This is a genomic window from Pseudomonas aphyarum (assembly GCF_028657055.1).
Classification (GTDB): Bacteria; Pseudomonadota; Gammaproteobacteria; order Pseudomonadales; family Pseudomonadaceae; genus Aquipseudomonas; species Aquipseudomonas aphyarum.
The window spans coordinates 1-57,671 of sequence record NZ_JAMDGS010000001.1; the positions used below are offsets into that span (position 1 = coordinate 1).

42 protein-coding genes are annotated in these 57,671 nt (G+C 61.0%); 24 read left to right on the forward strand and 18 right to left on the reverse strand.

The genetic code is table 11. The features are described from left to right. Window positions 1–53: 53 nt before the first annotated feature. Genes glgB through M5G18_RS00015 form a run of 3 tightly spaced genes read right to left on the reverse strand, consistent with a single transcriptional unit; the run spans window position 54 to window position 7,692 of the window. Window positions 54–2,294, reverse strand: a complete 2,241-nt coding sequence (gene glgB, locus M5G18_RS00005; protein WP_179695152.1) for a 1,4-alpha-glucan branching protein GlgB — start codon at window positions 2,292–2,294, stop codon at window positions 54–56. A gap of 2 nt (window positions 2,295–2,296) precedes the next feature. Beyond that, a complete protein-coding gene (gene treS / locus M5G18_RS00010; RefSeq protein WP_273900178.1) occupies window positions 2,297–5,638 on the reverse strand; it encodes a maltose alpha-D-glucosyltransferase in 3,342 nt (1,113 codons plus the stop codon). Window positions 5,639–5,694: 56 nt separating this feature from the next. Further along, the gene (locus M5G18_RS00015) at window positions 5,695–7,692 is read right to left on the reverse strand and encodes an alpha-1,4-glucan--maltose-1-phosphate maltosyltransferase (protein ID WP_273900177.1); all 1,998 of its coding nucleotides are present in this window, start codon (window positions 7,690–7,692) and stop codon (window positions 5,695–5,697) included. A 218-nt stretch (window positions 7,693–7,910) separates the two neighbouring features. Between M5G18_RS00015 and M5G18_RS00020 the strand changes: the two genes are divergently transcribed. Further along, window positions 7,911–8,069, forward strand: a complete 159-nt coding sequence (locus M5G18_RS00020; RefSeq protein ID WP_273900176.1) for a hypothetical protein — start codon at window positions 7,911–7,913, stop codon at window positions 8,067–8,069. Here M5G18_RS00020 and M5G18_RS00025 read toward each other — a convergent pair whose 3' ends face one another. Continuing rightward, a complete protein-coding gene (locus tag M5G18_RS00025; RefSeq protein ID WP_262192505.1) occupies window positions 8,070–8,576 on the reverse strand; it encodes an MgtC/SapB family protein in 507 nt (168 codons plus the stop codon). It abuts the gene before it with no gap. Window positions 8,577–8,699: 123 nt separating this feature from the next. Here M5G18_RS00025 and M5G18_RS00030 point away from each other — a divergent pair, with 123 nt between their 5' ends. From M5G18_RS00030 to mapR, 3 genes are all read left to right on the forward strand, one after another. Beyond that, complete coding sequence (locus tag M5G18_RS00030; protein ID WP_007952135.1) at window positions 8,700–8,948, forward strand: DUF3203 family protein; 249 nt, start codon at window positions 8,700–8,702, stop codon at window positions 8,946–8,948. A gap of 195 nt (window positions 8,949–9,143) precedes the next feature. After that, on the forward strand, window positions 9,144–10,574 hold the full coding sequence (gene ccoG / locus M5G18_RS00035; protein WP_262161666.1) for a cytochrome c oxidase accessory protein CcoG: 1,431 nt from the start codon (window positions 9,144–9,146) through the stop codon (window positions 10,572–10,574). Window positions 10,575–10,986: 412 nt separating this feature from the next. Beyond that, a complete protein-coding gene (mapR, locus tag M5G18_RS00040) occupies window positions 10,987–12,396 on the forward strand; it encodes a GntR family transcriptional regulator MpaR (protein ID WP_039772397.1) in 1,410 nt (469 codons plus the stop codon). Between the two features lie 150 nt (window positions 12,397–12,546). Here mapR and M5G18_RS00045 read toward each other — a convergent pair whose 3' ends face one another. From M5G18_RS00045 to M5G18_RS00080, 8 genes are all read right to left on the reverse strand, one after another. Next, a complete protein-coding gene (locus tag M5G18_RS00045) occupies window positions 12,547–13,293 on the reverse strand; it encodes an SDR family oxidoreductase (protein ID WP_273898625.1) in 747 nt (248 codons plus the stop codon). A gap of 85 nt (window positions 13,294–13,378) precedes the next feature. Then, window positions 13,379–15,460: a putative bifunctional diguanylate cyclase/phosphodiesterase gene (locus M5G18_RS00050; RefSeq protein ID WP_273898624.1), complete on the reverse strand. Its 2,082-nt coding sequence runs from the start codon at window positions 15,458–15,460 to the stop codon at window positions 13,379–13,381. A gap of 189 nt (window positions 15,461–15,649) precedes the next feature. Then, window positions 15,650–17,119, reverse strand: a complete 1,470-nt coding sequence (locus M5G18_RS00055) for an efflux transporter outer membrane subunit (protein WP_273898623.1) — start codon at window positions 17,117–17,119, stop codon at window positions 15,650–15,652. Then, complete coding sequence (locus M5G18_RS00060; protein ID WP_273898622.1) at window positions 17,116–20,223, reverse strand: efflux RND transporter permease subunit; 3,108 nt, start codon at window positions 20,221–20,223, stop codon at window positions 17,116–17,118. Before M5G18_RS00060 ends, M5G18_RS00055 begins: the two co-directional genes overlap by 4 nt. Beyond that, window positions 20,220–23,324: an MdtB/MuxB family multidrug efflux RND transporter permease subunit gene (locus tag M5G18_RS00065; protein ID WP_085604098.1), complete on the reverse strand. Its 3,105-nt coding sequence runs from the start codon at window positions 23,322–23,324 to the stop codon at window positions 20,220–20,222. Before M5G18_RS00065 ends, M5G18_RS00060 begins: the two co-directional genes overlap by 4 nt. After that, window positions 23,321–24,628 (reverse strand): MdtA/MuxA family multidrug efflux RND transporter periplasmic adaptor subunit, encoded by a 1,308-nt coding sequence (locus tag M5G18_RS00070; protein ID WP_273898620.1) that lies wholly within the window; start codon window positions 24,626–24,628, stop codon window positions 23,321–23,323. Before M5G18_RS00070 ends, M5G18_RS00065 begins: the two co-directional genes overlap by 4 nt. 175 nt (window positions 24,629–24,803) lie before the next feature. Then, window positions 24,804–25,304, reverse strand: coding sequence for a thiol peroxidase (gene tpx, locus M5G18_RS00075; RefSeq protein ID WP_007955056.1), 501 nt, complete (start codon window positions 25,302–25,304; stop codon window positions 24,804–24,806). Window positions 25,305–25,436: 132 nt separating this feature from the next. Continuing rightward, window positions 25,437–25,880: an SRPBCC family protein gene (locus tag M5G18_RS00080; RefSeq protein ID WP_273898617.1), complete on the reverse strand. Its 444-nt coding sequence runs from the start codon at window positions 25,878–25,880 to the stop codon at window positions 25,437–25,439. 132 nt (window positions 25,881–26,012) lie between these two features. Between M5G18_RS00080 and M5G18_RS00085 the strand changes: the two genes are divergently transcribed. The 14 genes from M5G18_RS00085 to M5G18_RS00150 all read left to right on the forward strand — a co-directional run bounded on the left by M5G18_RS00085 (window position 26,013) and on the right by M5G18_RS00150 (window position 43,654). Further along, the gene (locus M5G18_RS00085) at window positions 26,013–26,438 is read left to right on the forward strand and encodes a YciI family protein (RefSeq protein WP_085604104.1); all 426 of its coding nucleotides are present in this window, start codon (window positions 26,013–26,015) and stop codon (window positions 26,436–26,438) included. A gap of 315 nt (window positions 26,439–26,753) precedes the next feature. Further along, window positions 26,754–28,130, forward strand: coding sequence for a DUF1254 domain-containing protein (locus M5G18_RS00090; RefSeq protein WP_273898629.1), 1,377 nt, complete (start codon window positions 26,754–26,756; stop codon window positions 28,128–28,130). A 12-nt stretch (window positions 28,131–28,142) separates the two neighbouring features. Further along, window positions 28,143–29,093 carry a SphA family protein gene (locus tag M5G18_RS00095; RefSeq protein ID WP_007955060.1) on the forward strand — a complete coding sequence of 317 codons (951 nt, stop codon included), beginning with the start codon at window positions 28,143–28,145 and terminating at the stop codon, window positions 29,091–29,093. A gap of 62 nt (window positions 29,094–29,155) precedes the next feature. Then, on the forward strand, window positions 29,156–30,136 hold the full coding sequence (locus M5G18_RS00100; protein WP_273898615.1) for an AAA family ATPase: 981 nt from the start codon (window positions 29,156–29,158) through the stop codon (window positions 30,134–30,136). An 8-nt stretch (window positions 30,137–30,144) separates the two neighbouring features. Beyond that, window positions 30,145–31,083, forward strand: a complete 939-nt coding sequence (locus M5G18_RS00105) for a DUF58 domain-containing protein (protein WP_273898612.1) — start codon at window positions 30,145–30,147, stop codon at window positions 31,081–31,083. Beyond that, complete coding sequence (locus M5G18_RS00110) at window positions 31,080–31,682, forward strand: DUF4381 domain-containing protein (protein ID WP_273898610.1); 603 nt, start codon at window positions 31,080–31,082, stop codon at window positions 31,680–31,682. Before M5G18_RS00105 ends, M5G18_RS00110 begins: the two co-directional genes overlap by 4 nt. Further along, complete coding sequence (locus M5G18_RS00115) at window positions 31,669–32,661, forward strand: vWA domain-containing protein (protein WP_273898609.1); 993 nt, start codon at window positions 31,669–31,671, stop codon at window positions 32,659–32,661. Before M5G18_RS00110 ends, M5G18_RS00115 begins: the two co-directional genes overlap by 14 nt. 1 nt (window position 32,662) lies before the next feature. Next, entirely contained in the window at window positions 32,663–34,255 is a 1,593-nt protein-coding gene (locus tag M5G18_RS00120) for a VWA domain-containing protein (RefSeq protein ID WP_273898608.1), read from the forward strand. Further along, a complete protein-coding gene (locus M5G18_RS00125; RefSeq protein ID WP_273898607.1) occupies window positions 34,252–35,556 on the forward strand; it encodes a hypothetical protein in 1,305 nt (434 codons plus the stop codon). Before M5G18_RS00120 ends, M5G18_RS00125 begins: the two co-directional genes overlap by 4 nt. Beyond that, a complete protein-coding gene (locus M5G18_RS00130) occupies window positions 35,553–36,575 on the forward strand; it encodes an HAD family hydrolase (protein WP_273898606.1) in 1,023 nt (340 codons plus the stop codon). The genes M5G18_RS00125 and M5G18_RS00130 overlap by 4 nt, the downstream gene beginning before the upstream one ends. Before the next feature lie 52 nt (window positions 36,576–36,627). Then, entirely contained in the window at window positions 36,628–38,202 is a 1,575-nt protein-coding gene (locus M5G18_RS00135) for an arylsulfatase (RefSeq protein ID WP_273898604.1), read from the forward strand. Between the two features lie 209 nt (window positions 38,203–38,411). Next, window positions 38,412–40,916, forward strand: coding sequence for a fused MFS/spermidine synthase (locus tag M5G18_RS00140; RefSeq protein WP_273898603.1), 2,505 nt, complete (start codon window positions 38,412–38,414; stop codon window positions 40,914–40,916). Between the two features lie 99 nt (window positions 40,917–41,015). Continuing rightward, window positions 41,016–42,662, forward strand: a complete 1,647-nt coding sequence (locus M5G18_RS00145; protein ID WP_273898602.1) for a J domain-containing protein — start codon at window positions 41,016–41,018, stop codon at window positions 42,660–42,662. Beyond that, window positions 42,659–43,654, forward strand: a complete 996-nt coding sequence (locus M5G18_RS00150; RefSeq protein WP_273898600.1) for a DUF3829 domain-containing protein — start codon at window positions 42,659–42,661, stop codon at window positions 43,652–43,654. The genes M5G18_RS00145 and M5G18_RS00150 overlap by 4 nt, the downstream gene beginning before the upstream one ends. A gap of 46 nt (window positions 43,655–43,700) precedes the next feature. Here the strand turns inward: M5G18_RS00150 and M5G18_RS00155 are convergent, their stop codons facing one another. Continuing rightward, window positions 43,701–44,372: a DUF3313 domain-containing protein gene (locus M5G18_RS00155; RefSeq protein WP_273898599.1), complete on the reverse strand. Its 672-nt coding sequence runs from the start codon at window positions 44,370–44,372 to the stop codon at window positions 43,701–43,703. A 201-nt stretch (window positions 44,373–44,573) separates the two neighbouring features. Between M5G18_RS00155 and M5G18_RS00160 the strand changes: the two genes are divergently transcribed. Further along, the gene (locus M5G18_RS00160) at window positions 44,574–46,931 is read left to right on the forward strand and encodes a tetratricopeptide repeat protein (RefSeq protein WP_273898598.1); all 2,358 of its coding nucleotides are present in this window, start codon (window positions 44,574–44,576) and stop codon (window positions 46,929–46,931) included. A gap of 393 nt (window positions 46,932–47,324) precedes the next feature. Here M5G18_RS00160 and M5G18_RS00165 read toward each other — a convergent pair whose 3' ends face one another. Then, the gene (locus M5G18_RS00165) at window positions 47,325–48,299 is read right to left on the reverse strand and encodes a hypothetical protein (RefSeq protein WP_273898597.1); all 975 of its coding nucleotides are present in this window, start codon (window positions 48,297–48,299) and stop codon (window positions 47,325–47,327) included. Window positions 48,300–48,651: 352 nt separating this feature from the next. Here M5G18_RS00165 and M5G18_RS00170 point away from each other — a divergent pair, with 352 nt between their 5' ends. The 3 genes from M5G18_RS00170 to M5G18_RS00180 are packed head-to-tail and all read left to right on the forward strand — an operon-like array spanning window position 48,652 to window position 51,800. Beyond that, window positions 48,652–49,557, forward strand: coding sequence for a dialkylrecorsinol condensing enzyme (locus M5G18_RS00170; RefSeq protein ID WP_273898596.1), 906 nt, complete (start codon window positions 48,652–48,654; stop codon window positions 49,555–49,557). Further along, entirely contained in the window at window positions 49,554–50,711 is a 1,158-nt protein-coding gene (locus M5G18_RS00175) for a beta-ketoacyl-ACP synthase III (protein ID WP_273898595.1), read from the forward strand. Before M5G18_RS00170 ends, M5G18_RS00175 begins: the two co-directional genes overlap by 4 nt. Window positions 50,712–50,759: 48 nt before the next feature. Beyond that, complete coding sequence (locus M5G18_RS00180) at window positions 50,760–51,800, forward strand: methyltransferase (RefSeq protein WP_273898594.1); 1,041 nt, start codon at window positions 50,760–50,762, stop codon at window positions 51,798–51,800. A gap of 36 nt (window positions 51,801–51,836) precedes the next feature. Here M5G18_RS00180 and M5G18_RS00185 read toward each other — a convergent pair whose 3' ends face one another. Together M5G18_RS00185 and M5G18_RS00190 are read right to left on the reverse strand one after the other, a co-directional pair. Beyond that, window positions 51,837–52,316, reverse strand: coding sequence for a DUF934 domain-containing protein (locus M5G18_RS00185; protein WP_273898592.1), 480 nt, complete (start codon window positions 52,314–52,316; stop codon window positions 51,837–51,839). After that, window positions 52,313–53,986, reverse strand: coding sequence for a nitrite/sulfite reductase (locus M5G18_RS00190; RefSeq protein WP_273898590.1), 1,674 nt, complete (start codon window positions 53,984–53,986; stop codon window positions 52,313–52,315). Before M5G18_RS00190 ends, M5G18_RS00185 begins: the two co-directional genes overlap by 4 nt. A gap of 301 nt (window positions 53,987–54,287) precedes the next feature. Between M5G18_RS00190 and ccoN the strand changes: the two genes are divergently transcribed. Together ccoN and M5G18_RS00200 are read left to right on the forward strand one after the other, a co-directional pair. Beyond that, a complete protein-coding gene (gene ccoN, locus M5G18_RS00195) occupies window positions 54,288–55,715 on the forward strand; it encodes a cytochrome-c oxidase, cbb3-type subunit I (protein WP_007955093.1) in 1,428 nt (475 codons plus the stop codon). Window positions 55,716–55,730: 15 nt separating this feature from the next. After that, on the forward strand, window positions 55,731–55,952 hold the full coding sequence (locus M5G18_RS00200; RefSeq protein ID WP_273896704.1) for a cbb3-type cytochrome c oxidase subunit 3: 222 nt from the start codon (window positions 55,731–55,733) through the stop codon (window positions 55,950–55,952). Window positions 55,953–56,227: 275 nt separating this feature from the next. On the opposite strand, the gene M5G18_RS00205 is transcribed toward M5G18_RS00200, so the two are convergent. Further along, window positions 56,228–56,719, reverse strand: coding sequence for a hypothetical protein (locus tag M5G18_RS00205; protein WP_273896705.1), 492 nt, complete (start codon window positions 56,717–56,719; stop codon window positions 56,228–56,230). A 115-nt stretch (window positions 56,720–56,834) separates the two neighbouring features. Beyond that, window positions 56,835–57,344 (reverse strand): GNAT family N-acetyltransferase, encoded by a 510-nt coding sequence (locus M5G18_RS00210; protein WP_273896706.1) that lies wholly within the window; start codon window positions 57,342–57,344, stop codon window positions 56,835–56,837. Between the last annotated feature and the right edge of the window lie 327 nt (window positions 57,345–57,671).

Sequence of the window (57,671 nt, forward strand, 5' to 3'; positions counted from 1 at the left end):
AACCTTTGGGGTGCAGTCCAGAGCGTGGGAACGATCTACGTCGTGGCGATCCGTTACGCGCTTGGGCCTTCAGGTTTAAGGATCAACACCGCCAGCGGCGGCAAATTCAGCTCCAGCGACAACGCCTGCCCATGGCTGGCGACCTCTTCGGTGAACGCCCCGCCCCCGTTGCCATAATTGGAACCGGCATACGTATCGGCGTCACTGTTAAGCAATTCCTTCCAGCGCCCGGCAAACGGCACGCCCACCCGATAAGACTGGCGCGGTACCGGAGTGAAGTTGGCTACCACCAGCACCGGCGTTCCGTCCTTGCTCCAGCGCAGCCACGCGTAAACGCTGTTGATCGCATCGTCACCGATCAACCACTGAAAGCCTTGCGGCGCATCGTCCTGCTCGTGCAGCGCCGGCTCTTCGCGGTAGAGCCGGTTGAGGTCGCCGACCAGTTTCTGCACGCCTTTGTGTTCCGAATACTGCAGCAGATACCAGTCGAGTTGCTGATCGTGATTCCACTCGCGCCACTGACCGAACTCGCAGCCCATGAACAGCAGCTTCTTGCCGGGATGGGTCCACATGAAACTCAGATAAGCCCGCAGGTTTGCGAACTTCTGCCAGCGGTCGCCGGGCATCTTGTCGATCAGCGAATGCTTGCCGTGCACCACCTCGTCGTGGGAAATCGGCAGGATGAAACGCTCGGACCAGGCGTAGACCAGGCCGAAACTCAACTCGTTGTGGTGATGGGCGCGGTACACCGGATCCTGCTGGATGTAATGCAGCGAATCGTGCATCCAGCCCATGTTCCATTTGTAAGCGAAACCGAGACCACCCTGTTGGGTGCTCTGACTGACGCCCGGCCACGCCGTGGATTCTTCGGCGATCACCAGCGCGCCCGGTGCTTCCAGCGCCACTACGTCGTTCAAGTGCCGCAGGAAATCGATGGCTTCCAGGTTCTCGCGACCGCCATGACGATTGGGCACCCACTCGCCGGCCTTGCGCGAATAGTCGCGATAGAGCATCGACGCCACCGCATCGACCCGCAGACCGTCGACATGGAAATGCTTCAACCAGTGCAGCGCCGAGGCCAGCATGTAGCCATGCACTTCGGTGCGGCCGAGGTTGTAGATCAGCGTGTCCCAGTCCTGGTGGAAGCCTTCCAGCGGATTGCCGTACTCGTACAGCGCGGTGCCATCGAACTGCGCCAGACCGTGGGTATCCGTCGGAAAATGTGCCGGCACCCAGTCGAGAATTACGCCGATATCGGCCTGATGGCAGGCGTTGATGAACGCCGCGAATTCATCCGGCGTGCCGTAACGCGCGCTCGGGGCGAATTGCGACAGCAACTGATAACCCCAGGAACCGCCGAACGGGTGCTCCATGATCGGCATCAGTTCGATGTGGGTGAAACCCAGTTCCTTCACATACGGAATCAAACGCTCGGCCAGCTCCGGCCACGTGTATTGACGAGCCACTTCGCCCAGATCATCGAGCTCGCACTGCCAGGAACCGGCGTGCAATTCATAGATCGACAGCGGCGCATTGTGCTGCTGGCGCTCGCGGCGGCTGCTCATCCAGTCCTGATCCTGCCAGTCGATCTGCAACGGCGAGGCGACTTTCGATGCGGTGTCCGGCGGCAGGCTGGTGGCCAGCGCCATCGGGTCGGCCTTGAGCGGCAGGATGCCGTGGGCGCCGAGGATTTCGTACTTGTACAGATCACCCGCCTGCAGGCGCGGAATGAACAATTCCCAAACCCCGGACGGATGCCGCAGACGCATCGGATGCCGCCGCCCGTCCCAGACGTTGAAATCGCCGACCACCGACACCCGCCGGGCATTCGGTGCCCACACGGCAAAGCGCACACCGTCGACACCATCGACGGTTTTCAGCTGCGCGCCGAGGCAGCTGCTGAGGTCGCGGTGATTGCCTTCGGCGAACAGATACAAGTCCATTTCACCGAGCAACTGGCCAAAGCTGTAGGGATCTTCCGCAACCTGCTCACCACCGGCCCAACGGGTGCGCAACAGATACGGCCGCGCGTCGTCGAAATGGCCGACAAACAGCCCCGGCGTTTCCGTCGCTTCCAGCGGACCGCGCTCTTCCCCGCTGTGCCGGTCCAGCACCGAGACGCTCAACGCGCCGGGCAAATACGCCCGGATGAACTGCCCGCCGGCACCATCGCCGTGGGGGCCGAGAATGGAAAACGGGTCGTGGTGTTCTGCTCGCACCAGGGCATCGATGTCCTTCGCCCTGGGCAGCAATCGTTCGTTAACGTGACCCTGTTCCTTGTTCGAGAAACTCATGACTACTCTCCACCAAGATCGGAAAAGGGTTTGAGCCCCGTCAATAACCCATACAGACCGTGCAGCGGCACGGGCAGCCAGGTGGGGCGATTTTCGGCTTCATAGGCCACTTCGTAGGCCGCTTTCTCCAGACCGAACAACGCCAGTGCGGCGTCGGCACCTTCAGGATCTTGCCAAGCATGATCAAGACTAGCTGCCGCTTGGCGATATGCCTGGAGAAATGCTTCCCGGGCCTCACGCAGGTAACGCTCCGTAACCCGCCGACGCGCGGCTTCGGCCTCGGGGCTGTTGTCGACGTTGTGCACATTCAGGGCCATGGCGGCGGCGTAATCGAAGGAGCGCAGCACCCCACTGACGTCCTTGTACGGACTGTGCTTGCCTCGGCGCTCGGCCAGTGGCCGCGCCGGTTCGCCTTCGAAGTCGATCAGGTAGGCGTCGCCCTTGATCACCAGCACTTGTCCCAAATGCAGATCGCCGTGGACGCGGATCCGCAAGCCGCCAGCGGATTGCCTGGCCAGTTCCTGCACGTGGGCAAGAATGGTTTTCTTGTTGTCGAGCAACCGAGCAACAAGCTTCTGATCCGCCGCATCGAGTTCGCCCTGATGCTGCTTGAGCAACTTCAACGCATGCTCGACCTGCGCCACGACATCCTTGCCCGTCGCCTGCGCATCCTTGGCCGAACTGACCTGCGGCGCGAAGTCCTTGTTGTCGCTCGGCGCTGCCAGCACCTGATGCATTTCCCCCAGACGCTGGCCGAGCATGCCGGCGAAATCCTTCAGTTCACCCAAGGCGTTGTAGTGCTGCGCCTGTTCGGAAACAGCGTCGGCCAGTTCGTCACGCAGCGCCCGTTCGAGGTTGTTCTGCGTCCATTCCCAGGCGTCGCCCTGATTGCTCAGATAACCCTGCGCAATCATCAGTAGGTTGTCTTCGCCCTTACCGTCGCGGCGAATCACCGAGCCGAGCAGCGGGGAGATATTGGCAAATCCGGCCGCCGTCAGGTAAGCACTCATCTCCAGTTCCGGGTGTACGCCGGAAGCGACTTTTCGAATCAGCTTGAGCACCAGACTGTTGCCGATCACCACCGAACTGTTGGATTGCTCGGCGGACAGATAGCGCACTTCGGACTCCGCACCGAGGCCGAGTTTTTCCAGTTGTGGCGTCGCCTCGAAACGGATCTCGCCCTCACTGGATTCCAGCACCGTACCGCCCTGCATGCCTTGCAACACCGCGCGAATGAACGCTTCAAGACTGAAGGCATCGGTGATCAACCCGACCTGACGCACCCGGCGCACTCGCGCCAAGGCCAGTTGCTGCGGCAACGCCGGCCCGACCTGATCTTCGGCAATGAAGCCGAACGGCAATTGATAACGGCTGGTCTGCCCGCCGCTCTGCACTTCGATTTCGCTGAACAGCACCGGATGCTGCGCGTCGCCGAAGCGCACGCCGTAGGCCAGCTTCACCTGGTCGATGGCGGCGTCCTTGCCGGCGAACCAGCGGCGGTTCTGCAGCCAGTTCGGCAGGATCGCCTGTTCGAGGGTGGCGCGGGACGGCGCTTCGAGCAGTTCTTCCATGCGCTTTTTCAGCACCAGCGTGGTGAAGTCCGGCAGGCTCTGCGCCGGCTCGACGTGCCAGCTCGGCATCTGGTTTTCCGCCGCCAGGCCGAACCAGTAGAAGCCGTAAGGCGGCAAGGTCAGCAGGAAACTCAACTGGCCGATGGGTGGGAACGCGTTACCGCCGAGCATCTCCACCGGCACCATGCCGACGTAGGCCGACAGGTCGAGCTCCACCGCTTGTGCGCTGCGCGACACGTTGGCCACGCACAGAATCGTTTCATGCTTGCCGTCCGGTCCGGTGTATTCGCGGGTGTAGGCCAGCACGCGACGGTTGGCCGGCGACAGCATCTTCAAGGTGCCGCGACCGAATGCCTTGGATTGCTTGCGCACGGTCAGCAGGCGCCGGGTCCAATTCAGCAGCGAATGCGGATCGCCGGCCTGGGTTTCGACGTTGACCGACTGATAGCCGTATTGCGGGTCCATGATCGGCGGCAGCACCAGACTGGCCGGGTCGGCGCGGGAGAATCCGCCGTTGCGGTCGATCGACCATTGCATCGGCGTACGCACGCCGTCGCGGTCGCCGAGGTAGATGTTGTCGCCCATGCCGATTTCATCGCCGTAATACAGGGTCGGCGTGCCGGGCATCGACAGCAGCAGGCTGTTGAGCAATTCGATGCGCCGGCGGTCGCGCTCCATCAACGGTGCCAGACGCCGGCGGATGCCGAGGTTGATCCGCGCGCGACGGTCGGCGGCGTAGTAATTCCACAGGTAGTCGCGTTCCTTGTCGGTGACCATCTCCAGCGTCAGTTCATCGTGGTTGCGCAGGAAGATCGCCCATTGGCAATTGGCCGGAATCTCCGGGGTCTGGCGCAGGATGTCGGTGATCGGGAAGCGATCCTCCTGGGCCAGCGCCATGTACATGCGCGGCATCAGCGGGAAATGGAACGCCATGTGGCATTCATCACCATTCACGCCCTCGGCGTCGGTGTCACCGAAGTACAGCTGGGTGTCTTCCGGCCATTGATTGGCTTCGGCCAACAGCATGCGATCCGGGTAGTTGGCATCGATTTCGGCGCGGATCTGCTTGAGGACGTCGTGGGTTTCCGGAAGGTTTTCGTTGTTGGTGCCGTCACGCTCGATCAGGTACGGAATCGCGTCCAGGCGCAGGCCATCGATGCCCATGTCCAGCCAGTAACGCATCACCGACAGCACGGCTTTCATGACTTGCGGGTTGTCGAAATTGAGGTCTGGCTGGTGCGAATAGAAGCGGTGCCAGAAATACTGGCCGGCCACCGGGTCCCAGGTCCAGTTGGACTTTTCGGTGTCGAGGAAAATGATCCGGGTGCCGTCGTATTTCTGGTCGTCATCCGACCACACGTAGAAGTCCCGCGCCGCCGAGCCGGGCTTGGCCTTGCGCGCCCGCTGGAACCACGGGTGCTGATCCGAGGTGTGGTTGATGACCAGCTCAGTGATCACCCGCAACCCACGCTTGTGCGCTTCGGCAATGAATCGCTTGGCATCGGCCATCGTCCCGTAATCGCTGTGTACGCCACGGTATTCGGCAATGTCGTAACCGTCGTCACGGCGTGGCGAGGGGTAGAACGGCAACAGCCAGATGGTATTGACGCCGAGTTCGGCGATGTAGTCGAGTTTGGCGATCAGGCCGGGAAAGTCGCCGATCCCGTCGTTGTTGGAGTCGAAAAAGGATTTAACGTGAACTTGATAGATAACCGCGTCCTTGTACCAGAGCGGATCCTTGATGAAGGTGGCTGACTTGGGTTTCTTCGCCATGTGAAACTCCTGTTCAATTCGCTGATGCCCTCGCCACAGGGGCTGATTTCAAAAGCTCAAGCGGCGGTGATCCGCCAGATTCCGAACGGCTGGTAAGCCGGGTCGATCCGCATGAACTGGTACTTGCCGTGCCAGTCCCAGCGATGGCCGTTCATCAGGTCTTCGCCGTGGGTGGTGGCATCGTCCGGCAGGCCCATTTCCCACAGCGGCAGCTCGAAATTCGCCTCCTGCACGTTATGCGGATCGAGGCTGACGGCCACCAGAATGAAGTTGCTGCCGTCCGCGCTGCGCTTGCCGAAATACAGAATGTTGTCGTTCCAGGCGTTGTAGATCTTCAGGCCCAGATGGCTGTGCAGCGCCGGGTTCTGGCGGCGGATGCGGTTGAGCTGGGCGATCTCGGCAATGATGTTGCCGGGCTGGTTGAAGTCGCGGACGCGGATCTCGTACTTCTCGGAATCGAGGTATTCCTCCTTGCCCGGCACCGGCGCCGATTCGCACAGTTCGAACCCCGAATACATGCCCCACAGGCCCGAACCCATGGTTGCCAGCGCCGCGCGGATGAGAAATCCGGGACGTCCCGATTCATGCAGGAACGCCGGGTTGATGTCCGGCGTGTTGACGAAGAAATTCGGCCGGTAGCACTCGCGCCACGGCGATTCATTGAGTTCGCTGAAATAGGTCGCCAGTTCGGCCTTGGTGTTGCGCCAGGTGAAATAGGTGTAGCTCTGGGTGTAACCGACCTTGCCCAGCCGCGCCATCATCGCCGGGGTGGTGAAGGCCTCGGCGAGGAAGATCACTTCCGGGTAAAGCGTGCGCACGTCGGCGATCAGCCATTGCCAGAACGGCAGCGGCTTGGTGTGCGGGTTATCGACGCGAAAGATCTTCACGCCCTCCTGCACCCAGCCGACCACGATGTCGCGCAGCTCGACCCACAGGCTCGGAATCGCTTCCGGCGCATAGAAGTCGACGTTGACGATGTCCTGGTATTTCTTCGGCGGGTTCTCCGCGTATTTGATCGTGCCGTCCGGCCGCCAGTTGAACCAGCCCGGATGCTGCTTGAGCCACGGGTGATCCTGGGAACACTGGATCGCGAAGTCGAGGGCGATTTCCAGACCATGGTCAGCGGCAGCAGCCACCAGCCGGCGGAAGTCCTCGCGGGTGCCGAGCTGTGAGTGAATCGCTTCGTGGCCACCCTCCTCGCTGCCGATCGCATACGGGCTGCCAGGATCATCCGGGCCGGCGGTCAAGGAATTGTTGCGACCTTTGCGATGGCTGCGGCCAATCGGGTGGATCGGCGTGAAGTACAACACGTCGAAGCCCATGTCCTGAATCATCGGCAGGCGCGAGTGCACGTCATTGAAGGTGCCGTGGCGGGCGGGATCGTCAGTGATCGAGCGGGGAAACAGTTCATACCAGCTGGCGAATTCCGCCAGTTCGCGCTCGACGTCCACCGGGAATTCCGGGCTGAGGCTCAGATAGGCGCGATGATCGGCCTCGGCCATCAGTTGCGCACTGCGCGAGTGCAGAAACAACGCGACCTGCTCGGTTTCGAGCAGGCCGGACAATTCGTGATGCAAGCCGGCCAGTTGTTCGCTCAACTGACCTTCGCTGCGCTCGGCGGCCTGCTGCACCATGGTGCGCCCCTCTTGCAGCTCGAGGCTGACCGGGACGGCGGCGGTGTGTTTCTTCTCCAGTTCGTACTGAAAACTGGCGAACTGGTCGATCCACGCTTCGATCAGGAACAGATAGCGGCCCATGCGTTGCGGCTGAAATACGCCGCGCCAGCCGTTGTTGCCCTGATCGCTCATGACTTCGGTCTGCCAGGTCTCATCGCCCTCTTCGCGCCAGCGAATGCGCACCGCCAGCTTGTCGTGACCGTCGGCAAACACCTTGCTGGTGACCACGATCTCCCGGCCGGCAATCGCCTTGACGGCAAACTGTCCGCCGTCGAGGGTCGGCGCGGTGTTTTCAATGACGATGCGCGGCAGCAGCAAGGCCTGCGACAGCGGCATGTGCGGGTTGTAGCTCAGTTCGGAGGGTTTTTCAGCAGTCATTGAGCATCTCTCCTTAACGCCCCAAGGACGCTCGTTTGCCTGTTTGGCGGTCACGACCGGGCCTGCGCCCGGCGATGAACTCTCTCAGGTTCCGAGCGACCCATACCGGGAAAAGTTCACAGGGATTTGCCCCGCCACAAAATCGGATCGATTTCGCAGTGAAGTGGTCAACCCACTTAAGCACTTCCCACGCCAAGTGCCACACGGAGGTTCACCCGATGACAATTCCGATTCCGGCCGAAACACCTGATCCGAACATCGACAAACCGGTCCTGCCCGAGACCGAGCCGCAGCCGTTCCCCGAACAGGAACCGCCTGGCACCACGCCACCGCCCAAGGAAGAACCACCGACGACCATGCCGCCGGTGATCGTTTGATCAACGAGGATCGTCATTATCTTTTTCAAAGATTTTCACGATCCTCGGCATCACGCTGAAAATCCCCAACGCCAGCAACGTACTGAGCACTGCCGTCGCCTCGCGGCCCAGACCGGCCGCGACGCCGATGGCGGCGGTCATCCACAAACCGGCGGCGGTGGTCAGGCCTTTGACGTGGCCTTCGTCACCTTCGTGGTTCTTGAGGATGGTGCCGGCGCCGAGAAAGCCGATCCCGGCAATCACGCCCTGCACCACCCGGCTCATCGCGTCGGCTTGGGAACCGGACAATTGCGGCACCAGCACGAACAGCGCCGCACCAAGCGCCACCAGCATGTGCGTTCGCACCCCGGCGGCCTTGCCCTTGTGTTCGCGCTCGAATCCGAGAATTCCGCCCAATATCGCTGCCATCAGCAGGCGCACGGTGATTCGCGTCAGCTGCGATGCATCGCCGATGTCGGCGAACTCCGCTTGCAGGGTTTCCCACACTTCATGCCACCAGGCGTTCATCGTGCAGTCCTTATCAGGAGGTCATAGAGGGTGGACAGCACCGACCATTAATCGGTTGCGTAGAACGATCTGCAAAACCGCGCACCCTAACTGTTCAGATCCCCTGTGAAAAAGGACAGCCCCATGCCCCTTCGTATCGATGAAAGCAATCCGGAATCGAAAGTCTGTTTTTTTACCGTTGAAAATGGTGAAGAGATTCGGATCTGCGACACGCTGGAAGTCAGGACAGATAGCGAAAAAGCCATGTCGTTCGTCGAAGTGGAAGGACGGCGCATCTACGTCACCGAGGCCGAAGCTGATGCATTGACCGTCGCAGGCGCCCGGGATGGACGCAAACACCTGAAGGCCGACGACAGTGATTCGGTGATTTGACTGACCTCGATCAACAACCGGCGCAGGCGTCTGGGATAGGCATCTGCGCCTTGACCTGCGGGCTGCTTCAAGTTGTCGCAGGCTTTGCCACAAAACCCATCTGATACGCTTTTTATTGAAATACCTGAGTCTGTTATGCAAACAGATCGGCGCTCATAGTTCCCTGGCCTGATGGAGGCTGATGAGCGAACGACCATGAGCGAACGAATCCCCGTCCGAACCGTAGAAGCATCTCCCCAGATAAAAAAAGTACCGGCGCGCCCAATGAAGGCGAAACACGCCACCAGCGACAACCAGATTTTCACCCGCAGCTTCACCGGCCTGTTCCGCACCTTGCGCATGAGCGGCGCGGGGTTTCTGTTCCTGTTGTTTTTCGGCACGGTATGGCTGAACTGGGGCGGACGTCAGGCGGTGCTCTGGGACCTTTCCGAAAGCAAGTTCCACATCTTTGGCGCGACCTTCTGGCCGCAGGATTTCATTCTGCTGTCGGCGCTGCTGATCATCGCCGCGTTCGGCCTGTTCGCGATTACCGTGTTCGCCGGCCGGGTCTGGTGTGGTTACACCTGCCCGCAGAGCTCGTGGACGTGGATCTTCATGTGGTGCGAGAAGATCACCGAAGGCGAACGCAATCAGCGGATCAAGCTGCAAGCGGCGCCCTGGAGCTTGAACAAACTGGCGCGGCGTGCGGCCAAGCACACGCTGTGGCTGGCGATCAGCGTGCTGACTGGTCTGACCTTTGTCGGCTACTTCACCCCGATCCGTCCGCTGGCCGAAGAGCTGCTGACCTTGCAGATCGGCGGTGTCAGCCTGTTCTGGGTGCTGTTCTTTACCGCCGCCACTTACATCAATGCCGGCTGGCTGCGTGAGGCAGTGTGCATGCACATGTGCCCGTATGCGCGATTCCAGAGCGTGATGTTCGACAAGGACACGCTGGCGATTTCCTACGACGTGGCCCGTGGCGAAAACCGTGGCCCGCGCAAACGCGAGGTGAAACCGGCCGAAGCCGGCCTCGGTGATTGCATCGACTGCCAGTTGTGCGTGCAGGTCTGCCCGACCGGTATCGACATCCGCGACGGCCTGCAAATGGAATGCATCGGCTGCGCGGCGTGCATCGATGCCTGCGACTCGATCATGGACAAGATGAATTACGCCCGAGGCCTGATTCGCTATACCTCCGAGCGTGAGTTGCAGGGTGGCAAGACGCATCTGCTGCGCCCGAGACTGATCGGCTACGTCGCGGTGCTGGTGGTGATGATAGGCGCCCTCGCCCTGGCGTTGGTCGAACGGCCGATGGTGTCGCTGGACGTGACCAAGGATCGTGGCCTGTTCCGTGAGAACGGTCAGGGCCAGATTGAAAACATCTACACCCTCAAGGTCATCAACAAGACCCAGCAGCGCCAGGACTACAACCTGACGTTGGTCGACGGTGAAGGCTTCCAGCTGCAAGGCAAGACCGAACTGAGCCTGGCACCGGGCGAAATTGTCGATGTGCCGGTGTCGGTGGCAATGACCACGGAACGTGCGGCCAGCAGCTCGCAGACCTTGAGTTTCAAGATTGCCGACAGTGATGAGCCAGAGATTTATAGCGTGGCGAAGAGCCGGTTTGTTGCGCCGATGAATCGGTGAGGCTTTAAGATGGCGGCGGTTCCAAGGGTTGTGGTGTGTCAGTGCGATTGGCCCTCACCCCAGCCCTCTCCCGGAGGGAGAGGGAGCCGACCGCGATGTCTGGCGTTATACATCGACCTGAAATACCGAGTCGATTATGGATTCACAGCAGCACGATCAGGTCGATGTAACTCTGAAGCATCCCACGATCAGTCCCCTCTCCCTCCAAGAGAGGGAGCCGGCTGCGATGTCTCGCGCTACACATCGACCTGAAAAACCGGGTCGATTATGGATTCACAGCAGCACGATCAGGTCGATGTAACTCTGCAGCATCCCCCGATCAGTCCCCTCTCCCTCCGGGAGAGGGCTAGGGTGAGGGCTGATGCCACTGACCCACCACAAAAACATCAAACACCACGCACCAAGGCCCCCGATGAAACGCTACGAAAAATTCGCCGACGACATCGCTGAACTGATCCGCTCCGGCGTCCTCGGCCCCGGTCAGCGGGTGCCGTCGGTGCGCTACGCGAGCCAGACTTACGGCGTCAGCCCGTCCACGGTATTCCAGGCGTATTACCTGCTGGAACGCCGCGGCCTGATCCGCGCCCGTCCGCGCTCCGGCTACTTCGTCAACACCCACGCCCCGAGCCCGTTCTCGGAGCCAGTGATCAGCAGCCAGGTCAACGAGTCCACCAAGGTCGACGTCAGCGAGCTGGTGTTCTCGGTACTCGAGTCAATCAAAGACCCCAGCACCGTACCCTTCGGCTCGGCATTCCCCAGCCCGACCCTGTTCCCCCTGCAACGTCTGTCCCGGTCACTGGCCAGCGCCGCCCGGGAAATGGACCCGCGCATGGTGGTCACCGACATGTCGCCGGGCAACCCGCAACTGCGCCGGCAGATCGCCCTGCGCTACATGGTCGGCGGGCTGATGCTGCCGATGGAAGAACTGCTGATCACCAACGGCGCCCTCGAAGCGCTGAACCTGTGCCTGCAAGCCGTGACCGAACCCGGTGATCTGGTGGCCATCGAAGCCCCGGCGTTCTACGCCAGCCTGCAAGTGCTGGAACGCCTGAAACTCAAAGCCGTGGAAATCCCCGTGCACCCACGCGACGGTATCGACCTCGGCGTGCTCGCCCAGACGCTCGAGCGGCATCCGATCAAGGCCTGCTGGTGCATGACCAGTTTCCAGAACCCGATGGGCGCGACCATGCCCGAGGCCAAGAAACAGGAGCTGGTGGAACTGCTGAAACAGCATCAGGTGCCGCTGATCGAAGACGACGTCTACGCCGAACTCTATTACGGCCAGCAGGCGCCGAAACCGGCCAAGGCCTTCGACACCGAAGGTCTGGTAATGCATTGCGGCTCGTTCGCCAAGAGCCTGGCCCCCGGCTACCGCATCGGCTGGGTCGCCGCCGGCCGCTACGCGCAAAAGATCGAACGACTGAAACTGATGACCTCGCTGTGCGCCTCAATGCCGGCCCAAGCAGCCATCGCCGACTACCTGCAACACGGCGGCTACGACCGCCACCTGCGCAAACTGCGCTACGCCCTGGAAGAACAGCAAAGCGCGATGCTAGCCGCCATCGCCCGTTATTTCCCGGCGCAGACGCGCGTCAGCCAACCGGCCGGCGGTTACTTCCTTTGGCTGGAACTGCCACCGCAGATGGATTCGTTGAAGTTGTTTCAGATGGCGCTGGCGCAGGGCATCAGCATTGCGCCGGGGCCGATTTTTTCGCCGACTCAGCGCTTTCGCAATTGCATCCGTTTGAACTACGGCAGCCCGTGGACCGAGGATGCGGAGAAAGCGATGGAAACGTTGGGGCGGATTGTGCGGTCGTTCTGACCAATCGATGTCGATTGCACTGGCGCTATCGCTGGCAAGCCAGCTCCCACAGGGTTCACCGTCGTTCACAAAAACTGCGGTTCACATCAATCACTGTGGGAGCTGGCTTGCCAGCGATGAGGCCAGAACGGGCAACACAACTTTCAGGAGTTAACGCCCGCCGCCGAGATCGACAAAGGTCCCGGTCGCATACGAAGCCTTGTCCGACAACAACCAAACAATCGCCTCCGCCACTTCATCCGGCCGCCCGCCCCGGGCCATCGGAATCGCCGACTCCAGCTTGCTGACCCGATCCGGATCGCCGCTCAACGCATGGAAATCGGTATAGATGTAACCCGGACGCACTGCGTTCACCCGAATCCCCTCGCCCGCCACTTCCTTGGACAGGCCGATGGTAAACGTATCCAGCGCGCCTTTGGACGCGGCGTAATCGACGTACTCATTGGGCGAGCCCAACCGCGCGGCGACCGAAGAGACGTTGACGATGCTGCCACCCTGCCCGCCGTGTTTGGGCGACATGCGCAGGATCGCGTGCTTGGCGCAGAGGATCGGCGCCAGGACGTTGGTTTTCATGATTTTGAGGATGCGGAATTCGGACATTTCGTCGACCCGGGACTTTTGCCCCACGGTGCCGGCGTTGTTCACCAAGGCGGTGACGCGGCCCAGTTCGCTATCGACCCGCTGAAACAGCGCGATCACTTCGTCTTCGATACTGACGTCGGCACGCACGGCGATGGCCGTTGCCCCGCGCTCACGCACCTGATCGAGCACGTGGTGCGCCGCCTGTTCGTCCGTCTGGTAATTGATGCAGATCCGGTAGCCTTGCTCGGCAGCCAACAACGCAGTGGCGGCGCCGATTCCACGACCGCCGCCGGTGATCACAATGACTTTATCCATGCTGGCCTTTCCCCCGATGCACACGTAACAGTCGGGGCAAGAATAACCGTCATTGCAGGGTTTTGCATGACCTGCGATTAGTGACTCAGCTCACCGCCAATGGTTTGCCGCGCACGATGTCCTGCAGGAAGCGATCCGCCGGCATCGGGTGACCGAGCAGATAACCTTGCAGCGAATCGCAGCCCAGTTGCGTCAGGAAATCCTGCTGCGAATCGGTCTCCACACCTTCAGCCACGATGCGCAGCCCCAGCGCCTGACCGAGGGCAACGATCGCCGAGACGATAGCCGCGTCATCGCTGTCGTGTTCCAGATCGCGGACGAAACCGCGATCGATCTTCAGCTCGTTGGCCGGCAGACGCTTGAGGTACATCAGGCTCGAATAACCAGTGCCGAAGTCGTCGATGGACAGGTCGACGCCCATGTCGGACAGCTCCTGCAGCACCGTCATGCTCGCGTCGGCGTCGCTCATGGCGGTGGTTTCGGTGATTTCCAGGGTCAGGCTGTTGGCTGGCAAATGGTGCGTTGCCAGGGCCTTGGCCACGCTGCGCACCAGCCCTGAATGGCAGAACTGCAACGCCGACAGGTTCACCGCAATCCGCCAGTCGGTGTAACCCAACACATACCACTCGCGCATCTGCCGGCAGGCTTCGTTGAGCACCCACTCGCCAATCGGAATGATCAGCCCGGTCTTCTCCGCCAGATCGATGAACTTGTCCGGCATCAGCATGCCGTGGGTCGGATGTTCCCAGCGCAACAAGGCTTCGGCACCCACCGGACGACCATCGGCCGCATGGAATTTGGGTTGGTAATGCAGGCTGAACTCGCTGTGTTCCAGCGCCGCCCGCAAGTCCTGCAACAGTTGCAGTTGTTTGCGCGCGTTGCTGTTCATCGAGGCGTCGAAGAAGCTGTAGCCGTTCTTGCCGCCGCCCTTGGCGTGGTACATCGCGGCGTCGGCGTTCATCAGCAGTTCCTGGGCGCTCTGGCCGTTGCCCGGGTACAGGGCGATGCCGACGCTGGCGGAAATCTGCAGCTCATGTTCGGCGACCCGGAACGACTGCGCGATCAGGCCGACCTGACGCGCCGCCAGGCCCAGCGCATCGTTGGGTTCGGTCAGGCGCACCAGCAGGACAAATTCATCGCCGCCGATCCGCGCCAGGGTATCCAGGCTGCGCAAATCTTCACGCAAGCGCACCGCCACTTCGCGCAGCAACTGGTCGCCCATGTGGTGACCAAAAGCATCGTTGACCGGTTTGAAGCCGTCCAGATCGATGAACATCAAAGCAAAGCAACCGCCCTGCTCGTTGACCTTTTTCATCGCCTGATTGATCCGGTCGTCCAGCAACATGCGGTTCGGCAGGCCGGTCAGGGTGTCGTGCAGCGCCAGTTGGGTGAGTTCGCGGTTGGCCACGGTCAACGAATGGGCGAGATCAGCGGTGCGGGCTTCGAGGCGCGCGTCGAGAATCGAGGTCAGCAACGCGATGGCCAGTACCGCCAGCGTGGTGATCAGCACCAGATTGTCGAGGCCGTTGCCGTTGAGGCCGCTGAGTGCCGCACCGCAAAAACTGCCGTCGGGAAACCGCGCCGCCGCCATGCCGGTGTAATGCATGCCGACAATCGCCACGCCCATGACAATCGCCGCCCCGGCACGGAACAACCGCACGTAAGGTGACTGCTGACGCAGACGAAAGGCGATCCACAACGCTGCCGCCGAAGCGCCAACGGCGATCAACAGCGAGGCGCCGAACAGTGTCGGATCGTAGTCGATGCCCGGTTGCATGCGCATCGCGGCCATGCCGGTGTAATGCATCGCGCTGATGCCGGCGCCCATGATCAATGCGCCAAAGGCCAGTTGCCAGGCCGGCAGTTTCGGCTGGCTGACCAGCCACAGGGCAAAACCGCAGGACAGCACGGCGATCAGCAATGAGAGCGCTGTGATCGAAATGTCGTAACCGAGGCTGATCGGCAGCTTGAACGCCAGCATGCCAATGAAGTGCATCGACCAGACGCCGATGCCCATGGCAAACGCCCCGCCGGCCGTCCATAAATGCACGGCGCGGCCCTTGGCAGTGGCAATGCGCCCGGTGAGATCGAGCGCGGTGTAGGAAGCGAGGATCGCCACACACAGCGAAATGAAAACCAGCGTGAAGGAATAGCTACCGATGAGCATGAGAATTCTCGTGACCACCCCGCCGTACTGCGTCCGTTCTCAGCGGGGCCAAATGCGCCGATTGTACTGATTGCACAGAAGAACGCACTGACAAAGTAATCAAATGGCCATCAACCCGATGAAACGCTTGTTTGATCGTCTGACAAGGCTCTAATTCAGGGTCTTGAGAAGATCGTTACCGGCTCTGTTTCAGCGGTTATCAGTGGTTTCCAGCTGCCCGTCCCAACCACCGCCCAGCGCCGCGATCAACTGCACACTGGCAATCAAACGGCTCTGCAGGATATTCAGGACAGTGCGTTCATTGCTCAGCGCCGTCGCCTGCACCACCACCACATCGAGATAAGCAATCACGCCGGCCTTGTACTGGTTTTCAGTCAGACGCAACGAATCCCGTGCCGCATCGAGGGCTTCCTGGCGTACGGCCGCTTCGTCCTCGTACACCTTCAACTGCACCAGATAGTTTTCCACTTCGCGGAAACCGTCGAGCACGGTCTGACGGTATTTGGCGACGGTCTGGTCGTACACCGCTTCGGTGCGATCGACTTCGGCCGAGCGGATGCCGCCGTCGAACAGCGGCAAGGTCATTTTCGGCCCCACCGACCAGAAGCGGTTCGGCAGGCTGATCAGGTTCTGCGACGTACTGCTGCTGTAGCCGCCGCTCATGCTCAGGCTGAAGTCCGGGTAGTACGCAGCCTTGGCCACGCCGATGTTGGCGTTGGCAGCGATCACCGAACGCTCGGCCGAGGCGATGTCCGGTCGGCGCTCCAGCAACTGCGACGGCAGGCTCAGCGGGATTTGCGGCAGCTTGGGAATGTCCTGGGTTTCGGCAATGTTGAATTCGGCGGGCAGCTGGCCGGTCAGTACCGCGATGGCGTTTTCGAACTGCGCCCGTTGCCAGATCAGGTCCACCAGATCGCCCTGGGTGGTTTTCAGCTGGGTCTGCGCCTGCGCTACCGCATCACGCCCGGAAACCCCGGCGTTGTACTGGTTCATGGTCATTTTCAGCGAGCGCTCATAGGCCGCCACTGTCGATTCGAGCAGACGTTTCTGCTGATCGATCACCCGCAGCTGCAGGTAGTTCTGCACCAGCTCGGATTGCTGGCTCAAACGCATCGCCGCCAAATCGGCGTAGCTCGCCTGGGCGCTGGCCTCATTGGCTTCCAGGCCACGACGCAATTTGCCCCAGACATCCGCCTCCCAACTCACGCCCAGTTGCGCGTTGTAAGTATCACGAATACCGCTGGAGGAACTGCTCAGGCTCGAACTGCTGCTGCCGGTGCCCTGGCTGGAACGGGTCTTGCCGGCGCTCAGATCAACGCTCGGGTAAAACGCCCCGCGCGCGCTGCGCACCAAGGCCTGGGCCTGACGGTACTGCGCTTCGGACTGGGCGACCGTCTGGTTGGAACTGTTGAGTTTCTCGATCAGCTCGTTGAGCTGACGGTCGCCATACAGCTCCCACCAGGCACCGCGTGCCAGTGAATCGCTCGGGTTGGCCTGACGCCAGCCTTCGGCTTCCTTGTACTGGGCGATTTCGGCGGTCTGCGGGCGCTGGTAGTCCGGGCCGACGGCGCAGGCACTGAGCATCGCCACGCACAGGGACAGGCTCAGCAGACGCGAGCCGCGAGCGGTAGCCAGATTGATAAGCGAACGGTCAGTCATAGCGGAGTTTCCAGAGCAGCATCGGTGCGCACGCCACGCCATTTGTTGAAACGATGGCGCAGCTTGTCGAGATAGAGGTAAACCACAGGCGTGGTGTAAAGGGTCAGCACCTGGCTGAAGACCAGCCCGCCGATGATGGTCAGGCCCAGCGGCTGGCGCATTTCCGCGCCTTCGGCCCGGCTGAGCAGCAACGGCAAGGCGCCGAGGATCGCTGCCAGCGTGGTCATCAGGATCGGCCGCAAGCGTTGCAGACAGGCGCTGCGGATCGACTCCAGCGGCGCCATGCCCTGATGACGCTCCAGTTGCAGCGCCAGGTCGATCATCAGGATCGCGTTCTTCTTCACCACGCCGATCAGCAGGAACAACCCGAGCAGCGAGATCAGGCTGAACTCGCCGCCCAGCACGTAGATCGACAGCAAGGCACCGACCCCGGCCGACGGCAGCGTCGACAGAATTGTCAGCGGGTGAATGTAACTTTCATACAGCACGCCCAGCACCAGATACACCGCCAGCAGCGCGCCAAGGATCATGAACGGCTGGCTCTTCTGGGTGGCGGCGAACGCATCGGCGGTGCCGGCCATTTTCACGATCACGTCTTCCGGCAGGCCAAGTTTGGCAATCGCCCGCTCGATGGCGGCGCTGCCCTGCTCCACTGTCACGCCTTCGGCCATGTCGAAGGAAATGCTCTCGGAGGCGAACTGGCCTTCGTGGCTGACCCGGTCGTCTTCCAGGCTGTTTTCGTAATGAGCGAAGGTCGACAGAGGAATCCGCGCGCCATCGGCGGTGATCACCTGAACCTGCTTGAGCGTCACCGGGTCCTGGGCGTATTTCGGATTGACCTCCATCACCACCTGATATTGGTTGAGGCTGTCGTAGATCGTGGAAATCTGCCGCTGGCTGTAGGCGTTGTTGAGCACCGCCGTGACCATTTCCATGTCCACGCCCAGGCGCTTGGCCTGATCGCGGTCGACGATCAGTGTCACCTGTTGCGCACCCGCGCCTTCGCGGGCGTCGATGGCGGTCAGCTCGGGCAAGGCCCGCAGCGCGGTGACCACTTTCGGGTACCACTCGCGCAAGGCGCCCAGATCACCACTTTGCAGGATGTAGCTGTACTGCGAAGTGGTCTGCTCGCGCCCGCCGCCGAATTGCAGGTCCTGGTCGGCCATCAGCATCAACTGCGCACCGGCCACCTTGGGCATTTCCTTGCGCAGGCGCTCGATGACTTTCTGCGCCGACAGGTTGCGTTCCTTGATCGGCTTCAGGCGTACCAGCATGAACGCGTTGTTGGTGCCGTTGGTGCCACCGATGAACCCGGCCACACTCTCGACCGCTTCGTCCTTGAGCACGGCACGGCGGAAGACTTCCATTTTCGGCTGCATCACGCTGAACGACAGACCGTCGTCACCGCGCACGAAACCGATCAACTGGCCGGTGTCCTGCTGCGGCATGAAGGTTTTCGGCACCACCACATAGAGAGCGACGTTGACCCCGACGGTAATGATCAGGCTCAGTAATGTCAGGCGACGGTGGCGCAACACCCAGTCGAGGCTGGTGGCGTACTTGCCGACCATCCAGTCGTTGGTGCGGCGGCTCCAGCGTTGCAGGCGGTTTTCCTCGCCCGGTATATGAGGTTTGAGCCAGCGGGCGCAGAGCATCGGGGTCAGCGTCAGGGAAACCACCAGCGACACCACGATGGCCGCGGCCAGGGTGATGGAAAACTCGCGGAACAGGCTTTCGATGATCCCGCCCATGAACAGGATCGACAGGAACACCGCCACCAGCGAGACGTTCATCGACAGCAAGGTAAACCCGACTTCCTTGGCCCCGAGGTACGCGGCCTTCATCGGTTTGACGCCTTCGTCGATGTGCCGGGAAATGTTCTCCAGCACCACGATGGCGTCGTCCACCACCAGCCCGGTGGCGAGAATCAGCGCCATCAGCGACAGGTTGTTCAGCGAGAATCCGTAGAGGTACATCACCGCAAAGGTGCCGACCAGCGACACCGGCACCGCCAACGTCGGAATCAGGGACGCGCGGAAATTGCCGAGGAACAGGAACACCACCAGAATCACCAGTGCCACGGCGATCAGCAGGGTCATTTCCGCTTCGTGCAGGGTGGCCTTGATCACCGGTGAGCGATCCATCGCCAGGTTCAGTTTGACGCTGGCCGGCAGCACCGCCTGCAACGCCGGCAACTGCGCCTTGATCTCGTTGACCGTCTCGATGATGTTGGCACCGGCCTGGCGGTTGATTACCAGCAGCACCGCCGCGTCATCGTTGAAGAAACCGCTGTTGTAGCGGTCTTCCACGCCGTCGCTGACCTTGGCCACGTCTTTCAGACGCAGGGCCGCGCCGCCGTTGTAGTGGATGATCAGCGATTCGTAATCCTTGGCTTTCTCCAACTGGTCGTTGGCCTGAATCTGCCACAGACGCTGGTCGTCCTCGACCGAACCCTTGGGCCGGCGCACGTTGGCTTCGGCGATGGTCTTGCGCACATCGTCGAGGGCCACGCCGTACTGGTTCAGCGCCTGGGGTTCGAGCTCGATACGCACCGCTGGCAACGAGCTGCCGCCGATCTGCACTTCGCCGACGCCCTGCACCTGGGACAGGCTCTGGGAAAGAATGGTCGACGCCAGATCGTAGAGCTGCCCCTTTTCCAGTACGTCCGAGGTCAGCGACAGCACCATGATCGGTGCCTGCGACGGGTTGACCTTCTTGTAGGTCGGCATGCTGCGCATCCCGCTCGGCAGCAGATTGCGAGAGGCGTTGATCGCCGCCTGCACTTCCCGCGCCGCGCCGTTGATGTCGCGGTCGAGGTCGAATTGCAGGATGACCCGGGTCGAGCCCTGGCTGGAGCGGCTGCTCATGGTGTTGACGCCGGCGATGGCGCCGAACGAACGCTCCAGCGGCGTGGCCACGGTGGACGCCATGACTTCCGGACTGGCGCCGGGCAGGCTCGCCTGCACCACGATCACCGGGAAATCCATTTGCGGCAGCGGCGACACCGGCAGCAGACCAAAGCTCACGCCGCCCAGCAGCATGATCGCCAGGCTCAGGAGCATGGTCGCCACCGGGCGCTTGATGAAGGGACCGGACAGGTTCATGGCTGTTCCACCGGCTCCACGGCCGAAGGAGCACGGCCCCAGCGCCGGCCGAGACGATCGAAGTACAGGTAGATCACCGGGGTGGTGAACAGCGTCAGCACCTGACTCACCAGCAACCCGCCGACCATCACCAGACCCAGCGGTTGACGCAATTCAGCGCCGGAACCGGTGGCCAGCATCAACGGCACCGCACCAAACAGTGCCGCCAGCGTGGTCATCAGAATCGGCCGGAAACGCAACAGTGCCGCCTGATAGATCGCCTGCTCCGGCGCCATGCCCTGGGTGCGTTCAGCGTCGAGGGCGAAGTCGATCATCATGATCGCGTTCTTCTTCACGATACCGATCAGCAGGATGATGCCGATGATCGCGATCATCCCCAGGTCATTGCCACTGAGCAGCAACGCCAGCAACGCCCCCACCGCCGCCGACGGCAAGGTCGACAGAATGGTGATCGGGTGAATGTAGCTCTCGTAAAGCACGCCCAGCACGATATACATGGTCACCACCGCCGCCAGAATCAGCAGCAAGGTGCTCGACAACGACGCCTGGAACGCTTCGGCTGCGCCCTGGAACTGGGTCTGCACGCCGATCGGCATGCCGATGTCCTTCTGCACCTGCTCGATGATGTCCACCGCATGCCCCAGCGCCACGCCGGGCGCGAGGTTGAACGACATCATCACCGCCGGGAACTGGCCGATGTGGGTGATCGCCAGTTGCGCCTGCCGCTCCTCGACGTGGGCCAGACTCGACAACCGCACCTGCCCGCCATCGGTGGTCTTGACGTGAATCTGATCCAGCGCCTGCGGGCCGATCTTCTCCCCGGCCTGAGCCTGCAGCACCACGCGGTACTGGCTGGCCTGGGTGTATATGGTCGAAATCTGCCGTTGGCCGAACGCGTCGTACAGCGCATCGGTGATGTTCGACACCGACACGCCCAGCCGTGAAGCGGCGTCGCGGTCGATCACCAGGAACACCTGCAAGCCCTTGTCCTGCAAGTCACTGGCAACGTCGGTCAACTCCGGACGCTGGGCCAGGGCCTCGACCAGACGGCCGCTCCACAGGCTGAGCAATTCGGAATCCGGCGACGACATGCTGAACTGGTACTGAGTACGGCTGACGCGGTCTTCGATGGTCAAGTCCTGCACCGGCTGCATGAACAGGCGGATGCCGACAAGCTTGTCCAGTTGCGGTTGCAGGCGGGCAATTACTTCGGTCGCCGTCAGATCACGCTGGCCATGGGGCTTGAGGTTGATCAGCAGCCGACCGCTGTTGAGCGTGGCGTTGTCACCGTCGACACCGATGTAGGACGACAGGCTTTCCACCGCCGGATCTTCCAGAATCACCTTGGCCAGCGCCTGCTGACGCTCGCCCATGGCGGCGAAGGAAATCGACTGCGGCGCTTCGGAAATGCCCTGGATCACCCCGGTGTCCTGCACCGGGAAGAAGCCCTTGGGCACCACCATATAAAGGAACACGGTCAGGGCCAGGGTGCCGATGGCCACCAGCAGGGTCAGCGGCTGGTGCTTGAGCACCCACTGCAACTTGCGCCCGTAAGCGGCGATCATCCAGTCGATGAACGCACCGCTGGCGCGGTAGAAACGGCCCTGTTCGTGCGGCTCCGGCTCACGTTTGAGCAGACGCGCGCACATCATCGGCGTCAGGGTCAGCGAGACCACCAGGGAAATCAGGATCGCCACCGCCAGGGTGATGGCGAATTCGCGGAACAACCGCCCCACGACGTCGGCCATGAACAGCAGCGGAATCAGTACCGCGATCAGCGACAGGGTCAGGGAAATCAGGGTGAAACCGATCTGTTTCGCGCCCTTGAGCGCCGCCTGCATCGGGCTGTCGCCCTCCTCGATGAAACGCGCGATGTTTTCCAGCATCACGATCGCGTCATCGACCACGAAACCGGTGGCGATGGTCAGGGCCATCAAGGTCAGGTTGTTGACCGAAAACCCGGCGAGGTACATCACGCCGAATGTACCGATCAGCGACAGCGGCACGGCCACCGACGGAATGATCGTGGCACTGGCGCGCCGCAGGAACAGGAACGTCACCATCACCACCAGCGCGATGGCGATCAGCAGTTCATGTTGCACGTCGGTGACGGAAGCACGGATGGTCTGGGTGCGGTCGGTCAGCACGACCACGTCGAGACCGGCCGGCAGGTTGTCGGTGATGCTCGGCAGCAGCGCCTTGATCCGGTCGACCACTTCGATCACGTTGGCGCCCGGCTGACGCTGAATGTTCAGCAGAACAGCCTGATTCTGGTTGGCCCACGCCGCCAGACGCTCGTTCTCGGCGCCGTCCACGATCTGCGCGACATCCTTGAGCCGCAGCGGCGCGCCATTGGCGTAGGCCAGGATCAGGTTGGCGTAATCCTTGGGCGAGGTCAGCTGGTCGTTGGCGTCGAGCATCGACACCCGGGTCGGGCCGTCGAAGTTGCCCTTGGGCTGGTTGACGTTGGACGCACTGATCAGCGTGCGCACGTCCGAAAGGTTCAGGCCGTTGGCCGCGAGCGCCTCGGGGTTGACCTTGATCCGCACCGCCTGACGCTGGCCGCCGGCAATGCTGACCATGCCGACACCGCTGATCTGAGCGATCTTCTGCGCCATGCGCGTATCGACCAGATCATTGAGTTTGGGCAACAGCATGGTTTTCGAGGTGATGGCCAGGGTCAGCACCGGGGTGTCCGCCGGGTTGACCTTGTTGTAGACCGGCGGCGCCGGCAAGTCGGTCGGCAACAGGTTGGTCGCGGCGTTGATCGCGGCCTGCACCTGCTGTTCGGCGACGTCCATGTTGATGTCGAGGCTGAAACGCAGGGTCAGCACCGACGCGCCGCCGGAACTGGTCGAAGCCATTTGCGTCAGGCCCGGCATCTGCCCGAACTGGCGCTCAAGCGGCGCGGTGACGGCACTGGTCATCACGTCGGGACTTGCGCCCGGATACAGGGTCATGACCCGGATGGTCGGATAGTCGACTTGCGGCAGGGCCGAAACCGGCAGCAGGCGATAGGCGATCAGACCGGCCAGCACGATGGCCAGCATGCTCAACGTGGTGGCGACCGGGCGGAGGATGAACAGACGCGAAATGTTCATGCGCCCTTCTTGGCCTTGTCAGTGACGGTGGCGCCAGGCGCGGTGGCGGCGGACTTGCCTTGCAGGTGTTCGGTCGGGGTGGTCGGTACATCCTTGCTGTCGTTGACCACTTCCACTTCGCTGCCTTCCTTCAGACGATCGGTGCCTTCCAGCACCACCCGATCGCCAGCGGCCAGGCCTTCGGTGATCACGGTGTTTTCGCCGTCGCTGGCGCCAATCTTCAACTGGCGGATGGTGACTTTCTTGTCGCCGTCCAGCGCGTAGACAAAGGTGCCGTTGGTGCCGAACTGGATCGCGGCCGACGGAGCCAGTACCACACCTTTCAGGGTGTCAGCCAGCAAGTGAACGTTGACGAACTGGTTGGGGAACAGCGACTGATCGCGGTTCTCGTAGCGCGCCTTGAATTTCAGGGTACCGGTAGTCACGTCGATCTGGTTGTCGAGGCTTTGCAGTACACCGGTGGCTTGCAGCTTGGTGTCGCCACGATCCCAGGCTTCGGCGGGCAGTTTAGCGCCGCTGCGGTAGCGGGCGAGCACGGTTTCCAGGCTGTTTTCCGGCAGGGTGAAGGCCACGCTGATCGGTTGGGTCTGAGTGATGACCGCGAGGAACGTGGTGTCGTTGGCCGCCACGAGGTTGCCGACGTCGAGCTGACGCAGGCCGACGCGACCGGCAATCGGTGCGCGGATCTTGGTGAATTCGAGATTGAGCTTGGCGTCGTTGACCGCCGCCTGATTGGTTTTTACGGTGCCGAGGTACTGGCCGACCAGTGCTTCAGCGGTGTCCAGTGTCTGCTTGGCGATGCTGTCTTCTTTGTAAAGACCGCGATAACGCTCGACATCGACCTGGGCGTTCTTCAACTGTGCCTGGTTCTGCAGCAAGGTGCCTTCAGCCTGGAGCAAGGCGTTCTGGTACGAGCGCGGGTCGATCTCCGCCAGCAGGTCGCCGGCCTTGACCATTTGCCCTTCCTCGAAATAAATCTTCACCAGCTCGCCACCGACCCGGCTGCGCACATTGATGGTGTTGAGCGCCGTCACCGTGCCCAGGGCCTTGTAGTACAGCGGGAAATCCCCGGTAACCGCCGGCGCCACGCGTACCGGAATCGGCCCACCCGCCCCGCCAAAGCCCGGACGCATCATCCCCGAACGGCCGGTGTGACCGGCCTGCGCCTTCTCGCCGCCCTCCTTGTGGGTCGAACCGGCGGGCCAGAATTTCCAGCACAGACCGGCAATGACCAGCAGGACAAGCAGGCTCAACAGCCAGCGACGGGAGTTACGGGAGGAGGATTGCATGGAGTGATTAACCATTGGGCGCGTGGGCTTCTTTTACGGGAGGCTGAACGATAAGCACTGGTGGGGATTTAGCAAAGCGGCTTTACCGGCAATTTACCTTCCACTTACGTTTCAAGGTGTGAGGCAAAACACTGATACACAAATGAAAACGGCCTGGACAGAGCCAGGCCGTTAACAATTGTAAAAGCGCTTACTTGAGAACGGACAGCGCCGCTTCGTAGTTAGGCTCTTCTGCAATTTCCTTGACCAGTTCGCTGTGCAGGACGTTGTCGTTTTCGTCCAGAACAACCACCGCACGGGCGGTCAGGCCTTTCAGCGGGCCGTCAGCGATGGCCACACCGTAGTTCTCGATAAACTCGGCGCCGCGCAGGGTCGACAGGTTTTGTACGTTTTCCAGGCCTTCGGCGCCGCAGAAGCGAGCCTGGGCGAACGGCAGGTCAGCCGAGATGCACAGCACAACAGTGTTGCTGATGTCGTTGGCCTGAGCGTTGAACTTGCGCACGGAGGTGGCGCAGGTCGGAGTGTCGACGCTTGGGAAGATGTTCAGCACTTTGCGCTTGCCGGCGAAGTCTTTCAGGGTGACGTCGGACAGATTGCCGGCTACCAGGGAAAAGGCTGGCGCCTTGGAACCGGCTTGTGGCAGTTGGCCGTTGACTTGAACCGGGTTGCCTTTGAGCGTGACTTGAGCCATGAACGGAGTCCTTCTTAACGTTGTTGGGAAAGCATGCAAGAGGCGGAAGTTAACCACGAAATTGTCCGACGACCTATGCCTGAACCGAAATTGTCATGTGCCGCCCCGCAAGATTGGATACAACCTTGAGCGTCAACCCAGCAAATGCAGCATGTTGCGATGCCGGGCCTCGAAGATCCGCCGCATGTAACCGTTCACCAGCAAGCCTTCACTGAACGCCCCGCCAACGGCCGAATACGTCACGCGGTCGGTGTAGAGCGTACCGCCCTCGCCCGCCGCCACCCGGTGTTCATGACGAAAGGCCCGCAACGGCCCCTTGAGCATTTCATCGACAAAATGCGTGTCGCTGACCTCTCGGATCGTCACCGTCCAGTTCGAAGGAATCAGATTGAACATCCAGTGCCGGAAGCGGAATTGCCGCCCGGCTTCGATTCGCAGATTGCTCAGATCGATATTCCCCAATGGCGTAATGCGCTCGGGAAAGATTTTCGGGAAGTTAACCCCTTCCAGGCAGAAGTCGAGCACCTCGTTCGGGGTTCGGCCGGGGATCAGCGTGGTGAGTTCCAGGGTGGGCATGGCGGACACATTCCGAATGAAGGTGATGCTTGTTAAAACGCGAGTCTGCATCTTTTCTTTAACGACCTGTCGATTCAGACCCCGGCCGTTCGACTAAGCCATGAATCCCTCACCTATCTGCGGAGAAACACCATGCGCTTCATGATCATTGTCAAAGCCAGCCACGACTCCGAAGCCGGCGTGATGCCCAGCGAGCAATTGCTGACCGACATGGGCAACTACAACGAACAACTGGCCAAGGCCGGCATTCTGGTGTCCGCCGACGGCCTGCACCCCAGCAGCAAAGGCGCCCGTGTGCGCTTCAGCGGTGAAAACCGCAGCGTGATCGACGGCCCGTTCGCCGAGACCAAAGAGCTGATCGCCGGTTACTGGATCTGGGACGTGAAGTCGAAAGAGGAAGCCATCGAATGGGTCAAGCGCTGCCCGAATCCCATGCCGGGCACTGAATCGGAAATCGAGATTCGCCAGGTGTTCAGCCCGGAAGATTTCGGCGCCGAGTTCACCCCGGAACTGCGTGAACAGGAAGAACGCATACGCGAACAGGCCAAAAAACACTGAGTTACGAAAATTTGCGCAGGATCACTTTCGTGCACAAAACAACGTGATCCTGCGCACAAAACCAAAGAATTAACCCCTTAGACTGGCTAACCCCCGATTAACTGCTAGCGTCAACAGACATGTCCTACAGGCTTGATAAGAAAGGGATTACGTCGTAACGGCCTAGAGAGTGCCGAGTCGTCCACTGAGCCACCAGGGAACCGGGGAATCATGTCCAAGCACAACAGGATCAACGTCTTGTGGTCGGCGAGCGTGCTGACGTCGGTCTTCAGCGGCCGTTCGAAAACGCTGATCAAAGCCGCCGGTTACGGCGTGATGAGCATGTTCGTCAGTTGCGGCGTCGGTGCTCAGGATTTCACCGCCAGCCCCGAAGAAGCCCGGGCCATTGCCAAGGAAGCCTATCTGTATGGCTTTCCGGTGGTGGAGATGTACAAGACCCTCTACACCCAGGCCATCGACACCAAGAGCCCGAACTACAAGGCGCCGCTGAACAGGATCGGCAACACCGCCAAGGCCTTCACCGCGAAAGACACCGCGTTCGTCACGCCGAACGCCGATACGCCCTATTCATTCGTCTGGATGGATCTGCGGGCCGAACCACTGATTCTCACCCTGCCGCCTATCGAAGAGCACCGTTATTACTCGGTGCAACTGATCGACGCCTACACGCAGAACTTCGCTTACCTGGGCACTCGCAGCACCGGCAACAACGGTGGTCACTTCATGATTGCCGGGCCGGACTGGCAGGGTCAGCAACCGCTCAACATCGACCGGTTGCTGCGCAGCGAAAGCAACCTCACCTACGCGCTATACCGCACGCAGCTGTTCGACGACAAGGACCTGGCCAAGGTCAAACAGATCCAGAAAGGCTACAAGGTCGAGACCCTGAGCCACTACGTGAAGCAGAAAGCTCCGCCGCCGGCACCGAAGGTCAACTGGCCGAAACCGACGCCGACCATGAGCGAAACCCCGGATCTGTTTCGCTACCTGAACTTCATGCTGGCCTTCACCCCGCCGCAGGATGTCGAGAAAGACCTGCTCGGCCGCTTTGCCAAAATCGGCATTGGCGCCGGAAAGCCGTTTGACCCGAAGACACTCAGCCCCGAACACCGTAAGGCACTCGAGGATGGCATTGCTGACGCAAAAGCCGAGTTCGCCACCTTCAAGAAAGACAAGGTCGAGACCCATGAAGTCAGCAGCGGCGACTTCTTCGGCACCCGCGATCACCTCAAGGGCAATTACCTGTACCGCTACGCCGGGGCCAATATGGGGATCTTCGGAAACTCCGCCGAAGAAGCGGATTACATCGGCTATTTCGTCGACAAGGACGGCCAGCCGGCAGATGCCTCGAAACACGACTACACCCTGCATTTCGCCAAGGGCACCCTGCCCCCGGCCGACGCGTTCTGGTCGCTGACGATGTACGACGGCCAGAGCAAATTGCTGGTGGCCAACCCGCTGAACCGTTACCTGATCAACTCGCGAATGCTGCCGGACCTCAAGCTCGACGCCGACGGCGGCCTGACCCTCTACGTACAGCACAAGAATCCGGGCAAGGACAAACAGGCCAACTGGCTGCCCGCGCCGAATGGGCCGTTCTACGGCGTGTTGCGCCTGTATCTGCCGAAACCGGAAGTGGCCAGCGGCGAATGGAAAATGCCGCTGCTGACGCCATCCGACTCAAAACAATAAACGGAGTGCTTCATGGTCAAGCCTTGTGTTGTCCGCCCGTTGCTGGCGCTGTGCATGATCGGCAGTCCGCTCGTGTACGCGGCTGAAGGTGGTGTCGGTCGGCCGATCACCGGCCAGCAGGTTTTCTCCAACGCAGGTGTGATTCCACCAGCGCCGGGCTGGGTGATGTCCGTGACCAGCATCTGGTACGACGGCGAGATCAAGGGCAGTGGCGGCGCGCCGATTTCCGGTGAGGTCAGCGCCGGGATCAAGATGAAAGTCTCCTACACCATGGCCAACCTCACCCACGTCTGGGACACCGGCAAAGGCCAATGGAATTATGCCTCGGCCATTGGCGTGCCTGTCCAGTACACCGACATCGATGCCGCCGTCACCGGCCCGCGCGGGCGCACCCTCGGTACCAGCGACTCCGGCACCCAGTTTGCCGATGCGCTGATCACGCCGATTGCCGCCGGCTACCACTTCGACGAGCTCAACCACATCGCGTTTTCGCTGCCGATCTACGTGCCGACCGGCGCCTATAACGATGATCGTCTGGCCAACGCCGGGCAGAACAACTACACGTTCATGCCCACCGTGGCGTTCTCGCATCTGGACGGCAAGGGCGGCGAATTCACCCTCTCCGGCAACCTGCAGTTCTACACCGAGAACAAGGCCACCGATTACCGCACCGGCGACATCTTCACCCTTGAAGCCTTGTGGACCCACGGTTTCGGCAACGGCTGGAACGCCGGGCTGGTCGCCGGTTACGTCCAGCAGATCAGCGACGACAAGGGCGACACCGCCGACACCCTCAACGGCTTTCGCGGGCGCTCGGTGGGCGCCGGCCCGACCGTCGGCTGGAGTGGCAAGTTCGCCGATGCACAGGCCAGCGTCAGCGCGCGCTGGGTGCCGGAGTTCGACACCAAGAACCGGCCTGAAGGCAACGGCGTCGCCGTCAACCTGACTCTGGCGTTTTTCTAGACCGCGGCCGGCCTCCTTTATAGCCGGCCATTCGATCCTCACGTGTCGAGAAGGGAAGCTACATGACTGCACTGACCGACCTCAACGCCCTGCAAGCCAGCATCGCCGAAGCGGTGCTCGGCCAGGATCAGGTGATCCGGCAGATCCTGCTCGGCCTGCTGGCCAACGGGCACCTGCTGCTGGAAAGCCTGCCGGGGCTGGCCAAGACCCGCACGGTCAAGGCGCTGGCCAAACACCTTGACGCGAAGATGAGCCGCATCCAGTTCACCCCCGACCTGCTGCCCTCGGACATCACCGGCGCCGAGGTGCTGCATCAGGTCGAGGGCAGGAACGAGATTCGCTTCCAGCCCGGCCCGCTGTTCGGCAATTTGATTCTGGCCGACGAGATCAACCGTGCGCCGGCCAAGGTGCAGGCGGCGCTGCTCGAAGCCATGGAAGAACGGCAGATCACCGTGGCCGGCAACAGCCATGCGCTGCCGGAGCTGTTCATTGTGGTCGCCACTCAGAACCCGATCGAACAGGAAGGCACCTACCCGCTGCCCGAAGCGCAGATGGACCGGTTCCTGATGAAAGTCTTGCTGGATTACCCCAGTGCCGACAACGAAAGCCAGGTGCTGCGACTGTTGCGCGCCGAGGAGTTCGCCCAGGGCGCCAACACCGCGCCGACCCAGGGTTTTGAGCTGGCGCAGGACGTGATCTTCGCCGCGCGCAAGGAGGTCAGCGCGGTACACGTTTCCCCCGCCATCGACCGCTACCTGATCGACCTGATCAACGCCACCCGTCATCCGGCGGATTACGACGAAGACCTTGCCCGCTGGATCGCCATCGGCGCCAGCCCGCGCGGCGGCATTGGCCTGGATCGCTGCGCCCGCGCCGATGCGTGGTTGCAAGGCCAGGATTTCGTTTCGCCGGACAACGTTCGCGCCGTGGTGCACCCGGTGCTGCGCCATCGCCTGCAACTGAGCTACGACGCGGTGGCCGATGGCGTCAGTGCCGATCAGGTGCTGGACCGGATCCTCGACAAAGTCGCCATTCCGGCCTGAGGTCTGCCATGGAAACCGCCGACGGGCTGGTTTATGTCTCTCTCGCGCAATTGATGGCGCTGGAGTTCAAGGCCCGTGACCTGAGTTTTCTCGCCCGCCAGCCACAGGGCAGCATCCTTGCCGGCAATCACGCTTCGCGCCTGCGCGGCCGGGGTTTGAACTTCGATGAGTTGCGCCGTTATCAACCCGGTGACGACCTGCGCCACCTCGACTGGCGCGCCTCGCTGCGCACCGGCAAACCGGTGGTGCGCACCTTCACCGAAGAGCGCGACCGCCCGGCGCTGATCGTGGTCGACCAGCGCATGTCGATGTTCTTCGGCTCACAACGCAGCTTCAAATCCGCCGTCGCCGCCGAACTTGGCGCGCTGGCGGCGTGGATGGTGTTCCATGCCGGCGACCGGGTCGGCGGGCTGGTGTTCAACGATCAACGCATCGACAGCATCGCGCCGCTGCGCAGCCGCAAACGGGTCGAAGCGCTGCTGAGCCGCATCGCCCAACAGAATCAGGCGCTGAACGCCGGCAACCCGGACGCCGAAGACGAGGATCAGCTGGACAAGGCCTTGCAGCGTTGCCTCGCGGTGGCCGGGCATGACCATCTGATCTGCATCGTCAGTGATTTCGCCGGGGCCGGCGAGCGCACCTTGCAGTTGATGCGGCAACTGGCGGCGCACAACGACGTGATCGCCCTGCAAGTTTACGACCCTATGGCGCTCAAATTGCCGAGCGACGGCCGGCTGTTGGTGACCCAGGGCCAGTTGCAAGTGGAACTGGCGGTCGAGAAACGCAGCGTGCACCAGCCATTGGGGGATTTCCTCGGGGGTCGGCTCAAGGACGTCGCCACCCTGCTGCGCCGTAGTCAGGTGCCTTTGATGATGTTCAGCACCGCCGAAGAAGCGCATCAGCAATTACGTGCCGAGCTTGGTAAATCCACGGGTTCGAGGCGATGAGTCCGAACGTTCCGGACATCGGACAGCTCAAGGAGCTGGGCCTGCCTGCGCCGGTAAGCTACGCACCGCAGACCTGGGGCTGGTGGGTGTTGCTGGCGGTGCTGGTGCTGGCCGCGGTGCTGATCGGTGTGCGACGTTATCGGCAATGGCGACGGGACCAATATCGGCGTGAAGCGCTGGTGCGGTTGGCGCAATTGCGCGAGCGCAGCGATGACTTGAATGCCTTGCGCGAATTGCCGGAACTGCTCAAGCGTGTGGCCCTCTCGATGCCCACCCACAAATCTACCCGCTGGAATGCGAACCCTGTGGGAGCTGGCTTGCCAGCGATGGGGCCATCACATCCAACATCTTTATTGACTGACAGGACGCCATCGCTGGCAAGCCAGCTCCCACAGGGTCCAGCGGCGTTGGGACGGGAGGATTGGCAAGCTTTCTTGCAGCGGCACTGCAAAAAGCCGCTGCCGGCGGATTTGAGCGAACAACTCGCGCAACTCGCCTACGCCCCGGACGACGCGTTGCGCGCCCTGCCCGCGCCGCAGCGCCTGGCGTTGTTCGATACCTGCCAACATTGGGTGGAGCGTCATCATGTGGCAGCTTGATTACCCCTGGCTGTTGCTCCTGCTGCCGCTGCCCTGGCTGGCCTTCCGTTACCTGCCCGCCTATCAGGAAGCGCGCAGCGCCGTGCGTGTGCCGTTCTTCGGCGCCATGAGCCGCGCCGTCGGCGAAACCCCGGCCAGTACCGGCACCCGCAGCAATCACTGGCAACTGTGGCTGAATGTGCTGGTGTGGTCCCTGTTGCTGGTCGCCGCCGCGCGCCCGGTGTTCGTCGAAAAACCCATCGAACGCCAACAACCGGTGCGCGACCTGATGCTCGCCATCGACCTCTCGCAGTCGATGGAGACCGAGGATTTCACTAACGCCGCCGGCCAGAAAATCAATCGCCTGGCCGCCGTCAAAGAGGTCGTGCAAGGCTTCATCAACAAGCGCAAGGACGATCGCCTCGGCCTGATCGTGTTCGGCAGCGGTGCTTATCCGCAGTCGCCGCTAACCCTCGATCACGCCAGCCTGTCCCTGTTGCTGGAGGACACCGGCATCGGCATGGCCGGCCCCAACACCGCCATCGGCGATGCCATCGGTCTCAGCCTGAAGCTGCTGGACAAGGCCCATGAACAGGAAAAAGTCCTGATCCTGCTCACCGACGGCAACGACACCAGCAGCGCCATCACCCCCGACCATGCCGCCGACATGGCTGCCGCCAAAGGCGTGGTGATTCATACCATCGGCATTGGCGACCCCAGCGCCTCCGGCGAGGCCAAGGTCAATCTGCAGAGCCTGCAACAGATCGCCCAGGCCACCGGCGGCCAGTTCTTCCGCGCCGAAGACCGCACCGCGCTGGATCAGGTCTACAGCACCCTCGACCGGCTCACACCGCATCAAGTGAAGACCCTCAGCCATCAACCCCAGCGCGAATTGTTTTACTGGCCGCTGGGCGCGGCGCTGGTGTTGCTGACCCTGTATCACCTCGGCGCGCTGCTGCGCCCAAGGCTGGCGGTTGCACGTCAGCGGCAGGAGGCCTGAGATGGAGATCAATCTTGGTGACTTCCATTTCTTGCGTCCGCTGTGGTTGCTGCTCGCGCTGTTCGCGGCACTGCTGCCGTTGATCTGGCGACGCAGCCGCGACTTGCAGCGGCGCCTGCGCGGCAACATCGCCGAGCATCTGCTGCCGCACCTGCTGGTCACCCCGCAGGATCATCAGCGCCTGCGCCCGGTGCATTTACTCAGTGCGTTGCTGGTGCTGGGCGCCGTGGCGGCGGCCGGGCCGACCTGGGAGCAGGATCGGCCAGACTTTCTGGAGAATCGTGCGCCGCTGATCGTGGCGGTCGACCTGTCGCCGTCGATGGACGCCAGCGATGTTCCGCCGACCCGCCTCGACGCCGCCAAACACACACTGCACGACCTGATCCAGCGCCGCGCCGGTGCGCGCACCGCGTTGATCGCCTACGCCGGCAGCGCGCATCTGGTGCTGCCGGCAACCGATGACCCGGCGTTGCTCGACAGCTTCATTCAGGCACTGGGCACCGGGCTGATCGACAAACCGGGCAAGAACGTCGGCGCCGTGATCGATCAGGCCAAACGTCTGCTGAATGCCGAGAAAACCCCGGGCAGCCTGCTGTTGATCACTGACGGCGCCGACACCGCGCAGCTCGATGGACTGGGCAAACAGTTGCAGGGCACCGGGTTGCAAGTGCTGGTGCTCGCGGTGGGCAATCAGGACGGCGGGCTGATTCAGGATGCGAGCGGCCAGCCGCGCACCGACAGCAACGGTCGCCCCGTACTGGGCAGCTTCGACCCGGCGGCGATCAAGCAACTGGCCTCGGCTCTCGATGCGCCGCTGGGCAGTCTGACCCTGACGAACGACGATCTGGACTGGGTCGAACTGCACGCGCAACAACACTTTCAGAGCGCCAGCGCCGAACAGCAGGAATTGCACTGGAAGGACGCCGGCTACTGGCTGTGCTGGCCGTTGTTGCTGTTGGCCTTGTTCAGCGTGCGCAGGGGCTGGAGCGTGAACTGGATGCCGGCGCTGGCCCTCGCCGTGGCCCTCGCCGTGGGCCTCGGCTGGCCGTCAGCGCCGGCGCAGGCCAATGCCCTGACCGACGCGTTCTTCACCCGCGATCAGCAAGGGCGCTGGGCCTTCGAGCATGAGCATTTCCCGCAAGCGGCGGCGCTGTTTGTCGATCCGTACTGGAAAGGCGTCGCGGCCTATCACGCCGCCGACTTTGATCTGGCGCTGGCGACCTTCGCCCGGCTCGACACGCCACAAGCGTACTTCTATCTGGGCAACATCTATGTGCGCCGCTTCAAGTTCGATCAAGCCATCGCGGCCTATCAGCATGCATTGAAGCTGCAACCACAATTCCCCGAAGCCACGGCCAACCTGGCGCTGGCCATCGCCCTGCAAAAAGACACTGAAAGCGCCGAACAGAACGCCCCCGAAACCAAACCGGACGAGGTCAAGTTCGACAAGACACCGGGCAAGGGCCAGAGCAAAGCCGTGACCACCGAACAGGCGACGTCGGATGCGCTGTGGCTGCAGAACCTCACCACCTCACCGGCAAAATTCCTCAGGCAGAAATTCAGCCTGCAGGATCAGGCGGGGGCCAGACCATGAACCGGATGCTGTTGATTCTGTGCCTGATGAGCGCCCAGGCAATCGCAGCCGAACCGCAACTGCGTGTACAGGCCCACCTGCAACCCGCCGACGGCATCAAGGTCGGCGGTCTGGTGGAGCTGCAACTCGATGTCCTCACCGACACCTGGTTCACCAGCGCCGCCACCCTGCCCGACCTGAAACTCGACGGCGCGCTGGTGATGCCACCGGACGGTCAGGCCCAGCATCTGAACCAGACCATCGACGGCCAGGCCTTCAGCGGCCTGCGCTACAGCTACCTGATCACGCCCAATGCCGCCCGAACCTTCGACATTCCGGCGCTCACCGTAAGCGCCGCACCCGGCCAGGCCACCGCTGAAATCAGCGCCCGCAGCCAGCCGCTGCAATTCAGCGCCGCCCTGCCACCCGGCTTCAACCCCGGAGAAACCCCGCTGGTAGCCACCGGGCTGCGCTTCAGCCAAACCGTTACCCGTTCGGCCACGCCGCTGAAGGTCGGCGACAGCCTCACCCGCCAGTTGACCCTGCAAGCCGACGGCGCGCTGGCCATGGCCCTGCCGATTCCTGCGCTGAGCGAAGTCAAAGGCCTGAGCCGCTATGTGAAGACGCCGCAAGTCAGCAGCCTCGATGACGGGCGCGGCGATATTCTCGGCGGTCAGCGCATCGACAGCGTCAGCTATCGCGTCGACACCGCCGGGGCCTACAGCCTGCCGGCCATCGACGTGAAATGGTGGGATTCGCGCACGCAACAGATCCGCACGGCGCAAGTCCCGGCAGTCAGCTTCGAGGCCAGCGCCAGCAGTACCTACAAACCGGTGTTCTCGATCACCGAGGATTTGCGCCGGCTCGGCCAGAACCAACGCCTGCACCTGTCGACCCAGGGATTCATCTGGCTCGCCGTACTCATCGCATTGGGCGTGCTCGGTTATCTGGGCCGGCCTGCGCTCAGCCGTGCGCGCCGTCAATGGCAGCAGCGCCAGCTCGCGCGGCAAATGGCCCGCCAGCAATCGGCCGACTTTGCGTGGCAACAGGTCGCCGGGCAACTGGCCGGGCAACCGCCGCAACTGACGGCCCTGTACCTGTGGCTGCGCCGTTGCGGACTGGGCCTGAAACTGACCCACGCCGGGCCGCGCCTGCAAGGACTGTTGCGCAGCCTTTACGGGCGCGATCCGGCCGCTGGGCAGGCACTGGGTCAACTGCGTCAATCGTTGTCTACGCTTCACAGTCAGGCCGAACAGCAGCAGGCCCACCCGGCCCCGGCCCTGCGCCCGCTCAACCCCGTTCACGAGAAGGATTTCCCATGACGAACCCGATGCTGCACCGCCAACGTTTCGGCCTGGCCCTGTTGTTCGGCCTCGCAATGCCGCTGCTGGCGCAGGCCAGCGAGCCGCTGCCGTCGTGGAACGACAGCCCGGCGAAAAAGCACATCATCGAGTTCGTCGAGGCGGTCACCGATCAGTCCGGCAAGGACTTCGTCAAACCCGCCGAACGCATCGCGGTGTTCGACAACGACGGCACGTTGTGGAGCGAGCAACCGGCGTATTTCGAGTTGCTGTTCGCCTTCGACGAGGTCAAACGCACCGCCGCGCAACACCCGGAATGGAAGACCACACAGCCGTTCAAAGCGGTGATCGAAAACGATCACAAGGCGCTGGCCGCCGCCGGCATGGACGGCATCCTGAAGATCTTCGCCGCCACCCACACCGGCATGACCACCGAGGCTTTCGATGACTACGCCAAGACCTGGCTGACCCAGGCCCGTCATCCGAAAACCGGCAAACCGTACACCGAGATGATCTTCCAGCCGATGCTGGAGATGCTCGACTACCTGCGCAGCCAGGACTTCAAGACCTACATCGTTTCCGGCGGCGACACCGGCTTCATGCGCGCCTTCGCCGAGAAGGTCTACGGCATCCCGCCGGAACAGGTGATCGGCACCACCTTCGTGACCGCGTTCGAATACAAGGACGGCAAGGCCTCGATCGTGCGCACCGCCAAACTGGCGCACAACGACGACGGCCCGGGCAAACCGGTGAGCATCGATTCGGTGATCGGTCGTCGGCCGATCCTCGCCTTCGGCAATTCCGACGGCGACCTGCAGATGCTCCAGTGGACCGCCGCCGGTCCCGGCAAACGTTTCATGGGCCTGGTGCATCACACCGACGCAAAACGCGAATGGGCCTACGACCGCCAATCCGATATCGGGCGCCTGGACAAGGCCCTCGACGAAGCGAATTCCCGAGGCTGGACCGTGGTGGACATGGCGAGCGACTGGCGCCGGATCTACCCGTTCGATCCGCCCGTAACCGAGCAAGTGAAGTAACAGGAAATACGTTTGTCGTGCACCCCACCCCCGCGCTAAAGGAGCAAGTCATATGACTCGCATACGCAAGTGGATACCCAGGCTCGCCCTGGTGGCGACTTCAGTCATGGCCCTGTCGGCAACTGCCTCAGCGGCCGATAAACCCAACATTCTGGTGATCTTCGGCGACGATATCGGCCAGACCAACATCAGTGCCTACTCGATGGGCGTGGTCGGCTACAAGACGCCGAACATCGACCGGATCGCCAAGGAAGGCATGATGTTCACCGACTACTATGCGGAGAACAGTTGCACCGCAGGGCGGTCCACCTTCATTACCGGCCAGACAGCGCTGCGCACCGGCCTGTCCAAGGTCGGGATGCCGGGCGTACCCGTCGGCTTGCAGGCGCGTGACGTCACCATCGCCCAGGCACTGAAGGCCCACGGTTATGCAACCGGCCAGTTCGGCAAAAACCACCTCGGCGACAAAGACGAATACCTGCCCACCAACCATGGCTTCGACGAATTCTTCGGCAATCTCTATCACCTGAACGCCGAAGAGGAGCCGGAACGCCCTTACTGGCCCAAGGATGATGCCGAGTTCGTCAAGGCCGCGTCTCCTCGTGGCGTGATCCACAGCTTTGCCGACGGCAAGATCGAAGACACCGGCGCCTTGAACAAAAAGCGCATGGAAACCATCGACGATGAAACCACCGCCGCCGCGCAGGCATTCATCGAGAAACAGGCCAAGGCCGACAAACCGTTCTTCGTCTGGATGAACACCACCCGCATGCACGCCTTCACGCATGTGCGTGAGTCCATGCAGGGCCAGAGCGGCATGCCCGGCAACGAGTATGCAGACGGCATGCTCGAACACGACGGCGATGTGGGCAAACTGCTCAAGACCCTCGATGACCTGAAAATCACCGACAACACGATCGTGGTCTACACCACCGACAACGGCCCGAACCAGTGGTCCTGGCCGGATGCGGCCACCACGCCGTTCCGCAACGAGAAAAACTCCAACTGGGAAGGCGCCTATCGGGTGCCGGCAATGATCCGTTGGCCAGGCAAGGTCAAGGCCGGTGAAGTGTCGACGCAGATGTTCTCCGGTCTGGACTGGTTCCCGACCTTGCTCGCGGCCGTGGGCGATCTTGACATCAAGGATCGCCTGCTCAAAGGCGCGGACGTCGGCGGGAAGAACTTCAAGGTGCATCTGGACGGTTTCAACCAGCTGGACTACCTGACCGGCAAGACCGACAAGAGCGCGCGTAACGAGTTCTACTACTTCAACGATGACGGTGAACTGGTGAGCATGCGTTACAACGACTGGAAGTTCGTCTTCTGCGAACAGCGTGCACCGGGCGGCTTCAAGGTCTGGAGCGAACCGTTCACGTGCCTGCGCGTACCGAAGATTTTCAATCTGCGCATGGACCCGTACGAACGCGCCGACGTGGTCTCCGACCAATACTTCGACTGGCTGGCGAAAAACGACTACCTGATCTTCCAGGGTATAAGCCGTTCCGCCAAATTCCTGCAAACCTTCGTCGATTACCCGCCAAGCCAGCGTCCGGCGAGCTTCAGCATCGACCAGGTCCGCGAGGAAGTGGACAAGAAAATTGCCGAGAAAATGAAAGCAGCCAAGTAAACCTGCGTGACCGCCGCTCGCCTGCGTTGGCGAGCGGCACTGTTTTCGGCTTGTGACCGAGGTGGTCTTATCGCTGGCAAGCCAGCTCCCACAGGGTTTTCAGTCGTACACAACATTAGTGTTCACTAGAGATCCCTGTGGGAGCGGGCTTGCCCGCGATGACGCCCGCACAGTCGCAGCCACTCTTGAACCGGAACAAGGCCATCTGCATGTCCTCACGTGTCGCCAGCAAATCCCCGGCCCACCCCGTCCCGCACACCGCCACCGCGGCGTTGCTGATCCCCGCCCTGCTCTTGTGCATCTCCGGCGCTGCGGCGCTGGTTTACCAGGTGCTGTGGATCAAGCAGCTGTCGCTGGTGGTCGGGGTCGAGGTCTATGCGATCACCACCGGGATCAGCGCCTTCTTTGCCGGGCTCGCACTGGGCGGCTGGTGGTTCGGGCGCTGGGCGGATCGGCTGAAGCAGCCGGCGTTGCTGTATGCCGGGCTGGAAGTGCTGGTGGCGGTGCTGGGCGTCGGCGCGACCTTTGCCATGAGCGTGGCGGCCAGCCCGTTTGCCTGGTTGCAGAATCATGTCGGACTGTTCGCTTGGCTGTTGCCGTTCCTTCTGGTGGGCGCTCCGGCGGTGTTGATGGGCGGCACGTTGCCGGTGCTGGTGCGTTCGCTGGCGGCCAGTCCGGGCGAGGCCGGCGGTCAGTTGTACGCCGCGAACACTCTGGGCGCGATCGCCGGCACGTTGCTCGCGGCGTTCCTGCTGATCGCCACCCTCGGCGTGCGCGGCAGTGCGCTGGCCGCCGCGATGCTCAACCTGCTGGCCGCCGCCGGAGCGCTGGGCTGGCAGCGCCTGCGTCCGATGCCGGTCGAGGCGCCGGTCAAACACCAGACCGAAAAAGCGCCGGATCGCACGGCCCTGTGGCTGTATTCCATCGCCGGCGGCGTGGCCCTCGGCTACGAAGTGGTGTGGTCGCAGTCGATCGTGCAATTCATGAGTACCCGCACCTACGCGTTCGCCGTGGTGCTCGCGACGTATCTGGCCGGGCTGTTTCTGGGCAGCGCCCTGCTCGCCCGGCGGGTTGAACGGATTCGCGATCCGTGGGGCGTGTTCGGCCTGCTGATCGCTGGTGCAGGACTGATTGCCCTGCTGGAAATCGCCGTGCTCGGCCGCTGGCTGGTGATCGCCCAGAGCCAGGCGGAAATCTGGCTGCTGACCCAGGGCGCCAGTGAACTGGCCGGCATGAGCGCGCGTTTCGCCGTGGCGGCGCTGGCCATTGTGTTTGTCCCGACTCTGCTGCTGGGCGCGGCCTTTCCGCTGGCCCTGCGTTTGAGCGTCGGGCAGGAGCGCATCGGTCGCGATGTCGGCGCGGTGGTGGCGTTCAACACCCTGGGCGGGATTGTCGGGGTGATGCTGTGCGGTTTCGTGCTGATCCCGCTGCTGGGGCTGGTGCGCACGCTGGGCCTGTTGGCGATCATCGCCGCCGGCATCGGCTGGTTCGCCGTGCGCAAAGGCCATGGCGTGAAGAAAGGCCGGCGTCAGGCGGTGGTCGCGCTCGGGCTGTTGTCGGTTGCGCTGGCGGTGCTGACGCCCGTGAACAAACTCGCCAGCCTGCTGCCCGGCGCGCGCAACGGTACGCTCGCTTTCTATGAGGAAGGACGCGGCGGCACGGTGGCGGTGGTCAGCCAGGGCACAGGCCGCAACGCCTTCCAGCGTTTGTACATTCAAGGCGTGTCGAACACCGGCGATGCCATGCCGTCGCTGCGCTACATGCGCATTCAGGCGCTGCTGCCGCTGTTGATCCACAACGGCGAACCGCGTTCGGCGCTGGTGATCGGTTTCGGCACCGGCATCACCGCCGGCGCGCTGCTGCGTTATCCGGGGCTGGAAAATCGCGTGGTCGCCGAACTGCTGCCGGCGGTGGTCAAGGCGGCGCCGCTGTTCAAGGGCAACTTTAACGCCGCCAGTGACCCCGGCGTCGATGTGCGTCTGCGCGACGGTCGTCAGGAACTGCTGCGCAGTCCGCAGACTTACGACCTGATCACCCTCGAACCACCACCGCCCTCCGCCGCCGGCGTGGTCAATCTGTATTCCCGCGACTTCTACCAACTGGCCGCCAGCCGCCTGGAAAAACAGGGTCTGGTCGCACAATGGCTGCCGCTGCCGACCCAGAATATCGACGACTCGCGCTCGCTGGTTCGCAGCTTCCTCGACGTGTTCCCGTACGCGACGCTGTGGACCAGCGAGTTCCACGAAATGCTGCTGGTGGGTTCACTGACGCCCATCGAACTGGACGCCGGGAAAATCACCCAGCGCCTGCAACAGGACAGCGTACGCGGCGCCTTGCAGGACGTCGGCATCGGCTCGGCGGCGGCGCTGCTGTCGACCTGGGTCACCGACCGCGCCGGGCTGGAACGCTTCGCCGCCGATGCACCGGCAGTGACCGACGACCAGCCGCGCATCGAGTACGCGCCGTGGGTTCGCACCAAGGAAATCACCCGGGTGCTGCCCGCCCTGCTGGACCTGTACGTCGCGCCGCCGCTGGTGAATGCCGACGCCGGGTTCGACGAACGCATGCAAGCCCACCGCCAGCGCCTGATGCAGTTCTATCGCGCCAGCCTGCATGCCTACGACGGTGACCGCGATGCCTGGGGACGGGACATCCGCGAGGTGATGCGCGGGGATGGCGGCAATCCGTATTTCCGCTGGTTCGTCGGCGACTGAGCGAGACACGAGGACTTTTCGACGCGAAACAGGTAGGGTGCGCAACATCAGAATGCCACCACCGGATCGCGTCGCAGTTTTTATGGAGTTGTCATCGCAATGAGTTGCTGGACCGTCCTTGGCCTGTCGGCCGACGCCGATGTGCGCACTATCAAACGCCAATATGCCGTCCTGCTCAAACAGACCCGCCCCGACGACGACCCCGAGGGTTTCCAGCGGCTGCGCGATGCCTATGAGCAGGCGCTGGCCTACAAGGAATGGCAGCAGTATCACGAGCAGGATGAAGAACAAGCGCAGGACCCGGGCATTGAAGAATCCTGGGACCTGAGCGGCCTGACCGTGGTCGAGGTCGATGCCCTGCAACTGGCGACCCGTTCGCTGCACGGGCTCAGTGTCGAAGAACTGAACCATCGCCATGCCGTCGCCCGCGAACAAGGCTGTGCACACATCTTCGAAGACACAGTGCTGCATCACTGCATCGAGCACCCCGATTGCTCCGATTCGCTGGTGGACTGGGCGGTGCAGGCCTTTCATTGGTTCAGCGCCTGGCAACGCCTTGAGCTGGACGAGGAATCGATCGAACTGGTGCTCACCTGGCAGCGCGATCGTATTGCGCAACCGATGCGTGACGCTCTCAGACGCGAAGACGTCGACGGATTCCTCCAGGCCTACGCCCGCTGCGCGGATTTCAACTGGCTGGCGACTGAACAACATCAGCAATGGCTCAACCGTGCCCTGAGCCATTTGCTGCTGGATGCGCCGTTCTGGTCTCCCGAGATTTTCGAACGGGTGCGCACCGGTCAAGGCTGGCACGGCTGCACGGGAAATCCCTGCCCTGACGGCGAATGGCAACGCCTGCTGGCTCGCCAGAATGCGCCGTTTTTTGTGGCCCACCAGCAACAGCTCGCTCTGGAGCCGCCCACAACCCCCGAACACCGCGCCGCCCGCCTGCTGCTCGGCACCGGCTCGTTCAGCGCCCGCCGCGCACTGGCCCGACGCTTGCGCGAAAAAGACTGGGCGCAGTGCCGCAAGTTGAGTTCCGAGCTGTACGCCAATCACCCCAAGGTCTGCGCACAGATGCCCGGCGGCACGGCGTTTTTCTGGCAAAGCTGGGAACTGAGCTTCAATGACTGGCCGACGTATGTGGGCGTGGTGCTGGCCTGCCTGATCGGCGCGTTCACCCATTACATTCCGTTGGGCGTGCGCCTCAGTGGACTGATCAATATCGTCTTGATCTCGACCGTGGTGTTCGGCGTGATCGTGGCCGGGCTCAATTGGCTGGTGCACAACCTCGCCCATCGGGTATGGCGGCTGGATGACCGGCTCAGCGCTGCTCTTTGCCCCGGAGCTTTCAAAGACTCGCCGCCGTTCGGCGTGCTGCGTGACCTGGTGCCCGGCGCGTTGATGGTGGCCGGGCTCGGCTGGTTTTTCGGCCCGATTGCCGGCGCGGTGTACGCCGCGACCCTGGCGACCTTCGGCCTGGTACGCCGCTGGCAGTCCAGGCCACGGGTGTCCTGGGAAGAGAGCCGTCCGGCCATGAAAGTCGGCGGGACGATCCTCGGCATTGTGGTGCTGGCCCTCGTGCTCGGCGTATTCAAAGTGGTCGCCAGCCAAGGCACCGTCAATCGCAATCAGGGTCTGCAACCCTGGACCGAACGCCTGTGCAGCCGCTTGCCGGCGACTACCCCCGAATGCAGCGCACCGGCCACCGTCGAGCAGTGGTACGGCAAGGAGGCCCGCCCATGAGCTCGAGAATGATGTTTTGCCTCGGTATTTTCTTCGTGCTGGTGGTGATGGCGCTGACGAGTGCGAGCCGCCCTTTCCTTCAGCTGGACCTCTGGCTCGACGAGCGCGATGCGCCGATCACTGCCCAGGCCAATGCGCTGAGCCCGGTGATCGCCTGCGTCAACCGGATCGACGTGCAATGGCGAGTGGCCTACGACCGTTACAAGCATCCCCAGCCACGTCCACCGGTCGATGAACGATGGTTCGCCAGCCTGAACGACTTCGAGGACAGTGACGCGCTCAACGTGCGAGACATCCAGCGCGATGCCTGCTCTCTAGGTTTTACCGAAAAACTCGAACTGCTGGCTTATCAACCCGAACTGGCGCAAATAGCCAATGAATATGCCCTGGCGCTGAATCGTGTGACGACAACGCTTGCGTCTCAACGGTTTTACCGGGAAGCGAGCTTCATCTCCTCATCGCAACAGCCCTCCGCTGAAGAAAAGGCAACGATCGAGCGCGTCTCGCAGGATTACGCCAGTGCCTCGACACGCCTCAGGCAAGCCCTCCTGCCGCTGGATGCCGCGCAGCGGCCCGAACAGCTCAGGCTGCTGGAAGCGCGCCAGGGCCGGGACGTTCATTGGTATTTGCTGGCCTATATGATCCAGGCCCGGGAAACTGTCGATGTGCTCGAAGCGGCCATGAAAAACCGCACGCTGACCCCGCAATTGCTGGCGGACACCACCGCGAAGCTGCAACAGGCCTGGAATCGTCGGGAGCCCTTCCTGGCCTCGCAAACGGGCGGTTTCCAGAACAAGACCGACGCCGCGCGGGACCTGTGGTTATACATCGGCAGGCCCGGGACCGAATACCTCGACGCCCTGTATACCCTGCAAAAGGACTGGCGTGAGCACGCCGAGCCAAAACGGTTGAGTGATGATTTCTACGCCATCAACCGCCGCTACGACGGCTTGCTCAGCTACTACAACCGCCGCGCCCGAGCCGAGTTCTGATGACAGCCAGCCGGATCGCCCGCCATGAGCGATCCGGCAGCCCGTCTTACTTGGCCTTGAGCTTGAGGTAGGACTGATGCAGGTCCGACGCCCAGCCATCGATCACGCTTTTCACGTCATCGGCCTTCATCACCTGCGAATCGTTTTCCAGCGGTTTGCCGGTGCCCTTGCGCACCACCTGCGCCGCCACCTTGTTGGTGCCGCCATCGAGGAACACCGCTTCAGTCGCCAGCGTGGTTTCCTGATCGCGAATGCCGCTGGCGGTGCTGACCGCTGCTGCCACCAGTGCCACTGGAATCACCTCATAAGCGTGCAAGCCTTCAGTCTTGCTGCTGACGGCAGTGATGGCCGCGCGTACCACGATCACACCCGGCCCGGGGCCTGAGGCCAGCGGCAGGGATTTGCCCAGCTCACGCTTGAGCGCCTGATCGTAATAGCTGGTGATGCCGTTGAGGGTCTGCTGCGGAATTTTCACGGTGGGTTGCGGTTTGGGATAGAGCTGGGTCGGTTCGATATAGACGCTGGTGAATTTGCCGATGTCGATTTTCGGATCAATCCAGCGCATCACTTCAGCCCCCGACGGGGATTTGGCCTCCCTCAGCTGGCTGTAGTCCTTGAGGAAGCCTGAGTACTCGTCGGGTGCGACGGTTTTGCTGGAGCAGCCCACCACGCCCAGCGTGGCAATGCACAGGGTGCTCATCATTACGGCTAGCTTCATGCTGTAACTCCTGTCGGAAGGCCGGATTTATTGCATTGGGGAGTTACAGGTATAGCTAAAACCGCGCGGTTTGCGATCACAAAACACAATATTCACACCACGCGGCTTGCGCTCATTTGACAGATGCAGGTCAGGCGGCAAAGCTGCATCAAGCTTGAACGCGCGCCAGACGGCAAATGCACCTGGACTACGGAAGTCGCAATGCCCAAGCATAAGAATAAAGCTGCACCGCTTCAGCCTGATGCTTCACCGACCTCGCTTTCACGTTACCTGTTTCCCGTTTCCATCGGCGTGCTGCTGGCCGCCGTGGCGGGGATCGGCTGGTTTCTGTTCAGCCCTGCGCCGGTGCCGGTCAAACCGATGCCCGTGAGCGCCCCGGTTGTGGCGCCGGCCAAACCTGCACCCGCCGTGACGATGGCGCCTGCGAGCATGGTTGACGAGCAGCAATGCCAGGGCTGTCACAGCGAGCAGGTAAAGGATTGGCAAGGCTCTCATCACCAGTTGGCGATGCAACCGGCAAACGCCGAAACCATGCTTGGCGACTTCAACAACGTCGTTGTCAAAGCCGAAAACGAGACCACCCGATTTTCGCGCAAGGGCGACGACTTCTGGGTCAACACTCCAGGCATCGACGGCAAGAACGCCGACTTCAAAGTCGCCTACACCTTCGGCATCGCACCGCTACAGCAATACCTGATCGAAGTCGGCGAAGGCCGATTGCAGGCGCTCGGCGTGGCCTGGGATACCGAGAAAAACCGCTGGTTTCACCTCTACCCCGGCCAGGGCGTGAACTTCAAGAATCCGCTGCACTGGAGCAAGCCGAGCCAGAACGCCAATTTCATGTGCGTCGAGTGCCACACCACCGGGTACAAGCGTAACTTCGACGCGGTCAGCAACACCTTCGCCAGTCAGTGGAACAGCCTCGGCGTCGGCTGCCAGGCCTGTCACGGTCCGGCGTCGAACCACCTGGAATGGACGGCGAAGAAAACCGACCTGATCCACGCCGGGTTCGCCGTCGATCTCAAGGACAAGAACGCCACCGTCGAAATCGAAACCTGCGCCCGCTGCCACGCCCGCCGCGCGCCGTTGGGTGATGGCTACACCGTCGGCAAACGCTTGATGGACGATTACCTGCCCAGCGTCCTCACCCGCGAGCTGTATGCGCTGGACGGCAAGATCAAGGACGAAGTGTTCGAACACGGCTCCTTCGCCCAAAGCAAAATGTTCGACAAGGGCGTGCGTTGCAGCAATTGCCACAACCCTCACAGCACCGAGCTGAAAGCACCGGGCAATGCGGTGTGCCTGCAATGCCACAACACCGCCGGCAAGACCTCGGTCGAAGGCGTCGACGGCAAAGGCCTGCAAGCGAAGAACTACGACAGCATCGAACACACCCGCCATACCCCGGGCCAGCCCGGTTCGCAGTGCGTGGATTGCCACATGCCCGGCAAGTTCTACATGGGCAACGATTTCCGGCATGACCACAGCTTCAGCATCCCCAACCCCGAACGCGCGCAAAAACTCGGCACGCCGGACGCCTGCCTGACCTGCCATCAGGGCAAGGCTGGCGACAAGGTCACTGCGCAGTTCAAATTGTGGAATGCCTCGACCACGCCGCAAGCGCCGCGTTACGACGAAACCCTGTGGCTGATTCGCAACGGCCAACCCGGGGCGGCGCAAGCGTTGTATGAACAGTTGCAGCGCAGCAATCTGCCGGCGATCCAGCGGGCGACGTTGCTGGCGGAACTGCCGCTGTATCCGAGTGAACAAGCCCTGACGCTGGCGACGACCGACCTGAAAAACCCGGCGCCACAGGTTCGCGAAAATGCCGTGCGGGCGGTCAGCGCGTTCTTGCCGCCGCCGGAGCGTTTATCGCTGTTGACGCCGTTGCTGGCTGATCCGGTGAGAGCGGTGAGAATCGCTGCGGCGCGGGATTTGCTGAGTGTCGCCCGCAATGGTTTGGGCCCGGCGCAGGCCAATTGGGAGGCGGCGATTGCCGAGTACGAAGCCGTACAGAAGAGCCTGGCCGAACGTGCCGAGGCCAACCTGAATCTGGCGATGCTCTATCAGGCCAGCGGTCGCAATTCGGAGGTTGAAGGCCTGTTGCGCACAGCCCTGAAACGCGACCCGGATTTCTACCCGGCGCTGGTGACGCTGGTGCAATGGCTGGAGGCCAACGGTCGCGGCCCCGAGGCGCAGCAACTGCTGGATGAAAACCTCAAGGCACATCCGGATGCCGCGCTGTTGCAGCACACCCGGGGCCTTTCGCTGATCCGCGCCGGCAAACCGGCCGAAGCCATGTCACCTCTGCGCAAGGCCGCGCAACTGGAACCGCAGAACGCGCAGTACGGTTATGTGCTGGCGGTGGCACTGCACGAAAGTGGCAAGGTCGATGAGGCGTGCGCGCAGCTGGAGGCGCTGCTCAAGCAGCAACCGGCGAACCGCAATGCGCGGTTGTCGCTGATTCAGTGGTATCTCGACAGTGGGCAGGAGCCGAAGGCGCAGGTGGTGTTGCAGGGGTGGAAGAAGCTGAATATGGGGGATCCGGCTTTGAAGTGATCGGCTGGAGATTGCTGCCCTCACCCTAACCCTCTCCCGGAGGGAGAGGGAACTGACCGAGATGTCTCGCGAAATACATCGACCTGAAAAACCGTGTCGATTATGGATTCACAACCAATCTTCCGAAGGAAGAGGGAACCGACTGAGATGTCTTGCGAAATACATCTACCTGAAGAACCGTGTCGATTATGGATTCACAACCAATCTTCCGAAGGAAGAGGGAACCGACTGAGATGTCTTGCGAAATACATCGACCTGAAAAACCGTGTCGATTATGGATTCACAACCAATCTCTCACGTCGGTGAACCTCTCCAATATTCCCCAATCGGCTCCCTCTCCCCCCGGGAGAGGGCTGGGGTGAGGGAGCTTTTGACTTTAGCGGACCACAAGAGCTACCAGCTCGAAGTCTCCCCACTCCTCAACGCCATCTCCCGCCGACTGTTCGCCCGCATCGCCTTGATCAGCGACACCGTCCCCACCAGCAAAATCGCCGCACCAAACAGAAAATCAATGTTGTACAGCTGGAAATCCTGCACCGGCCCCACCAGCACCGTGCGCACCACGCCGATCCCCACCAGCGTTGCAAGGAAGTCGATCCCCGGCTCATCGCGGTAGAACACCAGCAACAATGGCAGGCACAGCACCAGCAGCATCAACAGCACCACGACCTTGAACGAGCCTTTGCGCTCGACGCTGAACGCGCATTCGTGGGGGCCGTAGGCCTTGTAGTCCTCGTCGCGGATCATCGAGTTTTTCTCGTTGATGTAGTCGGCGCGGTTGTACTTCTGGATCGGCGTGAAGGTGTTGGACATCTCCATCAGCGTGGTGATGTTCTTGAAGCGCAGGTCGATGCGCTCGCTACCCTTGAGGTAATACAGGACTGGCTTGTAGCCGTAGCGATAGGTGTCGAAAGGAAATTCGGTGACCCGGCCCTGAACGCTGATCGGGCGCGATTCGAGTTCGGCGAAGGCACTCTTGTCGGTCGAGGCGAGGTTGCGGCTCAGGGGCAGGACTTTCACCTGTTCGAGGAAGATCGGCGTGACACCAAACGACCACTGCAAAGGTTCCAGGCGCAGACGCAATTCGTTGCGGCCCAGGTCATAGCGGTTGAAAGTGCGTTCGGAGACAACCACCGCGCCGCTGAGTATGAACTCGCCGCGCAGGTTGTTGGTGATGCGCAGGGTCAGTTGATCCTTGCCCAGCAGCGCCGCTTCGGTGTTCGGCGGCGTGCCGCACCAGGCGGTGCTTTCGCCGACGCCACCGAGCTGACCGCCACGGTTTTCGTTGAACACATAGATGTAACCGGCCCACAGCGTCACCATCAGCAGCAACGCGGTGATGCCCAGAATTTTTTTGCCCGGACTCACTGATCAGACTCCCTTCTTCGTTCCGTCGTCCAGCCGAAAACCCGCTGGCGACGGGGACTCTACCAAAAGGCCACCATCGACCCAAGGAAAAATCTCTGAAATACGCCCGTCGTAGGGGATTCCCCGGTACATGGCGTCAGAACCCGATTGTGCAATCAATCCGCGAGCATTCAGTTTCCATATGAAACTTTCCGTTTAGAAATTACAGATAAAGCGAAAAACTCTAAAAAACTGTAATTTCTGACAGTAGGAAATCGATACTAAACAATAGAAAAATAGATCCATTCTAAAATTTCCCGCTCTCTCACTCATGAAAAATATACTTCTGATCTATTACTCCCAGACCGGACAGTTGAAACAGATTGCAGAGTCCTTCATACGTCCGATCATTGACAGTCATTCCGTTACGGTAGACGTGGAAGAACTAAAACCCATAACGCCCTATCCATTTCCCTGGCCGTTCGGTCAGTTCATCGATCAGTTTCCGGAAGCTGTCTCATTAGTCGCACCTGCGTTGCATCCGTTTCAATTCGACCAGAGCAAAAAATACGATTTGATTATTCTTGCTTACACTGTTTGGTTTCTATCACCTAGCCCGCCGATCACCGCTTTTTTGAAATCCGGCGAGGGAAAAACGGTACTCAATGGAACTCCGGTCATAACATTGATCGCTTGCCGCAACATGTGGCTAGAGGCCCAAGAGCAAGTTAAACAACTGATAGGACAGGCTAACGCACACGTCTTGGACAACGTTGTATTAACCGACAGGGGAAGTTTTTTAAAAACACTTGTAACAACGCCTCGCTGGATGTTAACGGGTAAGAGAAATGCGTTCTTGGGTATTTTTCCCAGAGCCGGGATTCACAACAATGAAATCGTCGCAACACAACGATTTGGGAAAGCCCTTCTCTTTTCACTTCTCTATGGAGATATGCAAAAAAGGGAACCGGTCCTGACGGGACTGAAAGCCGCAACGGTTGATCAACGACTGATCGGCAGCGAAAAAATCGCACGTCGCAGCTTCCTGATCTGGGGGAAATTGTTTCGGACACTGGGACCACAAGGCCATTTGCTCAGAAAACTAGCGGCCATTGCTTACGGACTTTTTCTGATTGTTGTTATCGCAACCGTTGTTCCCTTGACGATGATTATCAGAGTGCTGCTAAGACCTTGGCGGAAACAGGCTATTGAGAAAGAGCTTCAATACTTCGAAGGCCCATCCGGGTCAAATGATGATCGAATGGAGGAATTTTCGTGAACAACACCGTATACATCAATCGCACTGGTACTTTCTTGCCAGGAAACCCTGTTTCGAACGAGGAAATTGAGGGAATCCTTGGTATGGTTGCGGGCAAACCATCAAAGCTCCGAGAACGAATTCTGAAAAGCAATGGAATAAAGAGTCGGCATTACGCTATTGATCCATTGACTGGAAGAACAACTCACACCAATGCACAACTTGCCGCAAAGGCAATCCAAAATGCTTTGTTAAATTATTCATCACTATCTGACATTTCATTAATCAGTTGTGGGACAGGCAGTCCCGATCAAATCCTTCCTAGCATTGCCTCTATGGTACATGGTGAGCTGAAAAATCCACCTTGTGAACTTGCATCTTTTAGCGGTGCTTGCTTAAGCGGATTATCTGCGATGAAATTTGGTTACATGTCGATCCTTTCAGGTTTGGAAAACAATGCAATTACGACAGGTTCAGAATTGACTTCGACAATGATGTGCGGAAAAAACTTTGTTGAGGAGTTACATTCAGCTTTCGAGAGATTCGATTCCAACCCTGAAATAGCCTTCGAAAGAGACTTTCTCCGCTGGATGCTGTCTGACGGCGCTGGTGCCTTTCTGATGACCAACAAACCTAACGAATCAGAACTATCCTTGCGTATCGACTGGATTGAAATTTTTTCCTACGCAAGTGTGTTGCCACCTTGCATGTATTTAGGCGCAGAAAAACTTGAAGACGGTTCCCTTAAAGGCTGGCGCGAATTTAACTCTTATCGGGAGCTCGGGGATCGATCCATTTTTTCGCTCACGCAAGACGTGAAGCTCCTGAATGAACATGTCATCGATTTCACCGTTGCAAGAGGATTACAAGACACCCTTAAAAAACACCCAACAAACCCACAACAAATCGCCTGGTTTCTGCCCCATTACTCCTCAAACTATTTTCGAGAAAAAGTTTACAACTCGCTCAAATCCATTGACTTCGAAATACCATTCGAGTGCTGGCATACGAATCTGGAGAGGGTAGGAAATATTGGTTCCGCCTCTATTTATTTCTTGATAAACGACTTGCTCAAAAGCAAAAAACTGAAGCATGGAGATGCGATTCTCTGCTATGTCCCCGAGAGCGCTCGCTTTTCAACCGGCTTCGCAAGAATGACAGCCGTTCAGCATTAACGATAAAGCCAAACATGCTGTCTTGTTGGACAACTCGAGAGTATTGCCATGAATCACGACTTTTCCATGCAAAAGAAATCTGTTCCAGACGCTGCCAATCGCTTGTTCGATCTGATCATTGGTTCTTGGGCTTCACAGATCATTTACACCAGCGCGAAGGCTGGAATCGTCGACAAGATCCAGACAGGTTTCAACTCTCCGGAAAAACTTGCCAGCATCCTCAGCGTCAATAAACCGGAACTCAATCGACTGCTGAGCGCCGTTGAAACTTTAGGCCTCATCCGATTGCATGACACTGACTTGATTGAACTGACCGAGATGGGCGAACTGCTGCGCTCAGACACGGATGAAACACTGCACCCTTTTGCATTGCTTTGTGGTCAGGACTGGCACAGCACAACTTGGGAACATTTGTTCGCACGTCTTGGATCAAACAAACCTGCCTTTGATGAAGTCATGGGCGAACCCGTCTTCGAATACCTCACAAAAAACCTGGGTGCAGGTGCCTTGTTCGATAACGCCATGAATGCCCTTTCATCACTATGGGGTCCTTACGTAGTCTCAGAACTGGATCTTTCGGAACTCCACTCGATCTTGGACATTGGTGGTGGTAGTGGCATTTTTCTTGCTCAAATCCTCAAACACCAACCTCACTTAAGAGGTCATTTGCTTGATCTACCCGACGCCGTTGACCGGGCTCGGCGAAGCAAACACTTGAGCCACTTTTCCAGCGCCCAACGCTGTGACTTCATAAAAGGCTCTTTCTTTGAGCCTATCCCGGTGAAAGCCGATGCCCACATCATGAAGTTTATCCTTCATGACTGGGCGGACCACGATGCCCTGACCATCCTTTTGAACAGTCATCGAGCACTCAATCCAGGAGGCCGTCTGTTTGTCATTGAACAAGTTATTTCCGCCACCAGTCCCCCTCTTGCCAGACTGAGTGACATTGAAATGATGCTTTTTGGCACTGGGAAAGAACGCACCGTCCAGGAGTTCACCAAATTGCTTGAACAAGCCGCTTTCAAGGTAGAAAACATCAAAGCAACGACAACGCCCTTCTCGATCATTGAGGCCAGCGCACTCTGAGCCAGATACTCGAAATCACAGGTTGAAGCACCTGAGTCAACGCCGTCGGAACAACGGTCGCGGCTCGATCACCGAGCGCCCGTACAACACGCTCATCCCCGCCAGGCCCTTGAGTGCATCCTCGGCGGATTTGTCCTCGCGCACAGCGAAGCTGTCGAAACCGCACTGGCGCATGTGGCTGAGCTGGTCGCGCAATACATCGCCGATGGCGCGCAACTCGCCTTTCCAGCCGAAACGGCTGCGCAGCAGATAGGCCTGGCTGTAGGCGCGGCCGTCGCGAAAGCTCGGGAAGTCGAGCGCGATCAGCGGCAGCGAGGTCAGCCATGGCAACAGGCTTTCAACCCCGTCGTCCGGGCCGAGCCAGACCGCATGGGTCGAGGGCGATTCGAGCCAGTGGGCCAGCGGCAGAATCAGCATTTCAGTGCTGTCAGCCGTTTCGGGCGAGCGAATCAAAGTCCATGGATCATCCAGCACGATCCGCGCCCCGCCCGCCTCCATCCGCAACAGATTGTTCATGCCGGCACCTCCAGCGCCTTCGGATAGACCCGTTCTTTGAACGGTTCCAGCCCAATTCGCGCCACGGTATCGACGAACAATTCTTCAGCCTCGCGATAACGCACGAAGGTGCCGATGATCCGCTCGATCACCTGCGGCACTTCAGCGGCACTGAACGACGGGCCGATGACTTTGCCCAGCGCGCTGTTCTTGCCCTGCGCCCCGCCGAGGGTGATCTGGTACCACTCGCTGCCGTTTTTATCGACGCCGAGAATCCCGATGTTGCCGATGTGGTGATGGCCGCAGGCGTTCATGCAGCCGGAGATGTTCAGGCTGATGTCGCCCAGATCATGCAGGTAATCGAGGTTGTCGAAACGCGCCTGAATCGCCTGGGCAATCGGGATCGACTTGGCATTGGCCAGCGCGCAGAAATCCCCACCGGGGCAGGCAATGATGTCGGTCAGCAGGCCGACGTTGGCGGCGCCCAGCCCCTGCTCTTTCGCCAGTTGCCATAGCGCGAACAGATCTGATTTGGGCACATCCGGCAGGACGATGTTCTGCTCGTGGGCGATACGGATTTCGCCGAAACCGAAGCGCTCGGACCAGTCAGCCACGGCCAACATCTGCGCATCGGTGACGTCTCCCGGCGGCGAGGCCAGGCCTGGTTTGGTCGACAGCACCACGCTGGTGTAGCCCGGCACTTTGTGCGGTTGCACGTTGCGCGCGACCCAACGGGCAAACGCCGGGTTGTCTGCCAGGTGCGTGCCGAAATCCAGATCGGTACCCGCCAATGTGCGATAGCTCGGCGGCACGAAGGCACTGGCGACTCGCTGGTATTCATCCTCGGTCAGTTGCGCGGGGCCGTCCTTGAGGTGTTGCCATTCCTCTTCGACCTCTTTGGCGAACGCTTCGATACCCAGCGCCTTGACCAGAATCTTGATCCGCGCCTTGTACTTGTTGTCGCGCCGGCCGTGGCGGTTGTAGACGCGCAGCACCGCCTCGACGTAGGACAGCAAGTGCTGCCACGGCAGGCCGTCGCGGATCTGCAAACCGAGGATCGGCGTGCGCCCCAGACCACCGCCGACGATCACTCGCAGCAGCATCTGGCCGTCACGGCCGGGGTAAAGATAGAGGCCGATGTCGTGCATCATGATCGCCGCGCGATCCTGCTTTGCCGAGCAGATGGCGATCTTGAACTTGCGCGGCAGGAACAGGAATTCCGGGTTGATCGTCGACCACTGCCGCAGGATTTCCGCCAGCGGACGCGGGTCGATCAACTCGTCCGCCGCGACCCCGGCGAAGGCTTCGGTGGTGATGTTGCGCACGCAGTTGCCCGAGGTCTGGATCGCATGCATGTTGACCTGTGCCAGACGTTCGAGGATGTCCGGCACTTCGTGCAGCTCGATCCAGTTGAACTGCATGTTCTGCCGGGTGGTGAAGTGGCCGTAGCCACGGTCGTAATCCCGGGCGATGCTCGCCAGTGTGCGCATCTGTTCGGCGCTCAAAGTGCCGTAGGGAATCGCTACTCGCAGCATGTAGGCGTGCTTTTGCATGTACAGGCCGTTCTGCAGGCGCAGCGGCAGGAACTCTTCTTCGCTCAACTCCCCGGCCATGAAGCGCTCGACCTGATCGCGAAACTGCGCAACGCGCTCGAACACCAGCGCCCGGTCGTAATCATCGTACTGATACATCGGCCTACTACCTCGTCAGGAACTTGCACGGATTCCTGTGGGAACGGGCGAACCCTCTCGGGTTCGCCCGTTCCCACAGTATTTTCCCTGACTATGGCGGAACAGCGCAGCTCGTTACAGATTCACCTGAACGCATAAAAACCGTATCAGGGCGCGGCAGATGGCCGCAGGCAGCGCCTGGATCTGATCCGCATAAATGAACAATTCCTGAGCCTGTTTTGTTTCCGGTGGGGTTTCTACAGTGCAGCTCGTGCCAGACCGGGTGGCCTGGCAAGACTTTGCAACCGTGGATGAACTGACCATGAGCACAGCAACAATCGGACAGGCTTATAACTACAAGGTCGTCCGCCAATTCGTCATCGCGACTGTTTTCTGGGGTGTCGTAGGCATGGCGATGGGGGTATGGATCGCCTCGCAACTGGTATGGCCGGACATGAATCTGGACCTGCCGTGGACCACCTTCGGCCGCTTACGACCGTTGCACACCAGCCTGGTGATTTTCGGCTTCGCCGGCAGCGCACAATTCGCCGCCAGTTACTACGCCGTGCAGCGTACCTGCCAGGTGCGGCTGTACTCGGACAAACTCGCCGCCTTCACTTTCTGGGGCTGGCAATCGGTGATCGTGATCATGCTGGTCACCCTACCGATGGGCTACACCACCACCAAGGAATACGCCGAGATCGAATTCTCCGGCGCAGTCTGGATGGCGGTAGTCTGGGTCGCGTATGCCGTGGTGTTCTTCACCACCGTGGTGCAGCGCAAGACCAAGCACATCTACGTCGGCAACTGGTTTTTCGGCGCGTTCATTCTGGTGATTGCCATGCTGCACGTGGTCAATCACCTGTCGATCCCGGTGGACTGGTTCAAGTCCTATCCGGTGTATTCCGGCGCCACCGATGCCATGGTGCAATGGTGGTACGGGCACAACGCGGTGGGCTTCTTCCTGACCACCGGGTTCCTCGGGATGATGTATTACTTCGTGCCCAAGCAAGTGAATCGGCCGGTGTATTCGTACCGGTTGTCGATCGTGCATTTCTGGGCGCTGATCACCCTGTACATCTGGGCCGGCCCGCACCATCTGCATTACACCGCGTTGCCGGACTGGGCGCAGTCCCTCGGCATGGCGATGTCGTTGATCCTGCTGGCCCCGAGCTGGGGCGGGATGATCAACGGGATGATGACCCTCTCGGGCGCCTGGCATCAGTTGCGCACCGACCCGATCCTGCGTTTCCTGGTCTTGTCGCTGGCGTTCTACGGCATGTCGACCTTCGAAGGCCCGATGATGGCGATCAAGACCGTCAACGCCCTCTCCCACTACACCGACTGGACCATCGGCCACGTACACGCCGGGGCACTGGGCTGGGTGGCGATGATCACCTTCGGCGCGACCTACCACATGGTGCCCAAGGTCTTTGGCCGCGAACGGATGCACAGCACGCCGCTGATCAACCTGCACTTCTGGCTGGCGACCATTGGCACGGTGTTGTACATCGCTTCGATGTGGGTCAACGGGATTACCCAGGGCTTGATGTGGCGGGCGATCAACGAGGACGGCACGCTGACCTACTCGTTTGTTGAAGCGCTGCAGGCCAGTCATCCGGGGTTTGTCGTGCGGTTTGCCGGTGGGGTGTTCTTCCTCAGCGGCATGTTGCTGATGGCCTATAACGTGTGGCGCACGGTGCGGGTGGCGGATGTAGCGATTGCTCATCGTGAAGCGCAGATCGCCTGATCAAGGGAGCTGGTCATGTTCGATATCTTTTTGAATGTGTTGGGTGTGGTGTTTTTGTGGCTGGCGGTGGAGTACTGCTTGCGGCACGAGACGGCCGAGAGCCTGGATGAGGCGAGTCTGACGCCGTTTGCGGATGATCCGAAGGTGGCGCGGCGGGTTGAGTTGGCTACGGGTAAGACCGTGAAGGCGGTGGCGCCGGAGGTGGCGAAGCCGGGGTGGGTCAATCTTGAGATGTGAGGTGTGTCAGCCGAGCGGCCCTCACCCTAGCCCTCTCCCAGAGGGAGAGGGAACTGACCGGGTTGTTCTTTCGAGTTACGCCGACCTGTTAAATTGAAGGTGAATGCAATATCAACAACGAAGAACTGCCCTTTCCCCGTGAACTGAGTTTTTGACAACCACGAAGATCTGCTCCCTTTTCGCCGAGCTCAAAATTGAAAACTACGCAGATCTGCTCCCTTTCCCCCTCGCCCCCTTGGGGGAGAGGGCTGGGGTGAGGGGGTAGGCTCTTGATCTTAGGTACGGTCACGCGGAATCAAACTTTGTAACTGCTGCGCGAGGAAATTCGCATCGAAGGCAAAGGTGTCGGGATCCTTCAACCCATTGGTCTTGCGCCACTGCCAATCACCATTGGGCAGCCCCACCAACGAAACACTCCCGTACCGCGCCGCCGTCAGCCCCATCACCGCCAGCGAAATCTGCCCGCCGCTGCCCATCACATCCGGTACGAACTCCACCGGTTTGCCGGCAATCACGATGCTCAGCTTCTCGGTCTTGAAGGTCGAAGTCTCAACCGGAGTGCTCGGCCCGAACGCCACATAAGCCTCCCGACTCACCTCCAGCAACCCCGGCGCCTGCACCGGTTCCAGCCATTGCAGAATCTGCCCGAACAACTCGGTAATCCGTGTGGCCCAGGTCGCTGACTGCGTCTCGAACACTTGCTTCTTGTGCGCTTCGCTGTCGGCATAGTGGCGAAGCATTTCGCCCAGTTGCTGTACGTCGTCCATTGCGGTGTTCCTTCAAGGAGCGGTGCTGCGGACATCGAGCATGGCAGATGCCGATGACGACCGTGCAAGTCATTTGCCTGCACGGTCGCCTCGTCGGCCCTTGACGGACAGAAGGTCAGCGTTTGCGCAGGCGCGCCATGCTCAAGGTGTCGACCCATTGCCCGTCACGCACGGCGTAATCGCGGAACAGGCCCTCGGTTTCGAAGCCGAACTTGCGATAGAGCCCGATGGCCGCCTCGTTGTCGGCGTACACGCTCAGTTCGACCCGGTGCAGGTTCATCCAGTTGTCGGCGATGTCCAGCGCCGCTGCCAACAACTTCGAACCGACACCCTTGCCCTGCCACGCCACCGCAACGGCCATGCCGACACTGCCGGCGTGACTGCGGCGAATTCGCGAAAAAGCCTCCAGCCCGAGATGCCCGATCACCGCACCTTGATGCAACGCCACCAGTTTCACCATCCGTTCGTTTTCCGGCATCAGTCGTTGACGCCAGATCTCGGCAGACTGAAACGGCATCTGCAGCACCTGCCGGGTCACAGCCGGGTCGTTGTAAAGCGCGGTGACGCTTTCAACGTGGGATTCGCTGAAACGTTCGAGGTGAATGGCGGGGTTGTGCTCAGGCATGAAAGATCCCTCCTGGATCAGCGCGTGGCCGGTCACTGTAAACCGCTTCTTCACGGATTCGCCATGACTGTTTAAAGCCGTTGACCGAAACGTCCGGCAAGCCACAACGCCTTGCGCCATTGCCTACGCATCCGCCAGAATCCGCCGGCTTGTGCGCCTTGAGGGCCGGCTCTATCGTTTCCGGGTCGCTGATGAATCAGCGATCGGATTTGACCGTCCGACTCAATCAAGGCGCGCCAGTGCCCAAGACCGGCTTCAGATGTCTTTCTGAATCCACGTGTTGCGGTGGCTGTGCGTGGGATACCTTCGGGTATGCCGGGTTCCTTG

Excerpts from the sequence above, each read along its gene's own strand:
- M5G18_RS00030 (WP_007952135.1), top strand. The coding sequence starts at position 8,700 with ATGCCCCTTCGTATCGATGAAAGCAATCCGGAATCGAAAGTCTGTTTT.
- M5G18_RS00025 (WP_262192505.1), bottom strand. The coding sequence starts at position 8,576 with ATGAACGCCTGGTGGCATGAAGTGTGGGAAACCCTGCAAGCGGAGTTC.
- M5G18_RS00190 (WP_273898590.1), bottom strand. The coding sequence starts at position 53,986 with ATGTATCAGTACGATGATTACGACCGGGCGCTGGTGTTCGAGCGCGTT.
- M5G18_RS00020 (WP_273900176.1), top strand. The coding sequence starts at position 7,911 with ATGACAATTCCGATTCCGGCCGAAACACCTGATCCGAACATCGACAAA.
- M5G18_RS00080 (WP_273898617.1), bottom strand. The coding sequence starts at position 25,880 with ATGCCCACCCTGGAACTCACCACGCTGATCCCCGGCCGAACCCCGAAC.
- M5G18_RS00055 (WP_273898623.1), bottom strand. The coding sequence starts at position 17,119 with ATGACTGACCGTTCGCTTATCAATCTGGCTACCGCTCGCGGCTCGCGT.
- M5G18_RS00065 (WP_085604098.1), bottom strand. The coding sequence starts at position 23,324 with ATGAACATTTCGCGTCTGTTCATCCTCCGCCCGGTCGCCACCACGTTG.
- M5G18_RS00015 (WP_273900177.1), bottom strand. The coding sequence starts at position 7,692 with ATGACTGCTGAAAAACCCTCCGAACTGAGCTACAACCCGCACATGCCG.
- M5G18_RS00115 (WP_273898609.1), top strand. The coding sequence starts at position 31,669 with ATGTGGCAGCTTGATTACCCCTGGCTGTTGCTCCTGCTGCCGCTGCCC.
- M5G18_RS00050 (WP_273898624.1), bottom strand. The coding sequence starts at position 15,460 with ATGCTCATCGGTAGCTATTCCTTCACGCTGGTTTTCATTTCGCTGTGT.
- M5G18_RS00060 (WP_273898622.1), bottom strand. The coding sequence starts at position 20,223 with ATGAACCTGTCCGGTCCCTTCATCAAGCGCCCGGTGGCGACCATGCTC.
- M5G18_RS00140 (WP_273898603.1), top strand. The coding sequence starts at position 38,412 with ATGTCCTCACGTGTCGCCAGCAAATCCCCGGCCCACCCCGTCCCGCAC.
- M5G18_RS00200 (WP_273896704.1), top strand. The coding sequence starts at position 55,731 with ATGTTCGATATCTTTTTGAATGTGTTGGGTGTGGTGTTTTTGTGGCTG.
- M5G18_RS00090 (WP_273898629.1), top strand. The coding sequence starts at position 26,754 with ATGAGCATGTTCGTCAGTTGCGGCGTCGGTGCTCAGGATTTCACCGCC.
- M5G18_RS00180 (WP_273898594.1), top strand. The coding sequence starts at position 50,760 with ATGAATCACGACTTTTCCATGCAAAAGAAATCTGTTCCAGACGCTGCC.
- M5G18_RS00070 (WP_273898620.1), bottom strand. The coding sequence starts at position 24,628 with ATGGTTAATCACTCCATGCAATCCTCCTCCCGTAACTCCCGTCGCTGG.
- M5G18_RS00160 (WP_273898598.1), top strand. The coding sequence starts at position 44,574 with ATGCCCAAGCATAAGAATAAAGCTGCACCGCTTCAGCCTGATGCTTCA.
- M5G18_RS00045 (WP_273898625.1), bottom strand. The coding sequence starts at position 13,293 with ATGGATAAAGTCATTGTGATCACCGGCGGCGGTCGTGGAATCGGCGCC.
- glgB (WP_179695152.1), bottom strand. The coding sequence starts at position 2,294 with ATGAGTTTCTCGAACAAGGAACAGGGTCACGTTAACGAACGATTGCTG.
- M5G18_RS00150 (WP_273898600.1), top strand. The coding sequence starts at position 42,659 with ATGAGCTCGAGAATGATGTTTTGCCTCGGTATTTTCTTCGTGCTGGTG.
- M5G18_RS00110 (WP_273898610.1), top strand. The coding sequence starts at position 31,080 with ATGAGTCCGAACGTTCCGGACATCGGACAGCTCAAGGAGCTGGGCCTG.
- M5G18_RS00095 (WP_007955060.1), top strand. The coding sequence starts at position 28,143 with ATGGTCAAGCCTTGTGTTGTCCGCCCGTTGCTGGCGCTGTGCATGATC.
- M5G18_RS00205 (WP_273896705.1), bottom strand. The coding sequence starts at position 56,719 with ATGGACGACGTACAGCAACTGGGCGAAATGCTTCGCCACTATGCCGAC.
- M5G18_RS00135 (WP_273898604.1), top strand. The coding sequence starts at position 36,628 with ATGACTCGCATACGCAAGTGGATACCCAGGCTCGCCCTGGTGGCGACT.
- M5G18_RS00125 (WP_273898607.1), top strand. The coding sequence starts at position 34,252 with ATGAACCGGATGCTGTTGATTCTGTGCCTGATGAGCGCCCAGGCAATC.
- M5G18_RS00155 (WP_273898599.1), bottom strand. The coding sequence starts at position 44,372 with ATGAAGCTAGCCGTAATGATGAGCACCCTGTGCATTGCCACGCTGGGC.
- ccoG (WP_262161666.1), top strand. The coding sequence starts at position 9,144 with ATGAGCGAACGAATCCCCGTCCGAACCGTAGAAGCATCTCCCCAGATA.
- mapR (WP_039772397.1), top strand. The coding sequence starts at position 10,987 with ATGAAACGCTACGAAAAATTCGCCGACGACATCGCTGAACTGATCCGC.
- M5G18_RS00120 (WP_273898608.1), top strand. The coding sequence starts at position 32,663 with ATGGAGATCAATCTTGGTGACTTCCATTTCTTGCGTCCGCTGTGGTTG.
- M5G18_RS00085 (WP_085604104.1), top strand. The coding sequence starts at position 26,013 with ATGCGCTTCATGATCATTGTCAAAGCCAGCCACGACTCCGAAGCCGGC.
- M5G18_RS00145 (WP_273898602.1), top strand. The coding sequence starts at position 41,016 with ATGAGTTGCTGGACCGTCCTTGGCCTGTCGGCCGACGCCGATGTGCGC.
- M5G18_RS00130 (WP_273898606.1), top strand. The coding sequence starts at position 35,553 with ATGACGAACCCGATGCTGCACCGCCAACGTTTCGGCCTGGCCCTGTTG.
- M5G18_RS00210 (WP_273896706.1), bottom strand. The coding sequence starts at position 57,344 with ATGCCTGAGCACAACCCCGCCATTCACCTCGAACGTTTCAGCGAATCC.
- M5G18_RS00105 (WP_273898612.1), top strand. The coding sequence starts at position 30,145 with ATGGAAACCGCCGACGGGCTGGTTTATGTCTCTCTCGCGCAATTGATG.
- treS (WP_273900178.1), bottom strand. The coding sequence starts at position 5,638 with ATGGCGAAGAAACCCAAGTCAGCCACCTTCATCAAGGATCCGCTCTGG.
- M5G18_RS00185 (WP_273898592.1), bottom strand. The coding sequence starts at position 52,316 with ATGAACAATCTGTTGCGGATGGAGGCGGGCGGGGCGCGGATCGTGCTG.
- M5G18_RS00100 (WP_273898615.1), top strand. The coding sequence starts at position 29,156 with ATGACTGCACTGACCGACCTCAACGCCCTGCAAGCCAGCATCGCCGAA.
- ccoN (WP_007955093.1), top strand. The coding sequence starts at position 54,288 with ATGAGCACAGCAACAATCGGACAGGCTTATAACTACAAGGTCGTCCGC.
- tpx (WP_007955056.1), bottom strand. The coding sequence starts at position 25,304 with ATGGCTCAAGTCACGCTCAAAGGCAACCCGGTTCAAGTCAACGGCCAA.